The 54385-nt window shown below is 67.9% G+C and carries 59 protein-coding genes (2 of these 59 only partly in view); 22 read left to right on the top strand and 37 right to left on the bottom strand.

Going from position 1 to position 54385, the window contains the following annotated elements:
- On the top strand, positions 1-524 hold the 3' portion of the coding sequence (locus tag MFF22_RS12125; RefSeq protein WP_238249222.1) for a tetratricopeptide repeat protein. Its footprint begins 493 nt before the window's first position; the window shows 524 of its 1017 coding nt (coding positions 494-1017); the start codon falls outside the window, past its left edge; the stop codon is at positions 522-524.
- A gap of 159 nt (positions 525-683) precedes the next feature.
- Here the strand turns inward: MFF22_RS12125 and MFF22_RS12130 are convergent, their stop codons facing one another.
- Positions 684-1106 carry a cupin domain-containing protein gene (locus tag MFF22_RS12130; protein WP_238249223.1) on the bottom strand — a complete coding sequence of 141 codons (423 nt, stop codon included), beginning with the start codon at positions 1104-1106 and terminating at the stop codon, positions 684-686.
- A 72-nt stretch (positions 1107-1178) separates the two neighbouring features.
- Positions 1179-1604: a DUF779 domain-containing protein gene (locus MFF22_RS12135; RefSeq protein WP_238249224.1), complete on the bottom strand. Its 426-nt coding sequence runs from the start codon at positions 1602-1604 to the stop codon at positions 1179-1181.
- 153 nt (positions 1605-1757) lie between these two features.
- Here MFF22_RS12135 and MFF22_RS12140 point away from each other — a divergent pair, with 153 nt between their 5' ends.
- Positions 1758-2048: a hypothetical protein gene (locus tag MFF22_RS12140; protein ID WP_238249225.1), complete on the top strand. Its 291-nt coding sequence runs from the start codon at positions 1758-1760 to the stop codon at positions 2046-2048.
- A 26-nt stretch (positions 2049-2074) separates the two neighbouring features.
- Positions 2075-2389: a hypothetical protein gene (locus MFF22_RS12145; protein WP_238249226.1), complete on the top strand. Its 315-nt coding sequence runs from the start codon at positions 2075-2077 to the stop codon at positions 2387-2389.
- Positions 2390-2464: 75 nt separating this feature from the next.
- Here the strand turns inward: MFF22_RS12145 and adh are convergent, their stop codons facing one another.
- From adh to MFF22_RS24685, 6 genes are all read right to left on the bottom strand, one after another.
- A complete protein-coding gene (gene adh, locus MFF22_RS12150; RefSeq protein WP_238249227.1) occupies positions 2465-3988 on the bottom strand; it encodes an aldehyde dehydrogenase in 1524 nt (507 codons plus the stop codon).
- A 214-nt stretch (positions 3989-4202) separates the two neighbouring features.
- Positions 4203-4550 (bottom strand): DUF3325 domain-containing protein, encoded by a 348-nt coding sequence (locus MFF22_RS12155; RefSeq protein ID WP_238249228.1) that lies wholly within the window; start codon positions 4548-4550, stop codon positions 4203-4205.
- A complete protein-coding gene (locus MFF22_RS12160) occupies positions 4547-6061 on the bottom strand; it encodes a PepSY-associated TM helix domain-containing protein (protein WP_238249229.1) in 1515 nt (504 codons plus the stop codon). Before MFF22_RS12160 ends, MFF22_RS12155 begins: the two co-directional genes overlap by 4 nt.
- Positions 6058-6411 carry an iron transporter gene (locus tag MFF22_RS24770; protein WP_306424675.1) on the bottom strand — a complete coding sequence of 118 codons (354 nt, stop codon included), beginning with the start codon at positions 6409-6411 and terminating at the stop codon, positions 6058-6060. Before MFF22_RS24770 ends, MFF22_RS12160 begins: the two co-directional genes overlap by 4 nt.
- Positions 6412-6580: 169 nt before the next feature.
- The gene (locus MFF22_RS12170; protein WP_238249230.1) at positions 6581-6832 is read right to left on the bottom strand and encodes a hypothetical protein; all 252 of its coding nucleotides are present in this window, start codon (positions 6830-6832) and stop codon (positions 6581-6583) included.
- Positions 6833-6933: 101 nt separating this feature from the next.
- Positions 6934-7701, bottom strand: a complete 768-nt coding sequence (locus tag MFF22_RS24685; RefSeq protein ID WP_283206172.1) for a cold-shock protein — start codon at positions 7699-7701, stop codon at positions 6934-6936.
- Positions 7702-7973: 272 nt separating this feature from the next.
- On the opposite strand from MFF22_RS24685, the gene MFF22_RS12185 reads away from it, so the two are divergent.
- From MFF22_RS12185 to MFF22_RS12205, 5 genes are all read left to right on the top strand, one after another.
- Entirely contained in the window at positions 7974-8447 is a 474-nt protein-coding gene (locus tag MFF22_RS12185; protein WP_238249231.1) for a response regulator, read from the top strand.
- Between the two features lie 119 nt (positions 8448-8566).
- Positions 8567-9646: a Ppx/GppA phosphatase family protein gene (locus tag MFF22_RS12190; RefSeq protein WP_238249232.1), complete on the top strand. Its 1080-nt coding sequence runs from the start codon at positions 8567-8569 to the stop codon at positions 9644-9646.
- A gap of 21 nt (positions 9647-9667) precedes the next feature.
- Positions 9668-10390, top strand: coding sequence for an RlmE family RNA methyltransferase (locus MFF22_RS12195; protein ID WP_238249233.1), 723 nt, complete (start codon positions 9668-9670; stop codon positions 10388-10390).
- A gap of 8 nt (positions 10391-10398) precedes the next feature.
- A complete protein-coding gene (locus MFF22_RS12200) occupies positions 10399-11154 on the top strand; it encodes a hypothetical protein (protein WP_238249234.1) in 756 nt (251 codons plus the stop codon).
- Positions 11155-11415: 261 nt separating this feature from the next.
- Entirely contained in the window at positions 11416-11967 is a 552-nt protein-coding gene (locus MFF22_RS12205) for a helix-hairpin-helix domain-containing protein (protein ID WP_238249235.1), read from the top strand.
- Between the two features lie 201 nt (positions 11968-12168).
- On the opposite strand, the gene trpB is transcribed toward MFF22_RS12205, so the two are convergent.
- From trpB to MFF22_RS12240, 7 genes are all read right to left on the bottom strand, one after another.
- Positions 12169-13410, bottom strand: coding sequence for a tryptophan synthase subunit beta (gene trpB, locus MFF22_RS12210; protein WP_238249236.1), 1242 nt, complete (start codon positions 13408-13410; stop codon positions 12169-12171).
- Between the two features lie 46 nt (positions 13411-13456).
- Positions 13457-14140 carry a phosphoribosylanthranilate isomerase gene (locus MFF22_RS12215; protein WP_238249237.1) on the bottom strand — a complete coding sequence of 228 codons (684 nt, stop codon included), beginning with the start codon at positions 14138-14140 and terminating at the stop codon, positions 13457-13459.
- A 37-nt stretch (positions 14141-14177) separates the two neighbouring features.
- Positions 14178-14546, bottom strand: coding sequence for a lipopolysaccharide assembly protein LapA domain-containing protein (locus MFF22_RS12220; RefSeq protein WP_238249238.1), 369 nt, complete (start codon positions 14544-14546; stop codon positions 14178-14180).
- 13 nt (positions 14547-14559) lie between these two features.
- Positions 14560-14868 (bottom strand): integration host factor subunit beta, encoded by a 309-nt coding sequence (locus tag MFF22_RS12225; RefSeq protein WP_238249239.1) that lies wholly within the window; start codon positions 14866-14868, stop codon positions 14560-14562.
- Positions 14869-14925: 57 nt separating this feature from the next.
- Positions 14926-15894, bottom strand: coding sequence for a signal peptide peptidase SppA (gene sppA / locus MFF22_RS12230; protein WP_238249240.1), 969 nt, complete (start codon positions 15892-15894; stop codon positions 14926-14928).
- A 441-nt stretch (positions 15895-16335) separates the two neighbouring features.
- On the bottom strand, positions 16336-18051 hold the full coding sequence (gene rpsA / locus MFF22_RS12235) for a 30S ribosomal protein S1 (protein WP_238249241.1): 1716 nt from the start codon (positions 18049-18051) through the stop codon (positions 16336-16338).
- 269 nt (positions 18052-18320) lie between these two features.
- Entirely contained in the window at positions 18321-19169 is an 849-nt protein-coding gene (locus tag MFF22_RS12240; RefSeq protein WP_238249242.1) for a transglutaminase-like domain-containing protein, read from the bottom strand.
- Positions 19170-19455: 286 nt separating this feature from the next.
- Here MFF22_RS12240 and serA point away from each other — a divergent pair, with 286 nt between their 5' ends.
- Complete coding sequence (gene serA / locus MFF22_RS12245; RefSeq protein ID WP_238249243.1) at positions 19456-20706, top strand: phosphoglycerate dehydrogenase; 1251 nt, start codon at positions 19456-19458, stop codon at positions 20704-20706.
- A 71-nt stretch (positions 20707-20777) separates the two neighbouring features.
- Entirely contained in the window at positions 20778-21263 is a 486-nt protein-coding gene (locus tag MFF22_RS12250; RefSeq protein WP_238249244.1) for a hypothetical protein, read from the top strand.
- A 213-nt stretch (positions 21264-21476) separates the two neighbouring features.
- On the opposite strand, the gene MFF22_RS12255 is transcribed toward MFF22_RS12250, so the two are convergent.
- Positions 21477-21635, bottom strand: coding sequence for a hypothetical protein (locus MFF22_RS12255; protein WP_238249245.1), 159 nt, complete (start codon positions 21633-21635; stop codon positions 21477-21479).
- Between the two features lie 271 nt (positions 21636-21906).
- Here MFF22_RS12255 and MFF22_RS12260 point away from each other — a divergent pair, with 271 nt between their 5' ends.
- The gene (locus MFF22_RS12260) at positions 21907-22122 is read left to right on the top strand and encodes a hypothetical protein (protein WP_238249246.1); all 216 of its coding nucleotides are present in this window, start codon (positions 21907-21909) and stop codon (positions 22120-22122) included.
- A gap of 19 nt (positions 22123-22141) precedes the next feature.
- On the opposite strand, the gene MFF22_RS12265 is transcribed toward MFF22_RS12260, so the two are convergent.
- The 4 genes from MFF22_RS12265 to MFF22_RS12280 form a co-directional block, all read right to left on the bottom strand.
- Entirely contained in the window at positions 22142-22462 is a 321-nt protein-coding gene (locus tag MFF22_RS12265; protein ID WP_238249247.1) for a hypothetical protein, read from the bottom strand.
- A gap of 117 nt (positions 22463-22579) precedes the next feature.
- The gene (gene coaA / locus MFF22_RS12270; protein WP_238249248.1) at positions 22580-23551 is read right to left on the bottom strand and encodes a type I pantothenate kinase; all 972 of its coding nucleotides are present in this window, start codon (positions 23549-23551) and stop codon (positions 22580-22582) included.
- Positions 23548-23871, bottom strand: coding sequence for a phosphoribosyl-ATP diphosphatase (locus MFF22_RS12275; RefSeq protein WP_238249249.1), 324 nt, complete (start codon positions 23869-23871; stop codon positions 23548-23550). Before MFF22_RS12275 ends, coaA begins: the two co-directional genes overlap by 4 nt.
- Before the next feature lie 131 nt (positions 23872-24002).
- Positions 24003-24956, bottom strand: coding sequence for an aspartate carbamoyltransferase catalytic subunit (locus tag MFF22_RS12280; protein WP_238249250.1), 954 nt, complete (start codon positions 24954-24956; stop codon positions 24003-24005).
- A gap of 161 nt (positions 24957-25117) precedes the next feature.
- On the opposite strand from MFF22_RS12280, the gene MFF22_RS12285 reads away from it, so the two are divergent.
- The 3 genes from MFF22_RS12285 to topA all read left to right on the top strand — a co-directional run bounded on the left by MFF22_RS12285 (position 25118) and on the right by topA (position 29884).
- The gene (locus MFF22_RS12285) at positions 25118-25999 is read left to right on the top strand and encodes a cytochrome b/b6 domain-containing protein (protein ID WP_370877589.1); all 882 of its coding nucleotides are present in this window, start codon (positions 25118-25120) and stop codon (positions 25997-25999) included.
- Positions 25996-26922, top strand: coding sequence for a molybdopterin-dependent oxidoreductase (locus MFF22_RS12290; protein WP_238249251.1), 927 nt, complete (start codon positions 25996-25998; stop codon positions 26920-26922). The genes MFF22_RS12285 and MFF22_RS12290 overlap by 4 nt, the downstream gene beginning before the upstream one ends.
- A gap of 292 nt (positions 26923-27214) precedes the next feature.
- Positions 27215-29884, top strand: a complete 2670-nt coding sequence (gene topA / locus MFF22_RS12295) for a type I DNA topoisomerase (protein WP_238249252.1) — start codon at positions 27215-27217, stop codon at positions 29882-29884.
- 85 nt (positions 29885-29969) lie between these two features.
- Here the strand turns inward: topA and MFF22_RS12300 are convergent, their stop codons facing one another.
- A complete protein-coding gene (locus MFF22_RS12300; RefSeq protein ID WP_238249253.1) occupies positions 29970-30155 on the bottom strand; it encodes a hypothetical protein in 186 nt (61 codons plus the stop codon).
- 298 nt (positions 30156-30453) lie between these two features.
- Here MFF22_RS12300 and parE point away from each other — a divergent pair, with 298 nt between their 5' ends.
- Positions 30454-32526: a DNA topoisomerase IV subunit B gene (gene parE / locus MFF22_RS12305; protein ID WP_238249254.1), complete on the top strand. Its 2073-nt coding sequence runs from the start codon at positions 30454-30456 to the stop codon at positions 32524-32526.
- 51 nt (positions 32527-32577) lie between these two features.
- Here parE and MFF22_RS12310 read toward each other — a convergent pair whose 3' ends face one another.
- On the bottom strand, positions 32578-32916 hold the full coding sequence (locus tag MFF22_RS12310) for a PRC-barrel domain-containing protein (RefSeq protein ID WP_238249255.1): 339 nt from the start codon (positions 32914-32916) through the stop codon (positions 32578-32580).
- A gap of 333 nt (positions 32917-33249) precedes the next feature.
- The gene (locus MFF22_RS12315; protein ID WP_238249256.1) at positions 33250-34143 is read right to left on the bottom strand and encodes an outer membrane protein; all 894 of its coding nucleotides are present in this window, start codon (positions 34141-34143) and stop codon (positions 33250-33252) included.
- Positions 34144-34749: 606 nt separating this feature from the next.
- Here MFF22_RS12315 and MFF22_RS12320 point away from each other — a divergent pair.
- Together MFF22_RS12320 and MFF22_RS12325 are read left to right on the top strand one after the other, a co-directional pair.
- Positions 34750-36237 carry a DEAD/DEAH box helicase gene (locus MFF22_RS12320; protein ID WP_238249257.1) on the top strand — a complete coding sequence of 496 codons (1488 nt, stop codon included), beginning with the start codon at positions 34750-34752 and terminating at the stop codon, positions 36235-36237.
- A 202-nt stretch (positions 36238-36439) separates the two neighbouring features.
- A complete protein-coding gene (locus MFF22_RS12325) occupies positions 36440-37495 on the top strand; it encodes a GGDEF domain-containing protein (protein ID WP_238249258.1) in 1056 nt (351 codons plus the stop codon).
- A gap of 53 nt (positions 37496-37548) precedes the next feature.
- Here MFF22_RS12325 and MFF22_RS12330 read toward each other — a convergent pair whose 3' ends face one another.
- Together MFF22_RS12330 and MFF22_RS12335 are read right to left on the bottom strand one after the other, a co-directional pair.
- Positions 37549-37920 (bottom strand): HesB/IscA family protein, encoded by a 372-nt coding sequence (locus tag MFF22_RS12330; RefSeq protein ID WP_238249259.1) that lies wholly within the window; start codon positions 37918-37920, stop codon positions 37549-37551.
- A 100-nt stretch (positions 37921-38020) separates the two neighbouring features.
- A complete protein-coding gene (locus tag MFF22_RS12335) occupies positions 38021-39031 on the bottom strand; it encodes a threo-3-hydroxy-L-aspartate ammonia-lyase (protein ID WP_238249260.1) in 1011 nt (336 codons plus the stop codon).
- 446 nt (positions 39032-39477) lie between these two features.
- Between MFF22_RS12335 and MFF22_RS12345 the strand changes: the two genes are divergently transcribed.
- On the top strand, positions 39478-39774 hold the full coding sequence (locus tag MFF22_RS12345) for a hypothetical protein (protein WP_238249262.1): 297 nt from the start codon (positions 39478-39480) through the stop codon (positions 39772-39774).
- 147 nt (positions 39775-39921) lie between these two features.
- On the opposite strand, the gene lpdA is transcribed toward MFF22_RS12345, so the two are convergent.
- The 8 genes from lpdA to eno form a co-directional block, all read right to left on the bottom strand.
- On the bottom strand, positions 39922-41361 hold the full coding sequence (gene lpdA / locus MFF22_RS12350) for a dihydrolipoyl dehydrogenase (protein ID WP_238249263.1): 1440 nt from the start codon (positions 41359-41361) through the stop codon (positions 39922-39924).
- Between the two features lie 108 nt (positions 41362-41469).
- Positions 41470-42903: a pyruvate dehydrogenase complex dihydrolipoamide acetyltransferase gene (locus MFF22_RS12355; RefSeq protein WP_238249264.1), complete on the bottom strand. Its 1434-nt coding sequence runs from the start codon at positions 42901-42903 to the stop codon at positions 41470-41472.
- A 5-nt stretch (positions 42904-42908) separates the two neighbouring features.
- Positions 42909-43091, bottom strand: coding sequence for a hypothetical protein (locus MFF22_RS12360; protein ID WP_238249265.1), 183 nt, complete (start codon positions 43089-43091; stop codon positions 42909-42911).
- Between the two features lie 11 nt (positions 43092-43102).
- On the bottom strand, positions 43103-43378 hold the full coding sequence (locus tag MFF22_RS12365; RefSeq protein ID WP_238249266.1) for a DUF5076 domain-containing protein: 276 nt from the start codon (positions 43376-43378) through the stop codon (positions 43103-43105).
- Positions 43379-43588: 210 nt separating this feature from the next.
- Complete coding sequence (locus MFF22_RS12370; protein ID WP_238249267.1) at positions 43589-45046, bottom strand: pyruvate dehydrogenase complex E1 component subunit beta; 1458 nt, start codon at positions 45044-45046, stop codon at positions 43589-43591.
- 59 nt (positions 45047-45105) lie between these two features.
- Positions 45106-46167 (bottom strand): pyruvate dehydrogenase (acetyl-transferring) E1 component subunit alpha, encoded by a 1062-nt coding sequence (pdhA, locus tag MFF22_RS12375; RefSeq protein WP_370877588.1) that lies wholly within the window; start codon positions 46165-46167, stop codon positions 45106-45108.
- 166 nt (positions 46168-46333) lie between these two features.
- Complete coding sequence (locus MFF22_RS12380; protein ID WP_238249268.1) at positions 46334-46645, bottom strand: FtsB family cell division protein; 312 nt, start codon at positions 46643-46645, stop codon at positions 46334-46336.
- A gap of 228 nt (positions 46646-46873) precedes the next feature.
- Positions 46874-48163 carry a phosphopyruvate hydratase gene (gene eno / locus MFF22_RS12385; protein ID WP_238249269.1) on the bottom strand — a complete coding sequence of 430 codons (1290 nt, stop codon included), beginning with the start codon at positions 48161-48163 and terminating at the stop codon, positions 46874-46876.
- 201 nt (positions 48164-48364) lie between these two features.
- On the opposite strand from eno, the gene queF reads away from it, so the two are divergent.
- Positions 48365-48817: a preQ(1) synthase gene (gene queF / locus MFF22_RS12390; protein WP_238249270.1), complete on the top strand. Its 453-nt coding sequence runs from the start codon at positions 48365-48367 to the stop codon at positions 48815-48817.
- A 62-nt stretch (positions 48818-48879) separates the two neighbouring features.
- Here queF and MFF22_RS12395 read toward each other — a convergent pair whose 3' ends face one another.
- Positions 48880-49197 (bottom strand): hypothetical protein, encoded by a 318-nt coding sequence (locus MFF22_RS12395; RefSeq protein WP_238249271.1) that lies wholly within the window; start codon positions 49195-49197, stop codon positions 48880-48882.
- 303 nt (positions 49198-49500) lie between these two features.
- Between MFF22_RS12395 and MFF22_RS12400 the strand changes: the two genes are divergently transcribed.
- Together MFF22_RS12400 and MFF22_RS12405 are read left to right on the top strand one after the other, a co-directional pair.
- A complete protein-coding gene (locus MFF22_RS12400) occupies positions 49501-49758 on the top strand; it encodes a hypothetical protein (protein WP_238249272.1) in 258 nt (85 codons plus the stop codon).
- A gap of 76 nt (positions 49759-49834) precedes the next feature.
- Positions 49835-50506 (top strand): class I SAM-dependent methyltransferase, encoded by a 672-nt coding sequence (locus MFF22_RS12405; RefSeq protein WP_238249273.1) that lies wholly within the window; start codon positions 49835-49837, stop codon positions 50504-50506.
- A 190-nt stretch (positions 50507-50696) separates the two neighbouring features.
- On the opposite strand, the gene kdsA is transcribed toward MFF22_RS12405, so the two are convergent.
- Both kdsA and MFF22_RS12415 read right to left on the bottom strand, forming a co-directional pair.
- Positions 50697-51542: a 3-deoxy-8-phosphooctulonate synthase gene (kdsA, locus tag MFF22_RS12410; protein WP_238249274.1), complete on the bottom strand. Its 846-nt coding sequence runs from the start codon at positions 51540-51542 to the stop codon at positions 50697-50699.
- 238 nt (positions 51543-51780) lie between these two features.
- Positions 51781-52254, bottom strand: coding sequence for a hypothetical protein (locus MFF22_RS12415; protein ID WP_238249275.1), 474 nt, complete (start codon positions 52252-52254; stop codon positions 51781-51783).
- 85 nt (positions 52255-52339) lie between these two features.
- On the opposite strand from MFF22_RS12415, the gene MFF22_RS12420 reads away from it, so the two are divergent.
- The gene (locus tag MFF22_RS12420) at positions 52340-53368 is read left to right on the top strand and encodes an alpha/beta fold hydrolase (RefSeq protein WP_238249276.1); all 1029 of its coding nucleotides are present in this window, start codon (positions 52340-52342) and stop codon (positions 53366-53368) included.
- A gap of 322 nt (positions 53369-53690) precedes the next feature.
- Here the strand turns inward: MFF22_RS12420 and MFF22_RS12425 are convergent, their stop codons facing one another.
- Positions 53691-54385, bottom strand: partial view of an amidinotransferase gene (locus MFF22_RS12425; RefSeq protein WP_238249277.1) — the 3' portion only. 481 nt of this gene lie beyond the right edge of the window; only the last 695 of its 1176 coding nucleotides appear in the window; its start codon lies off the right edge, out of view — the gene reads right to left on this strand; the stop codon is at positions 53691-53693.

Raw genomic sequence — 54385 nt, forward strand, 5'->3', positions numbered from 1 at the left:
CGACGGCTGCATATAACCTAGGGTTGATCCTGATCGGAACCGGCACCAGCGCCGACGAGACGGAGGCTGCCAAGCAGTTCCGCAAGGCGGCGGATGCGGAGGTCGGGCCGGCGCAGCACGATCTCGGCGTGCTCTACCTGCAAGGCCGGGGCGTCCCGAAGGACCCCGCCCAGGCGGCTTCGTGGTTTCGCCGGGCGGCCGATAACGGCGACCTTGCCGGGGAGGTCGAATTCGCCATCCTGCTTTTCAACGGCACGGGCGTGTCCAAGGATGAGCATGCCGCAGCCCGCTACTTCCTGCACGCCGCCAAGCGCGGCAACGCCATCGCCCAGAACCGGATCGCCCGGCTCTACGCGTCCGGCCGCGGGATCCAGAAGAACCTCGTCGAGGCCGCTGCTTGGAATCTTGCCGCGGCGGGGCAGGGCCTGTCCGATGCGTGGCTCGATCAAGCGGTCGCCGGGCTCTCCACCGACGAAAAGGTCCGCGCCGAGCGCCTCGGCAACGAGCGGGCGGAGGCGCAGTAGGGCGCGGCTTACTTCGCCGCCCCGTCCGCCAACCCCGTTATTTCGAGCGTAGCGAAGCAAACCAGGGATGCGCTTCGTTCTGAGGCGTCCCACTGCCCTGGGTTACTTCGCTGCGATTGCAATGACGTTGAGGGTGTCGGGGGGCTGCCCCCCGCAGCTCTACTCAGCCTTCGACCAGTCGACCCCTGCTTCCAGCTCGGGCAGGAGCACCACGCTTTCCTGCTCGTTCGGATCGGTCCGGGCGATCACCGCCACCACCGGCTCCGTCTGGCTGCGGTTGTAGGGCAGGTGCGGCACGCCGGCGGCGATGAAGACGAACTCCCCTGCCCCGGCGACGGCGTGATGCTCCAGCCGCTCGCCCCAGAAGCAGCCGGATATCCCCTTCAGCACGTGGATCGCCGTCTCATGGGCCTCGTGTTTGTGGGCATGGGCTCGCTCGCCGGGGGCGATCTCGAGGAGCTGCATGTGCAGGGCCTTCGCCCCCACGGCCTCCGCCGAGATGGCCGGGCGGTACAGATGGCCCTGTTTGCCGCGGAAGGGCGCACTCTCGCGCACCACCATCAGGCCGGCTCTTCCCGTCATCCCACCCCCCTCCGTCGCGACCCGCCATGGATCGCGTCGCTGCGCTCGCGATGACGGCGGGGCGTCAGGACATCACAACCGACACGCGCCGCCAAGGGCTTGGTTCTCGGCCTCGGTAAAGAGGCGTGAGCGGATGTGGAAGCGTTTCTCCCGGCCGTTCTCCAAAGAGAACATGCCCCCCCGACCCGGCACCACGTCGAGCATGATGTGGGTGTGCTTCCAGACCTCGAACTGTGAGCGGGAAATGAAGAAATCCGCCCCGCCGACTTGGCCGAGATGCACGTCGCCGTCGCCGACGATGAAGTCGCCGACGGGGTAGCACATGGGCGAGGACCCGTCGCAGCACCCGCCGGACTGGTGGAACATCACCGGGCCGTACTCGGCCTTAAGCTCCTCCACCAGGGCGAGGGCCGCAGGCGTCGCCGTCACGCGCAGGGGTGTGCCATCCGCACCCGCCTGCTCCGCGGTGGTGGCTTCGACCATATCCGTAGCGCTCATGCGTTCCTCCCGCAGCTTATAGGTCGATATGCGTGCCCCGGACGGAATTTCTACGGGGCGGGTAGCGATGCCGGCTCTGTGACTGCGGCCAAGCTGGCGCAATTCCGGGCACATCCGCGTTGGCAGGGCAATCCCCCTCACCGGAACGAGCCCATGAGACGCCCGATCATCTTTTCCCTGGCCACCCTTTTCGGCGTCACGGCCGTCATCGGCACGGCACAGGCCGAACCGCTCGCCCTTCGCGTCGCGCCGCATGGGCAGCCGCTCTTCATGCAGCATGCCTGGCAAGTGCAGGGAAATTCGAACGTGACGCCCTCCAATCCCATGGGTGTCGTGGGGTGGGACGGTCCTCCCGACGATGTGCCGAGTGTGATTGGTGACGCCGGCCCGATGCCTCCCGGTTCGATCGCCAATGTGCCTTACGAAGGGTACGGTTACTTTTGACCGCCCTGCGCTTGACTGGGTCTGCGATGTGCCTCGTCGTCCTGTTCGCAGCGGCGACGCCGGCCATCGCCCGCTTGTCGCCCAATGCGCCGGCCCATGAAACGGAACTCGGCCTTTGTCGGGCGCACGCGGCGGAGCTTGCGCCGCCCGGTACGCAGATCCCCGATCGCGGGACGTTCTGTGCCTGCTACGCGGACGGGGCGGTCGAGGCTCGCCTGTGGGAGCTCGAGAACGCGGAGGCCAATGTGGGCCAGGACGTCCAGAAGCCGGTGGCCGAACGGACGATCTCGCTTCGCGACGCCAAGGCGGCGAAGGTCGTATCGGATTGCCTGAAACACTGACCTGCCGAGAAATCAAAGAGGCCCCGGCCGGGTGGCCGGGGCCCAAGGTAGTCTCGGGGGGAGACTCGGCTGAACTCAGAAGAATCCGAGCTTCTTGGCCGAGTAGCTAACCAGCATGTTCTTCGTCTGCTGGTAATGGTCGAGCATCATCTTGTGGGTCTCACGGCCGATGCCGGACTGCTTGTAGCCGCCGAAGGCCGCATGGGCCGGGTAGGCATGGTAGCAGTTCGTCCAGACACGGCCCGCCTGGATCGCCCGGCCGAAGCGGTAGGCGCGGGTCCCGTCGCGGGTCCAGACGCCGGCGCCGAGGCCGTAGAGGGTGTCGTTGGCGATCGAGAGGGCGTCGGCGTCGTCCTTGAAGGTCGTCACCGACAGGACCGGGCCGAAGATCTCCTCCTGGAAGATGCGCATCTTGTTGTGACCGCGGAACACCGTCGGCTTCATGTAGAAGCCCTCGGCGAACTCACCGTCCTTCATGTTGCGCTCACCGCCGGTGAGGCATTCGGCGCCCTCTTGCTTGCCGATATCGACATAGCTGAGGATCTTTTCCAACTGCTCGCTGGAGGCCTGGGCGCCGATCATCGTGGACGGGTCGAGGGGCGAACCCTGGGTGATCGCCTCGACGCGCTTGATCGCCCGCTCCATGAACCGGTCGTAGATCGACTCGTGCACCAACGCCCGGCTCGGGCAGGTGCAGACCTCGCCCTGGTTGAGGGCGAACATCGTGAAGCCTTCGAGGGCCTTGTCGAAGAAGTCGTCGTCCTCGTTCGCCACGTCGGCGAAGAAGATGTTCGGCGACTTGCCGCCCAGCTCCAGCGTCACCGGGATCAGGTTCTGCGAGGCGTACTGCATGATGAGGCGGCCGGTGGTCGTCTCACCGGTGAAGGCGATCTTGGCGATCCGCGGCGAGGAGGCGAGGGGCTTGCCGGCCTCCAGGCCGAAGCCGTTGACCACGTTCAGCACGCCCGGCGGCAGCAGGTCGCCGATGATCTCCATGAGCACCAGCACGGAGGCCGGGGTCTGCTCGGCGGGCTTCAGCACTACGCAGTTGCCGGCAGCAAGCGCCGGGGCGAGCTTCCACACCGCCATGAGGATGGGGAAGTTCCACGGGATGATCTGGCCGACGACGCCGAGCGGCTCGTGGAAGTGGTAGGCGACGGTGTCGTGGTCGATCTCGGAGATCGAACCTTCCTGCGCCCGCACGCAGCCGGCGAAGTAGCGGAAATGGTCGATGGCCAGCGGGATGTCCGCGTGGGTCGTCTCGCGAATCGGCTTGCCGTTGTCCCAGGTCTCGGCAAGGGCGATCAGATCGAGGTTCTCCTCCATCCGGTCGGCCATCTTGTTGAGGATGCGGGCACGCTCGGCTGGCGCGGTGCGGCCCCAGGCCTCCTTGGCGGCATGGGCGGCGTCGAGGGCCTTGTCGACGTCCGTCGCGTCGGAGCGGGGCACCTCGCAGACCACCTTGCCGGTGATCGGCGACGTGTTCTCGAAGTAGCGTCCGGCGCTCGGGGCGACCCACTGGCCGCCGATGAAGTTCTCGTACCGGGACGAGAACGGCGACTTGGTCCGGCTGTCGCCGAAGAATTCGGGCTTGTTCATGGGCTTTCTCCCTGGAAATGGCCCGGCCTCGCGGACCACGGCTCGTTTTACGGGGATCCCAGACGCTGGAATCCCTTCGCCGCATTCGCTCGGCTCCGGGCGCAGCCAATGTCAGATGGCCTGTCGACGCAAGGTGGACTTTTGGCCGATGCACCCAGGTTGCAGCCTACGCCTGCTTCGCGCGCTTGGCGATCCCGCTTTCGCGGAGCCAGGATCAGGCGGCTAGGGCGAAGGGCAGGAGGGCCGCCGCCAGGGGCAGGGCCGCGAGGGCGGCGGGCCGGAGCCAGCCGGGCCGGTAGGTGAGGCAGGCGGAGACCGCCAGGGCGGCTGCCGTGACGGCGCCGGTCGCCTGGACGGGCCCGAAATTCCATCCCGCCGAGGCCACGGCGGCGGCGAAAGACAGGGCGAGCCCGGCCCACCCCGCGATTCGTAGGGGCCGGGCGCGACCCCGCGGCAGGGGGCCGCGCAGGGCGGCCCGGTGGTGCCGGTCCAGACTAAGCGCCAAGGCTGCGAGTCCGGCGAAGGCCAGGGCGAGGCAGACTCCGAGACCAGCGAGGCTCATGCCCCGAGCGCCCCCGCCGGCGCATGCCGCGCCAGGGCCGCAGGGGGACGGGACGCGGCCCTGGCGGCGACGATCAGGAGCGTCGCCACCGCCAGCATCGCCCCGTCGAAGGCTACGAAGCGAGCCTGCCCCACGAGGGCAAGGTCCGCCGGAACGAGGGCGAGGAAGAGTGCCCCCGCGAGGCCAAGGGTCGCCGGCCATGCGTGCCGCCGCGGCGCCAGGGCGCCGATGGCGGCCACGAGGAGCCAGCTGCCGAAGAAGAACCCGATCTCCCAGGAGGCACGCCCCGCGAGAACGACGGGCAGCAGGCGATTCGCCAGGAAGAAGGCCCCGATTCCCGCGGGTAGCCCCGCGATGGTGCCGATATTCAGGATCCGGACGAAGCTCAGGCCCACTCCGTCCAGGGCAGCGCCCTTCGGCGCCCGCGCCACGGTCCAGAGCACAAGGCCCGAGGCGACCGCTGCCGCTCCCAAGGCGCCGCAGAGGAAGAACAGCACGCGCAAGACGGGGGTCGCGAAATGCGCCTCGTGGAGGCCATACAGCACCGTCGCGGTGCGGGTCGCCGCCCCAGGCGTCCCGTTGCGGCCGATCTCGGCCCCCGTCACCCCGTCATAGGCAATCTGGGGATGCAGGTGGGCGAGGCCGTGCGGCTCCTCGAATACTGCCCCGACCGTCGCCGCGGCATCCCCCGGCGAGGCGACCATCAGGGCCTCGGGCACCTCGCCCCCCGTTCCCTCGGCGGTCCGGACGATGTCACCCAGGGGCAGTCCAGCGGCGGGCCGTCCGGCAGGCAGGCGGCCGGCCGGCATCAGCCCCGCCTCCACGACGTAATCCGGCGCCTTGTCCCGATAAGCGGCCTCGATGCCCCAGGGCATCAGCATCGGGCCGAGGGTCACGAGTCCCGTATAGGTGATCATCAGGTGGAACGGCAGCGCGAGCACGCCGAACAGGTTGTGTGCGTCGAGCCATGCCCGCTGTCGCGACCGACCGGGGCGGAAGGTGAAGAAGTCCGCAAAGAAACGCCGATGCGTGACGATCCCCGAGATCAGGGCGATCAGCAGCACCATCGCGCAGGCGCCGACGATCCACCGGCCCCAGAGGCTGGGCAGGGCCAGCTCGAAATGAAATCTGTAGAGGAAGTCGCCACCCCTCGTATCCCGTGCCTCCGTCGGCTGGCCGGTGGCGGGATCGAGGAGCGCGTGGTGGAACGGCCCCGCGAGGCTCTTCCACCAGTATACCTCGGTCACTGGCTCATCGAATTTCGGCAACTGGACATACCAGCCCGCCGCATCGGGCATCTGCCGAAGCAGGAATTCCCCCGCGAGGGTCGCCGCCGCCGCCGAATCGACGGCCCGCTCGGTGAGTTCGGGGCGCATCCAGCGGGTGATTTCGCCCTTGTAGTAGCTCGCGGTGCCGGTCACGAAGATCGCGAACAGCACCCAGCCGACGACGAGGCCCGCCCAGGTGTGCAGCCATGCCATGGCCGGGCGGAAACGCTTGGGTCCGCTCATGCTGGCGCCATGGGCGAGAAGCCACCGGCGAGCCACAGCCCCGCCGCCAGGAGGATCGCGACCCCGCCGAGGCCCACCGCCGCCCGGCCGAGGCTCGAGGCGGCGAAGACGAACACCACCGCCCCGGCCATCACGGCGAAGCTCGCCTGGGTGGCGGCCGACACGGCCTCCGCCCGCGGCAGAGGTAGGGCGAGGGCCGCCAGGGCCGTGGCGAGGGCGGCCATCCCGTAGCCGCCGACCGCCGCCAGGGCGACGCGACCTGCCACGACGAGACGCCCGCGCCCTCCCCGCGCAACCGGCCGGGGTGACGGAACGGGTGGGTCGTCGTCGATGTGCGGATCGCTGGCCATGGCGTCGGGTAGCAGCGGTCGCCGGGCATCGGCAATCGCTATCTTTCGGAACGATTCCAACAAGCCATCAGGGACTTGGCGCCATTCGCGACGGAACGGACTCTCCCCGCTTTTGCGAATGGGGGCGCCGTAATGCGTTCCAAGGCGGCGGCCCGTCGCCGGCTCCGCGTCAGCGGGTCGCCGTGCCCCGGTCCTGGCGGCGAAGGGTGGCGGCTGCGGCCGTGGCACTCGGCGGAAGGCCGGGAGGGGAGGAGGCCGTCGCAGGGGCGCCCGGAGGGACGGCGGGGGCGATGCCGTTGTCCCGTTCGTGGCTCCAACCGTAGCCGGCATTCACCCCAGCATAGGCGCCGGTGAAGTCGCCCGCCCGGGCAGGAGCGGTCGAGACAGCACACAGAAGGAGCAGCAGCAGGGGGCGGAGCATGCAAAACCCAGCGCAGACATGCGAACGGCGGCCCCGGGTGGGGCCGCCGATCTGAACCTGTCGGGGTATCGCGGCGACAGGAAGGCGCCGCGATACCTGTTTCAGCCGTCGACGCTGATGGACTGGGCCTCGCGGCCCTTCATGCCTTCGACGACACCGAGGGTGACCTGCTGGCCTTCGGCCAAGGAGTCGAGGCCCGCGCGGGCGAGCGCCGAACGGTGGACGAACACGTCCTTGCCGCCGTCATTCACCGAAACGAAGCCGAACCCCTTGGCGGGATCGTACCACTTCACGGTCCCGACCATCTCGGTCGAGGGGCCGGACGGGGGACGCCCGCCGCCACCACCACCGCCGCCACCGAATCGGTCGCCACCGCCGAATCGGTCGCCGCCGCCGCCGCCGAAGCCGCCGGTGCGCGGCCGGAACTCGCGGCGGGGAGCCGGAGCTTCGGCCGTCGAGGTGTCGACACTCGTCACGCTCGTGACCTGCGGACCCTTCTGGCCCTGCGCGGTCGTGACCATCAGCTTGGTGCCGGGCATGAGGTCGTCATGGCCGGCCGCCTCGACGGCCCGGATGTGGAGGAAGGCATCGCCCGAACCGTCGCCGAGTTCGACGAAACCGAAGCCCTTCTCCTTGTTGAACCACTTTACCGTGGCGTCGCGCTCCGGGCCCGACGCCACCGGCGCCGCGCCGCGGGCCGGGCCGCGATCGAAGCCGCCCCCGCCATATCCGCCGCCGCCGCCGTATCCGCCGCCGCTGCCGTAGCCCCCGCCAAAGCCGCCCGAGGGAGCCTGATCAGGCCATCTCGGCTCACCGCTCTCGTCGAAGCCGCGCTTCTGCGGCCCCCTGAAATCACGACCACGTCCCATTAGAAGCTCGCCAAAACCGTCCGCCGCCCGTATTCGTAATACACGCCGACCATTGCGGAGGATCGGCGGCTCGCACTGCGCATTACCCTAGGTCACGGTAACCAAGAATAATGCCCCAGTCCTGACGCAATCGGGCCTTGACCGCAAGGTCCTTTTAGGCCGAAACGCCGCAGTCCAATCACTTTCCCGCCGACCGCATCGTGCGAATGGAGAGTGGCGTTAGCGAAATGCAAAGTGGGGTCGGGTAAGGTCGCGACTGGACGACGCACCCAATGATCGCCACACCCACATTCCCCGACCTCTCCGCCCTCGTCGTCGACGAGAGCCTCTACATCCGGCGTATCGTCCGGGACATGCTGATGCGCGTGGGCATCAAGCGCGTCCTCGAGGCGCCCGACGGCGCGGAGGCGCTCGGCGTGATGGCCGAGAGCAAGCCGGACATCGCCATCATCGACTGGGACCTGTCGATCCTCTCGGGCGAGGAGTTCATCCGGCTCGCGCGCACCCCGACCACCTCCCCCTGCCCCACCCTGCCGATCATCCTCATGCTCGCCCAGCCCCGCCGCAACGTGGTGGACCGGGCGGTGGGCCTCGGGGTCAACGAGATCATCGCCAAGCCCTTTTCGCCCAAGACCCTGTGGTCGCGTCTCGACGAGATCATCAACCGGCCCCGCCCGTACTCGCAGGTGAAGAGCCTGCTGCGGCCGATTCCCCGCACCGCCGGCCTCGCCAAGGTCTTCGCCTGAGGCGGGCATCCCCGGCTCGGCGGCGTTCGGCCGTTGCAGTTCCCGTCCGAGGCTGTAGGCTCGCGGGCAAGTGAGGCCCGGCTGTCAGCCCGGCCGATGAGGATTCGACGGCCGCGCCGATGAGGGACGAGACCGCCGCGGCCGCGCCGGCCCGGCCTGCTACAGGCATCGCGCCGAGCCAGACGCCGACCCTGTATGCGGGCCGAGAGCGCCGGCAGACCTATGCCGCCCTCGATCTCGGCACCAACAATTGCCGGCTCCTGATCGCCGAGCCGACCTATAGCGGCTTCCGGGTGATCGACGCCTTCTCCCGGATCGTGCGCCTGGGAGAGGGCCTCGGCAATTCAGACCGGCTGAGCGAGGCGGCGATCGAGCGCACGGTGGAGGCCCTGCGGATCTGCCGCGCCAAGATGCAGGCCCGGCGGGTCCGCCGGGCCAAGATCATCGCCACGGAAGCGTGCCGCCTCGCCGTCAACGGCGCGGAATTCGTGGAGCGGGTGCGCCAGAACGTTGGCCTCGATCTGGAGATCGTCGACCGTCAGACGGAGGCCTACCTCGCGGTCACCGGCTGCGCCGCCCTGGCGGATCCCCGGTCTGAGTCGGTCGTCATCTTCGACATCGGCGGCGGCTCCACGGAGGTGGCGTGGCTCGACGGGGCAGCCACCAACCCTTCGACGGACCCGACCCTGCGCATCCGCGCCTGGGACAGCCTCCCGGTGGGCGTGGTCACCCTGGCCGAGCGCCACGGGGGCGCCGAGGTCACAAGGCGCATGTTCGAAGGCATGGTCGAGGAGGTCGCCGAGAAGCTGTCCGCCTTCGCCCTCCGGGCTGCCCCGGCCGCCACGGCGCAGCACTTCCACCTCCTCGGCACATCCGGGACCGTGACGACCATCGCGGCCATGCACCTGCGCCTCGCCCGCTACGAGCGCCGCCGGGTCGACGGGTTGTGGATGCGCGATGACGAGGTCTCGGCCGCCATCGACGATCTGCTCGATACGCGGCTGGAGCAGCGGGTGGACAACCCCTGCATCGGCCGGGACAGGGCCGACCTCGTCCTCGCCGGCTGCGCGATCCTGGAAGCCCTGCGCCGGGCCTTTCCCTCGGAGCGCCTGCGGATCGCCGACCGCGGCCTGCGGGAGGGCCTTCTGGTGAACATGATGCGCGAAGATGGGGTATGGTCGCGCAAGCCCGTGCGGTAACGGGCGACGGACACCGGGACCATGACTGACAGGCGCGGCGGCGCGGGCTCCACGGGGGGCGTGCGCGGGGATCTCAAGCAGCGGGTGAAGACCGCGCGCAAGCGCACCGTCTCCCAGACCCGCTGGCTCGAACGGCAACTGAACGACCCCTATGTCGCCCGGGCAAAGCGGGAGGGCTACCGCTCCCGCGCCGCCTTCAAGCTCATCGAGATCGACGAGCGCTTCAAGCTCCTGAAGCCGGGCCAGCGCGTCGTGGATCTCGGCGCCGCCCCCGGCGGCTGGTCGCAGGTGGCCGCCCGGGTCGTCGGGCCCTCCGGCAAGATCGTCGGCATCGACCTCCTGCCCATCGAGCCGATGGCCAATGTGGAGTTCATCACCCTCGACTTCCTGGATGACGACGCCCCCAGGCAGCTCACGGACCTGCTCGGCGGCCGCGCGGACCTCGTCCTGTCCGACATGGCCGCCAACGCCACCGGCCACAAGAAGACCGACCACCTCCGCATCGTCGGACTCGCGGAGACGGCGGCCGAGTTCGCCCGGGAAATCCTCGCCCCCGGCGGAGCCTACCTCGCCAAGGTTCTGCAGGGCGGCACTGAAGGCGGCCTGCTGACGGACCTGAAGCGGGATTTCACCCTGGTCCGGCATGTGAAGCCGGCGGCCAGCCGGGCCGATTCGAGCGAGCTCTACGTGCTGGCCACGGGCTTCCGCGGGTCGCCGGGACGGGGAGCGGCGCCGGAGGAGTAGGCGGCGCGATGCTGCTGGCTTTCGTTCTGTCGCTGATCAACCCGGCGCCCCTGCACCTGCGCCGCCTCGGCTACGTCCGCGAGAGCGGGCTGCTTCATGCCCGGTCCCGCCGCTGCCGCCGGGCCTGGGCCCCTCACCTCGCTCAAGCGAAGGAGGTGGTGGCGCAGGCTGCTGCCGGATGCGCCGACCGTCGCCTCGCCGTCGTCCTCGGTTCGGGGCTCCTCGACGACGTCCCCCTCGATATCCTGGCGAAGGGGTTCGGGGCGGTCCGGCTGGTCGATGCGGTGCATCCCTGGCCGACGCGGGTCGCCGTCCGGCACTATCCCAACGTCGCACTCGTCACGGCGGAAATCAGCGGCGGCCTATCCGACCCGGCCGTGGGTCAGGCCCTCCAGGGGGCCGGGTTCGTGGTCTCGGCCAACCTCCTGTCGCAGCTCCCGATTTTGCCCATCGAAGCCTACGAGAGGCGCGGCCGGGAAGCCCCCGCCCTGCTCGGCACCAGCATTGTGGAGGCGCATCTCGCCATCCTCACGGCCAGCGCCCGGGCGGGCGCGACGGTCTGCCTGATCACCGACACTCTCCAGCGGGAGGAGGATCGGCATGGGCATGAGGTGGCGACCCTCGACCTCATGTACGGGGTCCGCCTTCCCGAACCGAGCCTCGCCTGGGACTGGGAACTAGCTCCGTTTGGAGAGGTGGCGGGGAGCCGGCGCTTTGTCCACCGGGTGCACGCCTACCCTGACTGGGGTGCTTCCACGTGGTAGGTCAAGCTGAAGCTGTGACAGCGTTGTCTGTGATCCTTGGATCGCCGACGACCTTCTAGCTCATTGTTTTAGCCGCATTTTCCATAGCCGAACCGGCATCGAATTTAGCGGAATTGCTCTAAAGCGGCGGCGTTCTGTCTGGGGACAGCGACCTGCAGCGCGGTTGCCCAGTATGCCGGCATCTGAAATGACTTAGAGCCTGGAAAGAGTAACAAAGTCAGTCGTAGCGTGCTCAGCGGATCAGCAATCATTCGGATCTCGGTGTTGCTGCTCCTCGCCGGTGCCCTCGCCGCGGTGGTGCAGTATCTGATGCCTGCATCCCCGCAGGGACCGTCAAAGGTGCCCCCGAGCGTGCCTGCCCGGACGGCCGAGGCCGCCCCGCCCCAGCCAACGATCCGCAAGATCCTTCCGCCGCCGCAGTCTCAGGGCGGCGCGGCGCCCGTTGTCGTTCCGGCTCCCACGCCGGCTCCGCAGGTGAAGCCGGCCCCGACAATCGCGGCCCCGGCTGAACCGGCGCCGCCAGTCTTGGGCCAGGACGATACCACGTCGTTCCCAACACCCCCGCCCTCCGCGGCGCCTCAGGGTGAAGCGGAGGTCGCCAGGGCCGAGACCACGGAAGGACCGCCGGCGCTGGCCATCCTCGATCTCAACACGGCGTCCGTGGCCGAGCTGAACCATCTGAGGGGCGGCGGCAATATCGGGCGGGCCATCGTCGCCAAGCGTCCCTACGGACAGGTGGGAGACCTGCTGACGAAGCGCGTCCTGAGCCGGTCGGTCTACGATCGCATCAAGGAACAGGTGACGGTGCGCTGAGCTGGCTCCAGCCTGTTCTCGATCGCGTCCTCACCCCGTCATTGCGAGCGCAGCGAAGCAATCCAGGGATCCGCAACATCCTGAGAGGTTCCGCTGCCCCGGATTGCTCCACTACGCTCGCAATGACGTGAGACGCGGCCTGATCCGCACCCGTCCCGAAGGGTGGTGCTGCCAGCACCGCCATCGCAGAGGCCCATGGCCTCAGAGCTTGGTCCCGAAGATCTCCGCGATCTGGGGAATGTCCTTGTCGCCCCGACCCGACATGTTGAGTACCATCAGGTGATCGGCGGGGCGCTCGGGCGCCAGTTCGAACACCTTCGAGAGCGCATGGGCCGGCTCGAGGGCCGGGATGATCCCCTCCAGCATCGAGCAGAGCTTGAACGCCTCCAGCGTCTCGGTATCCGTCGCCGACAGATACTTGACCCGGCCCATCTCGTGCAGCCACGCATGCTCCGGCCCGATGCCCGGATAGTCGAGACCGGCGGAGATCGAGTGGGCGTCGCTGATCTGCCCATCTTCGTTCATGAGCAGGTAGGTGCGGTTGCCGTGCAGCACCCCCGGGCGACCGCCCGTGAGCGAGGCAGCATGGAGCCCGCTCTGGACCCCGTGACCGGCGGCCTCGACCCCGAAGATCTCGACCTCGCGGTCGTCGAGGAACGGGTGGAACAGGCCCATGGCGTTCGAGCCGCCGCCGATGCACGCGATGAGCGAATCGGGCAGGCGACCTTCCTGGGCGATCATCTGCTCGCGGGTTTCGCGGCCGATCACCGATTGGAAATCGCGGACCATTGCCGGATAGGGGTGCGGGCCGGCGACGGTGCCGATGCAATAGAACGTGTCGGCGACGTTGGTGACCCAGTCGCGGAGGGCCTCGTTCATCGCATCCTTGAGGGTCTTCGTGCCGGATTCCACCGGGATGACCTCGGCGCCGAGCATCTTCATGCGGAAGACGTTCGGCGCCTGCCGGGCGACATCGACCGCGCCCATGTAGACCACGCACTTGAGGCCGAAGCGGGCGCAGAGGGTTGCGGTGGCCACCCCGTGCTGGCCGGCGCCGGTCTCGGCAATGATCCGGGGCTTGCCCATCCGCCGCGCGAGCAGGATCTGGCCCAGCACGTTGTTCACCTTGTGCGAGCCGGTGTGGTTCAATTCCTCGCGCTTGAAATAGATCTTGGCGCCCTTGCCGGCGGGAGCCTTGACGCGGAGGTGCTCGGTGAGACGCTCGGCATAGTAGAGGGGGCTCGGGCGGCCGATATAGTGCGTGCCGTAGCTCTCCATGTCCGCCTTGAAGGCAGGATCGCTCTTGGCCTCCTCGTAGGCGGCCTCGAGCTCGAGGATCAGCGGCATCAGGGTTTCGGCCACGAAGCGGCCGCCGAAGATGCCAAAGCGTCCGCGTTCGTCGGGCCCAGTGCGGAAGGAGTTCGGGGCGGGGGCGATGGTCACGGATCGGTCCTTCGCGGCATCAAAAGAGTTTTGCCGGTTGCTAGACCTATGCGCGCGTCACCGCAATGCCGGTATCACCCGGCGCATCGGCGCAGGGGTTACGGCGCACCGCCGCGACGAAGGCGGCGATCCGGGCGGGATCCTTGACGCCCGGCGCGCTCTCGACGCCGGAGGAGACATCGACCGCGCCCAAACCCGTCCGCGACAGGGCCTCCGCCACGGTTCCGGCATCGAGCCCGCCGGAAAGCATCGTGCCGGCGGGCAAATCCGCCCCGGCCAGCAGATCCCAATCGAAGCGGATGCCGTTGCCCCCCGGCAAGGCTGCGCCGGGCGGCGCCTTGGCGTCGAGGAGCAGCCGGTCGGTTACGGCATAGAAGGCAAGGGCCGCGAGGTCCTCGCTGCCGGCAATACCGAGGGCCTTCATCACCGGGAGCCCCGTCGCCGCCCGGATGGCGGCCACCCGCTCCGGGCTCTCCCGCCCGTGGAGCTGGATCAGGTCCGGCGTCATCGCCTCGACGGCTGCGGCGACGGCCGCGTCATCGGGATCGACCAGAAGCACGACCCGGCCCGCCCGTCCCTTCGCCCGTTGCGACAGGAGACGCGCGGTGTCCAGTTCGACATGGCGCGGGCTGCGGGGAAAGCGGACAAATCCCACCCAGTCCACCCCCGCCGCCAAGGCGGCGTCGAGGGTTTCAAAGGTGCTGAGGCCGCAGATCTTGATCTCGGTCATCGGAGCTGGCCGGCGTCAAACGCCGCGTGAAGGGGGCTCAGCGCGGTGCGGGCAGCGCCGTCTGGACGGGGACGGTCGTGCCTGGATAGGTCGGGGTCGCGGCCTCCGGCGAGTAGGGGCGGAGGCGGTTCACCTCGCGCTCGTAGCGGGAGGCCTCCCGGCGGTGATGCCGGGCGCTCGCCCGCGTCCGGCCCTGCCCCAGCCACGTGAAGATGCCACCGACGACGATGCCGAGGGCCACTGCCCCGAATAGGATCGCGTAGAGCGGCAGGCTCACGCTGAAGGCGGGCGCATCGACGTTCACGGGATCGAACGAGAGCTGAACCGGCGCCCGGTTGGCGACCGCGAGGAGGATCACCACCGCCGCGACCGGCAGGAGAAGGAGGCTTTTCAGGAAACGGATCATCGTATGCTCCCGCCTATTCCGCCGCGACACCTTCGCCGATCTTGGCCGCGTTGAGACGCTGGCGCATCTCCTTGCCGGTCTTGAACACGGGGATGGCCTTTTCGGACACGGCAACGGCCGCCCCCGTGCGCGGGTTGCGTCCCTTCCGCGCTTCCCGACGCTTCACCGAGAAGGCCCCGAAGCCGCGCAGCTCGACCCGGTCGCCCCGCGCCAGGGCATCGGCGATCGTGTCGAGGATGGCGTTGACCAGGATCTCCACGTCCCGCTGATAGAGATGCGGATTCTGCTCGGCGATCTTGAGGACGAGCTCCGACTTGATCATGGCGTTGTGTCTTCCCGATTGTTCGGCCGGTTCCAGGTGTCGCTGAAGCCGCGGCGATCAGGGTTCCGGCCGCCACAGGACGAGCAACCCGCCCTGTGCCCCGGCCTGCGCCTCCGTGCCGAGGGCGTGGATCCGGCCGGCGATTCCTTCGAGGCCGAGGAGGCTGGCGCCGACCCCCGCCGCGGACCAGAGGGAGAAGTCGCTGTCCGAGCGGGGCTTCCAATCGGTCACCGGCAGGTCCTTCGGCACGCCGCGGGCACTCTCCAGCCACGCCACTGCCTGCCGCTCGCTGCCGAGCTCGTCCACGAGCTTCAGCGGCACGCTCTGGCGCCCGCTGAACACCCGCCCGTCCGACACGGCAGAGAGCTGCTGCGCATCCATGCCCCGGCGGTCGGCCACCAGCTGCTTGAACCATGCGTAAGTGTCGCCCACCACGGCGGCGAGCGCCGCCCGCGCCTCGGGTGAGGTCGGCGTGAAGCCCGACGGCTCGGCCTTCAACGGCGAGGACTTCACCGATTCGACCTTCACCCCGATCTTATCGAGGAGGCCGGAGACGTCCGGATACTGGAACAGCACACCGATCGATCCGACGAGGCTGGTTTCGCGGGCGACGATGTGGTCCGCGGCGATGGCGGTGATGTAGGCGCCAGAGGCCGCCGTGCCGTCGACGAAGGCGACGATGGGCTTCTTGGCGGCGAGCGCCCGCAGGTTACGGAAGATCTCCTCGGACCCCGTCGTGGTGCCGCCGGGGGAGTTGATCGAGACGACGACGCCCTTCACCGCCTCCGAATCGCCCACCCGCTTCATGAGCTTCGCCGTCGCCTCGCTGCCGGCAATGAAGCCAGAGACCGAGATGCGTGCGATCTGCGGACGGAGCGCGAAGCCCCCGCCCGTCGCGCCGGCCCGCACGCGGTAGCCGAGCGCGGCCACGGCCACGATCAGGGCGCCGATGCCGAGCACCCGCCAGAGCCCGAGCCTCCGGCGCAGGCGCCGTCTGTCGATCAGCAGTTCGGCGTCGGCGGCCATGCGATCCGTTTCCCTGCATCTCCGGCCGAGCGGCGTGTTCGGCCTCCTCGCCAAGCAGGCGCCCTGTCGGCATCTCCCCGCCCCCGTCGGGGCGCTGCCGCATGGCGCAAGTCCTTGGCGTCCTTCGCTTCCCGCCGGGCTAGGCCCTGCGGGAGGGCGTGTTCTAGAGCATTTTTCGGCAACGTGGATACGGGGCGCGACGAAGATTTTGCGAGTCGGGCAATTCTCGTCACGACAGTCTCGGATGGATGATGCGCCCCCGTCCGTTCGCACCGGCCCGGCACTCGGCACGACCTCGCGGCGTCCGAAGCGTGGATCACACCGCGGTCGCGTCCCCGTCCGCGATCACGGATCGCCCAAAAGAAAAGCCGCGCGGAAGCGATCCCGCGCGGCTCCATCCGTCTCAAGCCGCCCGGCGGACCGGGCGGCCTTCGATGACGACTACTCCTCGTCCTCGGGCTTGGCCTTCTTGAAGGCCGCGCCGAGGATATCGCCGAGGGAGGCACCCGAATCGGCGGAGCCGAACTGGGCCATCGCCTCCTTCTCCTCGGCCACTTCCAGGGCCTTGATCGAGACCTGCACGCGGCGGGCCTTCCGGTCGAACTGCACCACGCGGGCATCGACCTTTTCGCCGGCGGCGAACCGCTCGGGGCGCTGATCGCCACGGTCGCGGGCGAGCTCGGCCCGGCGGATGAAGGTCTGCATGTCGGTGTCGGCGATGCGCACCTCCAGGCCCGAGTCCTTCACCTCGACGATTTCGCAGGTCACGATCTGACCCTTCTTGACCTCGCCGGCCTCGGAGAAGGGGTCACCCGCCAGCTGCTTGATGCCGAGCGAGATGCGCTCCTTCTCGACGTCCACGTCGAGAACCTGGGCGCGGACCATGTCGCCCTTCTTGAACTCGTCGATGACCTGCTCGCCGGGACGGTTCCAGTCGAGATCCGATAGGTGGACCATGCCGTCGACATCGCCCTCGAGGCCGATGAACAGGCCGAACTCGGTCTTGTTCTTGACCTCGCCCTCGACCTCGGAGCCCACCGGATGCTTCTCGGCGAAGCCCTCCCACGGGTTCTGCAGGGTCTGCTTGAGACCCAGCGAGATGCGGCGCTTGACCTGATCGACTTCCAGGATCTGCACCTCGACCTCCTGGGAGGTGGAGACGATCTTGCCCGGATGGACGTTCTTCTTGGTCCAGCTCATCTCGGAGACGTGGATCAGGCCCTCGATCCCCGGCTCCAGCTCTACGAAGGCGCCGTAATCGGTGATGTTGGTCACGCGGCCCTTGAGCTTGGCGCCCTCCGGGTAACGGGCGGCGATGCCCTCCCACGGATCGGCGAGCAGCTGCTTGATGCCGAGCGAGATGCGGTGCGTCTCGTGGTTGATCTTGATGATCTTGACCTTCACCGTCTGGCCGATGGTCACGACCTCGGACGGGTGGTTCACGCGGCGCCACGCCATGTCGGTGACGTGCAGCAGGCCGTCGATGCCGCCGAGGTCCACGAACGCACCGTACTCGGTGATGTTCTTGACCACGCCGTCGATGACCTGACCTTCCTCAAGGTTGGCCACCAGCTCGGAGCGCTGCTCGGCGCGGCTCTCTTCGAGCACGGTCCGGCGCGAGACGACGATGTTACCCCGGCGACGGTCCATCTTGAGGATCTGGAACGGCTGCGGCGTACCCAGGAGCGGGGTGACGTCGCGGACCGGGCGGATATCCACCTGCGAGCGCGGCAGGAACGCCACGGCGCCGTCGAGGTCGACGGTGTACCCGCCCTTGACCTGGTTGAAGATCGTGCCGGTGACACGCTCGTTGGCCTCGAAGGCCTTCTCGAGCTTGACCCAGCTCTCCTCGCGGCGGGCCTTGTCGCGGGAGATGACGGCCTCGCCCAGCGCGTTCTCGATCCGGTCGACATAGACCTCGACCTCGTCGCCGACGTTCAGCTCACCTTCGCGGCCGGGGCCGGCGAATTCCTTGAGTGCGACACGGCCTTCCGTCTTGGCGCCGATGTCAATGACGGCCACGTCCTTCTCGATCGCGACGACGCGACCCTTGACGACGGAACCTTCGGTAATCTCATGCTGGAGGAAGCTCTCCTCCAGAAGCGCGGCGAAATCATCGCGGTACTGATCCCGCGCCACGGCTGTCCCTGCGGTCATTCTCTCTCCTGGGCGGTCACGTCCTGGGACGGACCGGGTGCGTCGGCGGCATGCGTTGCAAACGCCCCCAGCCGCCGCAGCTTCCCTATGGAGAAGCGACCGTCCCCAGGTGGAGACCGGTTTGCCGACGCGTCGATACGGATGACGAGGGCGGCCCGGCCGACTCATCCGCGCAGGCCGCCGCTTCGGCGAGCATCGCGACGGACGGCGAGGCGCCTGTCACATACTGCATTACCCCTCTCTGTTCAACTGAGGGGACACGGCCCCGGTCAGGCGGCCTGGGCGAAGGCCCCGGATCCTTCCGCCACTTCGTCCGTGTGCACGTCGAATCGCAGCAGGAACGCCGTGCCGAAGCTCGTCGTGAGGGCGCAATCGGTGGCATCCCGTCCCCGGGCCATCACGATGCGGCCGATCCGCGGGCGGTTGTGACGGGCGTCGAACGTGTACCAGCGCGGGCCGTCGGGACCGTCGAGGAAGACCTCGAACCACGCCGAGAAATCCATGGGCGCCGGATCCTTCGGCACGCCGATGTCGCCCAGATACCCGGTGGCGTAGCGGGCCGGGATGTTCATGCACCGGCACAGGGTGATGGCGAGGTGGGCGAAGTCCCGGCAGACACCGACCTGTTGGCCGTGCCCGTCATGGGCGGTGCGGGTGGCGTCGGCCTGCTGATAATCGAAGCGCAACCGGTTGTGGGCGTAGTCCACGATGGCCTGTACGCGATTCCAGCCCGGCGCCACGCCCCCGAACAGGCCCCAGGCCGTCTGTGAGAGCTTGTCGGTGTCGCAGTAGCGGGAGCCGAGAAGGTAGACGAGCACATCGTCCGGCAGGTCCTGCACCGGGATCTCCCGGGCGTCGGGGGCCTGTTCGTCCGGCAGGCCGTCATCGGCCACGATGAAGTCCGCTGACATGGTGATCCGTCCGCCCGGGGCGACGATCCGGGTGCAGAGATTGCCGAAGGCATCGATGTGCTCGGAGGCCGGCACCGGAGGATCGAAGGTGATCACCTCCGGGGTGACCAGATCGGGCCGGCGCTCGGGCCTGACGTGGAGCAGCAGGTTCATCGGCGTGACGCCGGGCGTGTCGAAGGCGATGGTGAAGCCGGTGCGGATATGCATGTCGGTGGCCGTATCGATAAGCAGACCCGCAATGGTCCCGGGTCTGAAGACTAGTTATGGGCTCCACAACCGAGCGCGAAAGTTCTGGTTCCGCCGTAGCGAGCGCCGAATAGGGCAGGATATGCACAAATGACGTGCACTATCGGTATCGGGTCGGCTAGCCGACGCGTCCGGGCCGGCGGGGCCGCGATGAAGACATGCAGGGCTGGGCTGTTTCGGCCGAGGTTGCGTCGCGGGGAGGCGCTGCCTATCGCTGCGCCAGATTTTTCCCTTCCGACCTGATCCCATGACCGCCGAGAAGCTCTCGCTCCCCAAGGACAAGATCCGCGTTCTCCTCCTCGAGGGGATCAACGATAGCGCCGTCGCCCTCATGCAGGCGGCCGGCTACACCAACCTCACCCGTGTGCCGAAGGCCCTGGACAAGGAGGCGCTGCACGACGCGCTCCAGGGGGTCCACATGCTCGGCATCCGCTCGCGGACGCAGTTGGATGCGGCGGCCTTCGAGGCGGCCGACCGGCTGCTGGCGGTGGGCTGTTTCTCCGTCGGCACCAACCAAGTCGATCTCGAGGCCGCCCGGCACCGGGGAATCCCGGTCTTCAACGCGCCCTTCTCCAACACCCGCTCCGTGGCCGAACTGACGATCGGGGAGATCGTGATGCTCCTGCGCCGGATCGTGCCCCGCTCCGTGGGGGCCCATGCCGGCCAGTGGGACAAGTCGGCGGTGGGGTCCATGGAGGTGCGCGGCAAGACGCTGGGCATCGTCGGCTACGGCAACATCGGCACGCAGCTCTCGACGCTCGCCGAAGCCATGGGCATGCGGGTGCTGTTCTACGACCACACCGACAAGCTGCGCCACGGCAATACCGAGTCGACGGACACGCTCACTGCCCTCCTCGGCCAGTGCGATGTGGTCTCCCTGCACGTGCCCGAGACCGAGTCCACCGCCAACATGATCGGCGAGGCCGAGATCCGGGCTATGAAGCCCGGCAGCTTCCTCATCAACAACGCCCGCGGCACGGTCGTGGACCTCGACGCCCTTGCCTCCGCCGTCCGGGACGGGCACCTGCGCGGCGCGGCGGTAGACGTGTTCCCGAAGGAGCCCGGCTCGAATGCCGAGCCCTTCGTGAGCCCCCTCCAGGGCCTCGACAACGTGATCCTGACCCCGCACATCGGCGGTTCGACCGAAGAGGCCCAGGAGCGCATCGGCGCCGAAGTGGCCAAGAAGCTCGTCGATTACTCGGATATCGGCTCGACGGTCGGGGCCGTGAACTTCCCGCAGGTGCAGCTTCCCACCCGGGCGACGGGGACGCGGTTCATCCACGTCCAGCGCAACCTGCCCGGCATGCTCGGGCGCCTCAACGAGGTCTTCGCCCGCAGCCACGTCAACATCGCCGCCCAGTTCTACCAGACCGACGGGGAGGTCGGTTACGTGGTCCTTGAGACAGACGCGACCGATGCCGATGCCGACTCGCTACTGGGCGAGATCCGCGAGATCCCCGGCACGATCCGCGCGCGGCTTCTCTACGAGCGTCGCTGAACGAAAATTCCTTGCGCGCAAGGCGCCGGCACTGTTCAAGTCGCCCGACGATGCGGAAATGGGAGCGTGCGGTGGCCAAGCGTGATGGGACGGCGAGACGATCGCGTGGGGCCGCGGCCCTGGCCCTTGCCGTGCTGGGGACTGCCTGCACGATCTCCGCGGCCTCGGCCGAGTGCCTCCGGCAGATCATCAACCGGTCGCCCTTCGTGCTGACGGCCCGCCGGGACGGCGGTCCTCCGGTGACGATCCTGCCCGGCCATGCGGTGCAGGTGCGCCTGTCACATCCGGGCCAGCTCGATTTCGCCGCCTATTGCAGCGTCCCCGGGCCGAACGGCGCGCGGTCGCCGATCACCCAGGCGAGCTTCTCGTACGAGGCGGTGATCGACCGGTGCTACATTGAGCTCGGCGGGCAGATCTTCGTGCCGCAGCTCGGTCGGGGCTTCATCGGCCTGCAGGGTACGGCGCCGTTCACCGTCAACAACCCACGGCAGGGGGACGTGGTCCTCGGACCCTTCGCGACGGACGCCTGCCCTGCCGTCCTCAGCCGCGGCGGTTAGCAAAAAGTCCCGCCAGGGAGCATTTGCTCGGGGTGCCGGGCGAGCAGGCCTCCGCCGCCGTCATTGCGAGCGCAGCGAGGCAATTTAGGGAAGCGGGCCGTCGATCACCGTGGCGCTCGTCCTGGAATCCTTCGCGTCTTTCGCAAAGTTGGTGAAGGTGCGGTCCGGGATGGAGAAACCTCATCTCCTCCGACGCACTTTTACGGCAGCCTGCTAGAGGTAGTGGCGGAACACGACCGGGCTACCGGCGGGGCGGCCCGCGGATGCGGCCGGAATGCTGCGGAGAACGAGCTTCCCGACGACCTTGGACAGGCCGGTCCAAGTGCTTCCGGCCCAAGTACTGCCGAGGATCGTGGTCTGGCGCTTGTTCATGGACGCCTCCGTCGCGGCGTGGGCGATGCTCCTCGCCCCGTGATGCAACCCTGGCATGAGTTTACGGCCAAGGCTGTGCCGGAGCGCACATGAACCTGCGTCACCACGGGGGCGTCGGAAGCACCACCTCCACGCGCATCGGACACGAGAGTTTGTTTCTGACGGAAAGGGGCCGGAACCGACTTCGGTCTGGCGTGCAGCTTGGCCCGCTTCTATGGTGATTCCGCCGAACCGGGGTCAGGGCAGACCCGGCGTGACCGAGGACGCGCGTATGCTTTCACATACCGGCAGCACGATCCTGCGCAATGAGCTTGGGGTCGAAGAGACGATCGAGTCCGACAACATCGTTCGCTGGGACGGGGACCGGCTCTACGTCGAGCAGGATGTCTATCACAACGGCCAGCTCGTCCACCGCAAGTACCGCAGGACGGTGACGGAGCCCGTCGCCCGGGCCCTCTGGGAAATCATCAACCGCGCCAAGCAATAGGCCGGTTCGACGGGCGGGCTCAGGCGGCGATCGCCGTGGCCGCCGACTCTGCTGCCCGTGCCACATCGATCTGGGCCCGGGCCCCATCGAAGGCGGCTTTCAGGGTTGCCGAGACATCCTCCACCGCGACGAGGACCGCGAGCTTCTGAGCCACAGCCTTGTCGGCGAGGGTGCGGGCGGCGGTTAGAATGGTCTCCTCGAAGGCCGAGAGATCCGACCTTGCGTCCCGTCCGGCCGCCCGGTCGGCGTCCGCGAGTCGCGCCAGCGCCATGTGCAGGGCCTGACCCAGGACGAGGTTCTTCACCCGTTCCTGCAGGAGGGCTCTCTCTTCGAGCTTCATCGCGGGCAGACCACCGATTCGCGTTGCCCGGACACTGTGTCACCGTGGCGCAGCGAGCGCAGCGGTTCTTATGCAACAGGTCGTATCTCTGCCGCCTCTGCAACCAGAGCGGCGCTATCACAAACGCCTGAGGTCGACCCCCTCGATCCGGTGGCTCGCGCCCTTGGTGAGGATGAGGCTGGCCCGCTGCCGGGTCGGCAGGATGTTCTCGCGAAGGTTGGGGAGGTTGATCGTCGTCCAGAGGCGGTCGGCGATGTCCAACGCCTCGGCCTCTGGGATCTCGGCGTATTTGCGGAAGTAGGATCGGGGGTCGCGGAAGGCGGTCTGGCGCAGGCGCATGAACCTCGTGACGTACCAGCGGTGCAAGTCGTCCTCATGCCCGTCGAGGTAGATCGAGAAGTCGAAGAAGTCGGACACGAAGGGAACGGCCGTGCCGTCCCGGGGCAGGCGGGCGGGCTGCAGGACATTCAGCCCTTCGACGATGAGGATGTCCGGGCTTTCGACCACCCTCTCCTCCCCCGGGACCCGATCGTAGACGAGGTGCGAGTAGAGCGGCGCCGTCACCCGCTTCTGGCCGGACTTCACCTCGTGGAGAAAGCGCAGCAGCGCGGCGGTGTCGTAGCTCTCGGGAAAACCCTTGCGCTCCATGAGGCCGTGGGCGGCGAGTTCGGCGTTCGGCAGCAGGAACCCATCGGTGGTGACGAGATCGACCTTGGGCGTGTTCGGCCAGCGGGCGAGGAGGGCGGCGAGGATGCGCGCGGTGGTGGATTTGCCCACCGCCACCGATCCGGCCAGCCCGATGATGTAGGGGAGCTTCGTCTCGCGCTCGGCGATGAGGAAGCGTTGGGTCGCCTTGAACAGACCCTGCGTCGCTGCAACGTAGAAGGAGAGCAACCGGGACAAGGGAAGGTAGATCTCCACGACCTCTTCGATGGAGATCGGGTCGTTCAGGGATTTCAACCGTTCGAGATCGTCGGCGTTGAGGGTGAGGGGAGCGTCGGCGCGCAGATGCGCCCACTCCTCTCGGCTGAAGTGACGGTAGGGCGAGAGGCTGATCTTGCCGTCCGTAATCGCGGCCGGCGGGTTCACGCGTGGCGCCTCGATGCCTTCTCGGCGAGGCCGCTCTGGGCGGTGCGGCGCTCCAACTCGTCCATCACCGCGTCGAGCTCGACGTTGCCGGCCTTGAGCAGCACCATCAGGTGATAGAGGACGTCGGCCGCCTCGTTCTTCAGCCCCTCGCGGTCGCCCTGGACCGCCGCGATGGCAGCCTCCACGGCTTCCTCACCGAGCTTTTTGGCCGCCTTGGCAGGACCGCCGGCTAGGAGCTTGGCGGTGTAGGACGCGTCAGGGTCGGTACCGGCGCGGCTGGCCACGAGGCTTGCGAGGTCGGCGAGGGTGTAGCGGCTCATGAAATGTTCTGCACTGTCGTTCGCGCTATAGGCGAAATCCCGGCAGGAAACTGCGCCAGGGCGAGCCGGCGGGCAAGCGCCTCGCGTGAGAGGAGAGGCGCTTTGTCCCGGAAGGGTTTATCCGGACGCCTTCAACCGTTCGGCAGATGGCGGGCCAGGGCGTCGAGGACGGCCATGCGCACGGCGACGCCCATCTCCACCTGCTCGCGGATCAGTGACTGGGCACCGTCCGCTATTTCCGAGGAGATCTCGACGCCGCGGTTCATCGGGCCGGGATGCATCACCAGGGCGTCCGGCTTGGCAAATCCGAGCTTCTCGGCGTCGAGGCCGTAATAGCGGAAGTACTCCTTCACCGAGGGGACGAAGGAGCCGTTCATGCGTTCGCGCTGGAGGCGCAGCATCATGACGATATCGCAGCCGTCGAGCCCCTTTCGCATATCGGTGAAGGTCTCGACCCCGAACCGCTCGATCCCCGCCGGCAGAAGGGTCGAGGGGGCGACGAGGCGCACCTGCGCGCCCATCGCCTGGAGCAGGATGAGGTTCGACCGGGCCACCCGGGAATGAAGGACATCCCCGCAAATCGCCACCCGGAGGCCCTCGATCCGGCCCTTGTTGCGCCGGATCGTCAGCGCGTCGAGAAGCGCCTGGGTCGGATGCTCGTGGGCACCGTCCCCGGCATTGACTACGGCGCAATCGACCTTGCGCGCCAGCAGGTGGACCGCTCCGGCCGATTGATGGCGCACGACGATGATGTCGGGACGCATGGCGTTCAGCGTCGCGGCCGTGTCGATCAGCGTCTCGCCCTTTTTCACCGACGAGGAGGCGACGGACATGTTCATCACGTCGGCGCCGAGGCGCTTGCCGGCCAGCTCGAAGGAGGATTGCGTCCGCGTCGATGGCTCGAAGAACAGGTTGATTTGGGTCCGGCCCCGGAGGGTCGTGCGCTTCTTCTCGACCTGCCGGGAAACGTCCACGGCCGCGTCGGCGGCATCGAGGAGGGTCTCGATGTCGGGCCGGGTCAACCCCTCGATGCCGAGGAGGTGCCGGTGCGGGAACGGCGCGGGGATGGGGATCGGGGCGGTCATGGCAGGGGCTGGGTGTAGGTGCCGCCAGCGAGTCCCGCAAGCGGGGCGGCGTGCCGGCGCTTGCCCCTCCCCTCTGCGGAGTTTTCGTCGCGGCTGGTAACTTTCCGGGACAGTTCCACGTATTGCGCAAAACCGAACGGTGTTTCCCGGAGACAGGACGCGTGACCGCCTCCCCCGCCATCGACGCCCCGGACAAGGCCGCGCCCGAGCGCATCGGCCGGAACGGACGGCGTCTGATCTACCGCCATCCGCTGTTGATCAGGCTCACGCACTGGATCAACGCCGCGGTGCTGCTCGTGCTGCTGATGAGCGGCCTGCAGATCTTCAACGCGCACCCGGCCCTGTATTGGGGTGCGACCTCCACCTTCGACACTCCGGCGCTGGCGATCACCAGCGAGGATACGAGCGGCACCAATCGCGGTGTCGTCTATGTCGGTCAGCACAAGTTCGACACGACCGGCGTGCTCGGCCTGTCGAACGTCGGCGGCGTCGAAGCGGACCGGGCCTTCCCGTCCTGGGCCACGTTGCCCTCGAACCAGGATCTCGCCACCGGGCGCCGCTGGCATTTCCTGTTCGCGTGGCTGCTGGTCATCAACGGGACGATCTACCTGCTCTACGGCCTAATCTCCGGCCAGCTCCGCCGCCGGTTGATCCCCGAGGGTGATCAGATCCGCGATTTCGGCGGCTCGGTGAAAGAGCACCTCCTCCTGCGCTTCCCCGAGGGCGAAGAGGCCAAGCGCTACAACGTCATCCAGAAGCTCACCTATCTCGGCGTCGTGCTGATCCTGCTGCCGGCGATGGTGCTCGCGGGTCTCGCCATGTCGCCCGGCGTCGATGCCGCGTGGCCGTGGCTCACGGAGCTCTTCGGCGGCCGTCAGTCGGCCCGCAGCGTCCATTTCATCGCGGCGGGGCTCATCGTGCTGTTCGTGGTCGTCCACGTGGTGCTCGTGCTGGTCTCGGGCGTCGTCAACAACCTGCGCGGGATGACCACCGGCTGGTTCAGCATCGGCCGGGTGCGCCCCGCCGGGGAGGATGTGCGATGATCCTGCACCGCCGACGCCTGCTCACCGCCACCGCCGGCCTCGCCGGCACCGCCCTGCTGGGCGGCTGCGACCGGTTCGCCGGAACCGATGCTGGCCGCCACACCCTTCGGGTCGGGGAGGATGCCAACCTCTACGTCCAGCGTCTGCTGATGTCGCCCCAGACGCTGGCGCGGGAATTCCCCGAATCGATGATCTCGCCGTGGTTCAAGCCGAACGGCTCGATCGACCCGCCCGACACAGCCTACAAGGCGCTCGCCGCGAAGAACTTCTCCGACTTCAAGCTGAAGGTCGATGGCTTGGTCGATACGCCGCTCTCCCTGAGCCTCGCGGACCTGCGCGCCCTGCCCTCCCGCACCCAGATCACTCGCCACGATTGCGTTGAGGGCTGGAGCTGCATCGGCAAATGGTCCGGTGTGCCCCTGGGCGAGGTGCTGAAGAAGGCCGGGCTGAAGCCGCAGGCGCGCTATGCCGTCCTACACTGCGCCGACACCTTGGAGTATGCCAGCGCCGACGGCGCATGGCTGAAGCCAAAGGATCCGAGCGCGGTGCGCGAGGCGCATGCCGCCTATGTCCAACTCGCGGCGGCGGGCGACTGGGGCGGCTCGCCCACGGGCGTCCAGAACGGTGATTCCAATGGCGATGCAGATGACGGGTCGGATGGCCGCAGGCCGATCCGCTACTACGAGACCATCGATCTGTTCGATGCCTTCAACCCCCAGACGATCCTCGCCTACGACCTGAACGGCAAGGCCCTGCCGGTGTCGAACGGAGCGCCGCTGCGCCTGCGGGTGGAGCGCCAGCTCGGCTACAAGAACGCCAAATACGTGATGCGGGTGGAGATGGTGTCCTCCCTGGCCGGACTCGGTGACGGCAAGGGCGGCTACTGGGAGGACCGCGGCTACGAGTGGTACGCGGGGATCTGATTCCGTTCGATCGCTTCGGTCACTCCGCCCCACTGCCGTTGTTGCGAGCGCAGCGAAGCAATCCAGTTGGCATCGCCTCATCCGGACAAGGCGCGCTCTGGATTCCTTCGACTTCGCCTCGCAATGACGGCGGGCGAAGCGGCGGGCGGCAGAGTGCGCAGGTGCCGCCATTTGACAACCCGCCGCCGCTCACCCACTTCTCCGCCCCGCGAGACCCCGGCCGGCGGCGGGCTCGATCGCGCTCCGAACAATCCGTCGCGCCGCGCTCCCCCGAGGGAGCAGAGGGTTCTGGATGAAAGTCGTCGTCGTCGAGTCGCCGGCCAAGGCCAAGACGATCAACAAGTACCTGGGTCGCGACTATGAGGTGATCGCCTCCTTCGGCCATATCCGCGACCTTCCGGCCAAGGACGGGTCGGTGGATCCCGAGCAGGACTTCCACATGGTGTGGGAGCTCGAGGATCGCGGTTCGAAGCGGGTCAGCGAGATCGCAAAGGCGGTCAAGGGCGCCGAGAAACTGATCCTCGCGACCGACCCGGACCGTGAGGGTGAGGCGATCTCCTGGCACGTCCTCGAAGCGCTGACGGCGCGCAAGGCCCTGAAGGGCATTCCCGTGGAGCGGGTGACCTTCAACGCCATCACCAAGTCCTCCGTCGAGCAGGCGATGCGCAAGCCGCGCCAGATCGACCAGGCGCTGGTGGATGCCTACCTCGCCCGCCGGGCGCTGGACTATCTCGTCGGCTTCAAGCTCTCGCCGGTCCTCTGGCGCAAGCTCCCCGGTGCCCGGTCGGCGGGCCGGGTGCAATCGGTCGCCCTTCGCCTCGTGGTCGAGCGCGAAATGGAGATCGAGGCGTTCAAGCCCCGGGAATACTGGTCGATCATCGCCACACTGGCCACGAAGGACGGGGCGACCTTCGAGGCCCGTCTCGTCGGGGCGGACGGCAAGCGCATCCAGCGCCTCGACGTCGGCAACGCGGAGGAGGCGGCGGCTTTCAAGCGCGACCTGGAAGCGGCGAGCTTCGTGGTGGCGAGCGTGGAGGCCAAGCCGGCCAAGCGCCATCCCCAGCCGCCCTTCACAACCTCCACGCTGCAGCAGGAGGCGTCCCGCAAGCTCGGGATGGCCCCGGCCCAGACCATGCGCGTCGCCCAGCGGCTCTACGAAGGCGTCGATGTCGGCGGTGAGACGGTGGGCATCATCACCTATATGCGGACCGACGGCGTCGACATGGCGCCTGAGGCCATCGCCGATGCCCGCCGGGTGATCGGCCGCGAATTCGGGGATCGGTACGTTCCAGGCGCCCCGCGCAAGTACAGCGTGAAGGCCAAGAACGCCCAGGAGGCGCACGAGGCCGTGCGCCCCACCGACATGGGCCGCCGGCCGAAGGACGTGGCCCGCCACCTCGAACCCGAGCAGGCCAAGCTCTACGAATTGATCTGGACGCGTACCATGGCGAGCCAGATGGAATCGGCTGAGCTGGAGCGCACCACCGTCGACGTCCACGCCACCGCGGGCGGACGACGGATCGAGCTTCGTGCCACCGGGCAGGTGGTGAAGTTCGACGGCTTCCTCGCCCTCTATCAGGAAGGCAAGGACGACGAGGAGGACGAAGAGAGCCGCCGTCTGCCGAAGATGGACGCGGGCGATCCCCTCCGCCGGGAGAAGATCGCCTCCACCCAGCATTTCACCGAGCCGCCGCCGCGTTATTCCGAGGCGAGCCTCGTGAAGCGGATGGAGGAACTGGGCATCGGCCGGCCCTCGACCTACGCTGCGGTGCTGCAGACCCTGCGGGATCGCGAATACGTCCGGATCGAGAAGAAGCGGTTGCAGCCGGAGGATAAGGGGCGCCTCGTCACGGGCTTCCTTGAAAGCTTCTTCCGCCGCTACGTGGAATACGATTTCACCGCCGACCTCGAGGAGCAGCTCGATCGGGTCTCCAATGCGGAGATCGATTGGCGGACCGTACTGCGGGATTTCTGGCGGGACTTCTCGGCCGCCATCGGCGAGACCAAGGAACTGCGGGTCGCCGAGGTGCTGGAAGCCCTCAACGGCCTGCTGGGCCCGCACATCTTCCCCGACCGCGGCGAGGGCAAGGACCCGAGGGGGTGCCCGAATTGCGGTGAGGGGCAACTGTCCCTCAAGCTCGGTAAGTTCGGCGCCTTCATCGGGTGCTCGAACTATCCCGAATGCACCTATACGCGGCAATTGTCGGCGACGGGCGTCAACGGCGAGGGCGACGGCTCGTCCCTCGACGGCGGTCAGCCGGGTGTCAGGGTACTCGGCAACGACCCCGCCACGGGTCTGCCGGTGACCGTACGCGACGGGCGGTTCGGCCCCTTCATCCAATTGGGCGAAGCCAGCCCCGAGAAGGGCGCGGAGAAGCCCAAGCGCTCCTCCCTGCCCAAAGGGTTGTCACCGTCGGACGTGGACCTCGACAAGGCGCTGGCGCTGCTCTCCCTGCCCCGGGAGATCGCCCGGCACCCGGAAACCGGCGAGCCGATCCTGGCCGGGATCGGGCGCTTCGGACCCTACGTCCAGCACGGGCGGACCTATGCCAATCTCGGCCGTGATGACGACGTGCTGGAGATCGGCGGGAACCGGGCGATCGACCTGATCGTGGCCAAGGAACAGGGGGGCGGACGGGGCCGTCCGGCAGGCGATCCGGGCCGTTCCCTCGGCAAGGATGCGGAGAGTGGCCGCGACGTGGTGGTCAAGGCGGGTCGCTACGGCCCCTATGTCACAGACGGCGACGTCAACGCGACCCTGCCGAAAAGTGCAAGCGCCGAGAGCCTGACGCTGGACGACGCGTTGAAGCTGATCGCGGCCAAGCGCGAGGCCGGCGGCGGCAAGAAGGCGCCTGCCCGGAAGAAGGCGCCGACGCGCAAGGCCGATGGCGACAAGGCGAAGGCGCCCGCCAAGAAAACTGCGGCCAAGAAGGCGGCACCGAAGAAGAAGGCGACGGGCTGACGCCGCGCCGGCGTACCCGACCTCAGCCCGGGGGCATCGGCACCTCGCTCCCTGGACCCAGCGATGGGCCTGGGGGAAGGGAAGCTCAGATGAGGTAGGTGACCGTCGCGGCGACGGCGGTCGCCAGGGTGGCGACGGCGAAGGCCGCGGGTGCCATAACGAAGCGGGCCGGGGTCCTCTCTTCCTCGGCTTCGCAGGCGAGCGCCAGTCCGGCGGCCCGCTCGAAGCGGATGAGGGCCTCGTGGCGGGTGTCGCACACGTCGTGGTTCATGTCCCACACCCCTTCCAATGGTCAAGGTTGCTGTAATCTAACGGCTTTCGGATGAATTGGTTCCCGGCTTCCAGGCCGGTGCGGGAAACGTTAACCACTGCCCCCGCACCCTGCATCGCATCGTCTGTCCGGGCAGCCCTCGCCTGTCGCGGCGCAGCATGCCAGTGTGCCGCGCTGCGGCCCGAGTCCGGGCTTTGATGTTTCCTATTTGTTCCGCTATGCTGGCGAGATGAAGGCGCATGCTCCCAGACGCAAAGCTTCCTCCGTTCCGACCGTCCCAGCCCGTGGGAGCGGTCGCGTGAGCGATCCGGCCCGCGATCTGTTTGGCGGTGCGGCCAAGGCCGTCGCCGTGCCGGAGGCTGCACCCGTGCCGGGGACCCGGCGGCGCCTGACCGAGGCGGCCTCGCCGGTCTCGCTGGCGGCGGCCTCGCCGGAGGCTGGCTACACCGCCTCCGACATTGAGGTGCTCGAGGGTCTGGAGCCCGTCCGGCGGCGTCCGGGCATGTATATCGGCGGTACCGACGAACGCGCCCTGCACCACCTCTTCGCCGAGGTGATCGACAACTCGATGGACGAGGCCGTCGCCGGCCATGCGAGCTTCATCGAGGTGGAGCTCGAAGAAGGGGGCGCCCTGGTCGTGACCGACAACGGCCGCGGCATTCCGGTGGACCCGCACCCGAAATTCCCGGGCAAGTCCGCCTTGGAAGTCATCATGACCACCCTGCACGCGGGCGGCAAATTCGACTCGAAGGTCTACGAGACCTCCGGCGGTCTCCACGGCGTCGGCATCTCGGTGGTCAACGCCCTGTCGGACGTGCTGGAGGTGGAGGTTGCCCGCAACCAGACCCTGTATCGGCAATGCTTCTCCCGCGGCCACGCCCAGGGCGCCCTGGAGATCGTCGGGCGTGTGCAGAACCGGCGGGGCACGCGGGTCCGCTTCCACCCCGACGCGCAGATCTTCGGATCGCTGAAGTTCGACCCCCGCCGCCTGTTCAAGATGGCGCGGTCGAAGGCGTACCTCTTCGGCGGGGTCGAGATCCGCTGGCGCTGCGCCCCCGCACTTCTGGAGGGTCTGGACGATGTGCCGGCCGAGGCGGTGCACCGCTTCCCCGGCGGCCTGTCGGACTACCTCGCCCGGGACATCGACGGGAAGGAGCTCGTGATCGATGCCGTCTTCTCCGGCAAGGTGACGAAGCCGGGTTCGCATGGCTCCCTGGAATGGGCCGTCGCGTGGACGGTGGCCGATGACGGCGTCTCCCATTCCTACTGCAACACCATCCCTACCCCGGAGGGCGGAACCCACGAGGCGGGCTTGCGAGTCGCCCTGCTCCGGGGGCTGCGGGAACATGCCGAGCGGGTCAATCAGGCCAAGCGGATGACCGCCGTCACGACCGACGACGTCATGGCGACCTGCGCCTCCATGCTCTCCGTCTTCATCCGCGAGCCGGAGTTCCAGGGCCAGACCAAGGACAAGCTCGCCACCGTGGAAGCTCAGCGCATCGTCGAGACGGCGGTGCGGGACGCGTTCGACCATTGGCTCGCCGGCTCCCCGGCCCAGGCCAACAAACTCCTGGACTGGGTGATCGACCGGGCGGAAGAGCGCCTGCGACGGCGACAGGAGAAGGAGGTCGCCCGCAAGAGCGCCACCCGGAAACTGCGCCTGCCCGGCAAGCTCGCGGATTGTTCCGCCGCCGGAACCGCAGGCTCGGAGATCTTCATCGTCGAGGGTGACTCCGCCGGCGGCTCGGCCAAGCAGGCCCGGGACCGGACGACCCAGGCGATCCTGCCCCTCCGGGGAAAGATCCTGAACGTCGCCTCTGCGAGCCGCGACAAACTCGGCGCCAACCAACTCATCGGCGACCTGACCCTTGCGCTCGGGTGCGGCACGGGAGCGAACTTCCGCGAGGCGGACCTTCGCTACGACAAGGTGATCATCATGACGGACGCCGACGTGGACGGCGCCCACATCGCGTCGTTACTGATCACCTTCTTCTATCGCCAGATGCCGAAGCTGATTGACAAGGGGCATCTCTACCTTGCGATCCCGCCCCTCTACCGGATCCAGCAGGGCTCGAGGATCGCTTACGCCAGGGACGATGCCGACCGAGAGCGGATCGTGAAGACCGTGTTCAAGGGGGGCAAGGTCGAGATCGGGCGCTTCAAGGGCCTGGGTGAGATGATGCCCGCCCAGTTGAAGGAAACCACCATGGACCCGAAGAAGCGCACGCTCCTCCGGGTCGCCGTCCTCGACGAGGCCAGGGAATCGACCGGCGACACGGTCGAGCGCCTGATGGGCAACAAGCCCGAGGCGCGGTTCACTTTCATCAGCGAGCGCGCCGCCTTCGCCGAGGGCGCCAACCTCGACATCTGACGAACTAGTGGCCCCCGGGAGGCGAATGATCTCCCCGGGGCGCTCCCCGGACTATTGCGCCGGAATGGCCTTGGCCGGGTCGAAGGCCTGCGCGGCCGAGATGGTGTCCTTGCCCATCTCCAGGATCGCCGAGAAGCGATCCCCCCCGGGCCGCAGGACCACGGCATTTGGCTCGACGGCGATGCGCTTGCTGCCGATGCCGAGGAACCCGCCAACATCGATCACGACGGCCTTGAGCGTGCCGCCATCGGTGACGAGCAGGTCATCGATCTTGCCGACGCTGTCACCGGCCGTGTTGCGGACTTCGACGCCAATCATCTTCGAGGCGAGGAAAGTGGCGGGCTTCAGGCCCTGACGCTTAGCGGCATCCTGAGCGCTCGCCGCCTGCATGAGACCGCCCCCGCCCGTGCCCCCCGTCGTCGATCCCGGACCCGTGCCGGGGAGGATCGTGTCCTTCCCGATGACGGTGGCGTCCTGGGCATGAGCTGGCACCGCCGCAAGACAGCAGAGCAACGGCAGCAGAGTAGGGAAGCGTGAGCGCGGCGACATGGGTCGATCTTCCGTCCGTGCGCCCGTTCGGTTACGGGCGCTGGTCAATCGGCCCATCCGGCGGTGGGTTCCACGACGTCACGTCGCACGGGTTTCGAAACGCGAAAAGCCCGGCCGTGGGGCCGGGCTTTCCGTAGAGAGGGTGCCGCGGCGTGAGCCGCGGCGATGTCCGGCTTAGTACGAGCCGAACTTGTAGTTCACGCCGGCGCGGACGACGGCGAACTCGGTCGAGGCGCGGGTGTTGGCCGGGCCGGAGACCAGGACCACGCCCGGGGAGGTGGTGGCGTAGGTCACGCCGCCAGCGTTGGTGGCGAAGGAGCCAGCCGAGTTGCGGCTGCGGTCGAGGTTCACGTACAGGCCTTCGACCTTCAGCGTGACGGCCGAGGAGCGGAAGAAGTTCAGGAACGAGTCGGTCGGGAGAGCGTACTCAACGCCACCGCCGACGGCGTAGCCGGTCTGGAAGTCGTTCGAGGACACGCCGGTGCCGAACTGACGGCCGCCGCCCGAGCCGTAGGCGAAGCCGCCGGTGCCGTAGACGAGGGTGCGGTCGAAGGCGTAGCCGAGGCGGCCGCGCACGGTGCCGAAGTAGTCGAGGCCCGACAGGCCGTTCGGGTTGTAGACGAGGGTGCCGGGGACGATCGCCGAGCCGGCCGGGGCGGCGGCCGAGAAGCGGTTCCGCTGGGCGCCGAAGTCGGCGTACTGGGCGTCAGCTTCGATACCGACGACCACGCCCGAACCCGGGGTGAACTGGTAGTTGTAGCCGATCTGACCGCCGCCAACGAAGCCTTCGTTGTTGTTGCGGTTGGAGAAGGCGAGAACGCCGGTGGTGGGCGTGTTGCCGGCGGCGAAGATGCCGGTGGCGGGGGAGACGCCGACGACGGTCGGGGCGCGGCTGGAAGAGGCATCGAAGCCGTAGCCGGCGTTGAAACCGGCGTAGAAGCCCGTCCAGGTGAAGACCGGCACCGGCGTGAACACCGGCGGCGGCGCAGCGCGGCGCGGAAGGTCGGCGGCCGAGGCGGCCACGGTCATGCCGGCGAGAACGGTCGATGCGAGGAGAAGCTTATTCATCGGGTTACCAGATCCTGGGGTTGGCTTAGGCCAGCGGCCTTCTAGGCGCTTGCGGCGAACGGGTCTGTCGCTTTCCTGCAACAAGCTCAGTGAGATTAGCCAGACCCCGTCAACGAAAGATGAAGGTTATGCAGGCGTAACGGCCCGTGCGGACCGATGTGCTCTATCGCACATGGGTTGCGCTAGCAGTGAAGCGCGCTGTACTCACGCCTAGGCCCCGTCGTGATTTGGGCGAAACCGGGGCACCTACTGGCGAACATTTGCTGGGTGACCGCAGGGGCCCTGCATCACAGACGTTTTATTTTAGGACGGCGCGACGTGTCGCGGCGTGGCGGCACTCACGGTCGCTTAACCGTGAGCGCAAACATTTCGGACCCGGGTCCGGCCCATGGACTCAGCCCCATCGCGCGGACTGAAAAAGCCAGCAGTGACGGCCGTCATCCCGGGCTTCCGCCGCCAGCGAGATTGACAAGTCGCCGCAAGGCTCTAGGTGAAACGACAATCGCCCGGCGGTCGCGGTTGCATCCGCAGGGCCGCTCTTTCCCGGATCGTTGCCGCGACGATGTCCTTCGCGCCGGCCGGGTGCGTGAATGTTGCCGATACGAAATGTCGTTCTCCGATCTCGGACTGAGTGAGAAAGTCCTCCAGGCCGTCACAACGGCCGGGTACACCGAGCCGACGCCGATCCAGGCGCAGGCCATCCCGCATGTGCTCGCGCGGCGGGACGTCCTGGGCATCGCCCAAACCGGTACGGGCAAGACGGCGGCCTTCACCTTGCCGATGCTCACCCTCCTCGAGACCGGGCGCGCCCGCGCCCGGATGCCGCGGACGCTTATCCTCGAGCCCACCCGCGAGCTCGCCGCCCAGGTGGAAGAGAGTTTCGAGCGCTACGGCACGAACCACAAGCTGAACGTGGCGCTGATCATCGGCGGCGTCTCCTTCGCCGACCAGGATGCGAAGCTGACCCGCGGCACGGATGTGCTGATCGCGACGCCCGGTCGCCTCCTCGACCATTTCGAGCGCGGCAAGCTCCTGCTGACCGGTGTCGAACTCCTCGTCATCGATGAGGCGGACCGCATGCTCGACATGGGATTCATTCCCGACATCGAGCGGATCGTGAAGATGGTGCCGTTTACGCGGCAGACCCTGTTCTTCTCCGCGACCATGCCGCCGGAGATCGAGCGGCTGGCGGACATGTTCCTCCATACCCCCCAGCGGATCGAGGTCGCCCGGCCATCCTCAGCGGCGACGACCATCACCCAGCGCCTCGTCGCGACCCCGGGCGAGGACCACGCCAAGCGCGACCGCCTGCGGCGTCTCATCCGCGCTGAGGAGTCGCTGACCAACGGAATCATCTTCTGCAACCGGAAGCGTGATGTCGCGACCCTGCAGAAGTCCCTCGTCAGCCACGGCTTCGATGCGGTCGCCCTCCATGGCGACATGGACCAGAGGGCGCGCATGGCCGCCCTCGACGGCTTCCGCAACGGCGAGACATCGCTGCTCGTGGCGAGCGACGTCGCCGCCCGCGGCCTCGACATTCCCGCGGTGAGCCACGTCTTCAACTTCGATATCCCGCGCCACCCGGAGGATTACGTCCACCGGATCGGTCGGACGGGCCGTGCCGGGCGTTCCGGCGCCGCCTTCACCCTCATCACCCCGGACGACGAACGGTCCCTCGGGGCCATCGAGACTCTGATCGGCCAGCCCATTCCGTGGCTCGACGGCGATCTGTCATCCCTTCCCGCCTCCGACGCCGAGCCGCGCAGCCGGCATCGGGGACGTGCCGGCGATGGCCGTCGCAAGGCAAGCGACCGGGGCGGAAAAGAAGGCCGCGAGCGTTCGGAGGGCCGGGAGCGCTCCGAAGGTCGTGAGCGTTCGGAAGGTCGTGAGCGTTCGGAAAGCCGGCACCGGTCGGCCCCCCGCTCCGCAGCGCCGGCCGCCCCCAAGCCGGAGCAGTCCCGGCGCGACGAAGCCCCCCGCCGGTCGACCCAGCGTCCTGAACGGGACGAGGCCGATCACGATACGCCCGTGGGCCTCGGCTCCCATGTGCCGGCGTTTCTTCTGCGTGCGCCAACCGTGAAGCGCGAACGCTGATCGGGCTGATGAGAGCGCTCGGTCGGACTGGACTGCTAAAATCTGAGGCGATTTAGGCCTCCAGACCAGCGAGTCCTGCAAAACGGACCAAAACGGAGGGCTCAAACCGCCCGCTTTTAACTGTGCGTGTACACACTGTTGCTACAACTCACAGTCAGCAGCTTTGCCCGTTGGGAACGGCTTGCCCCGAAGCGGGATGAGGATGGCCCAGGACGCTTTCCCCGATCGTGATCGTACCTTCGCTCTGGCGAAGCGGACGAACGAGCTCATGCGAGATTACGGACCCTCGGCGACGCCGCGGGCCTACGCGGTCTGGTATGCCTACGTGTCGGCGGAGGTGCCGCTCCTCAACGACGCCGTCAAACGATTGACCGCCGAAAAAGGACAGCTGAACGAGTTCGATATCGATCAGCTGTACGAGAGCTACCTCGACAGTAACCGGCATGCCGCCGATGCAGGCATCGTCAGCGAAACGGTGCTGGCGGAGCTGGCCCAAGTCAGTGAAATCCTCGATCTGTCCCTTGGCTCGACGCAGCAATACGGGGAGTCGCTCTCGAGCTTGTCGCATGACCTCGCCCAGGCCCAGCTCAGCCGCGTGCGCCTGGCTGAGATGGTCGCCTCCCTGGCGGCGGCGACGCGGAAGGTCGTGGCAGACAACCGGACCCTGGAGGCCCGCATCCGCGAAAGCCGGAGCGAGGTCGAACTGCTGCGGGAGAAGCTCGAGGCGACCCGGACGGAGAGCCTCACGGATCCGTTGAGCGGCCTATCGAACCGCAAGCATTTCGAGGAAATGATGCGGACCGCCGTCATGGAGGTCAGCAGAGGCGGCACCCTCAGCGTCGTCGTGGTCGATATCGATTACTTCAAGCGGTTCAACGACCAGTACGGCCACCTCACCGGCGATCAGGTACTGAGGCTCGTGGCCGTCGTGATGCGCGAGAGCGTCCAGCCGAATGCCCGCCTCGCCCGCTTCGGCGGCGAGGAGTTCGGGATCATCCTGCCCGGCGCGAACCGCCTCGACGCCATCCAGATCGCGGAAACGATCAGGGTAAACATGATCGGCCGGGAGCTGGTGAAGCGGTCGAGCGGCGAGTCGCTCGGCAAGGTCACCGTATCCCTCGGCGTCGCTGAGCACCGGTCGGGCGATACGCCCGCCTCGCTCCTCGAGAGGGCGGATCTGTGCATGTTCGCGGCCAAGCGCGCCGGGCGCAACCGTGTCATGGACGACGCGTCGATCCTGCCGTCCCAGGCCGCCTGAGCGGCGGCCTCCCGGTCCTGTCCGAGCTCCCTCACCTGGACAGATGAGGCCCTTCAGGCGGTGACGCGATCCGGCGAGACGGGGGTGATGGCCACCGACTCGCCGCAGCCACAGGCGGAAGTCTGGTTCGGGTTGTTGAACACGAACTGGGAGGCGAGCTTGGTGGTGGTGAAGTCCATCTCGGTGCCCAGCAGGAACAACACAGCCTTCGGGTCGATGAAGACCTGAACGCCGCGGTCTTCGACCACGTCCTCGCCGGGCTGGCGCGCTTCGGCATATTCCATCGTGTAGGTCAGGCCGGCGCAGCCGCCGTTCCTGACGCCGACGCGCAGGCCGGCCACGGGCTTGTCCGCCTGCGCCATGATCGCCTTGATCCGCTCGGCGGCGCGATCGGTCAGCGAAAGAACCTTGAAACTGGATGGCATCGTCGCTCTCCGGCCCGGACGGGGTAAAGGCCCGCGGGACGTGGGGTGGGTCTTGTCAAGATAAGCATCCCCGGCCCGCGGGTCCACGGGTCCGGTTGGCTCATGCGGCCGGTGCGGCCAGCCGGGCAAAGGTTCCGATATCGACGTTGCCGCCGCTGATGACGATGCCGACACGTTTGCCCCTCACATCGAGGCGCCCGTGCAGGACGGCGGCGGCGGCGAGGCAGCCCGTGGGCTCGACGACGAGCTTCATCCGTGCCGCGAAGAAGCGCATCGTGTCCACCAGTTCGGCATCGGACACGGTGACGATGTCGGTGACTTTCTCCCGGATGATCGGGAAGGTGAGGCGACCGAGATAGGTGGTTTGTGCACCGTCCGCGATGGTGCGCGGCACGGGAATGGTCACGATCCGCCCTTCGTGGAACGAGCGACGCCCGTCGTCGCCCGCTTCGGGCTCGACGCCATAGACCGCGATCCCGGGCGAGAGTTCCGCGGCGGCGAGGGCGCAGCCCGCCAGTTGCCCTCCGCCGCCGAGGCAGGCGACGAGCATGTCGAGGGGCCCGGTCTCCGCGATCAGCTCCATGGCCAAAGTGCCCTGCCCGGCGATGACCTCCCGGTGGTCGTAGGGCGGGATGAGGGTGAGCCCCCGCGCCTGCGCGATCTCCCGGCCGAGGGCTTCCCTGTCCTGGGTGTAGCGGTCGTAGCTCACGACCTCCGCGCCATAGCCGCGGGTGGCTTCGACCTTCACCGCGGGCGCATCCTCCGGCATGACGATGACCGCAGGCACATCGAGGAGGCGGCTCGCCAGGGCGATCGCCTGGGCGTGGTTGCCGGATGAGAAGGCGATGACCCCCCGCCGCCGGATCTCTTCGGGCAGGGCGCTGATGGCGTTGTAGGCGCCCCGGAACTTGAAGGCGCCGCCCCGCTGCAGGTTTTCCGCCTTGAAGAACAGGCTGGCGCCAGTCATGGCGTCCGCCGTGCGGGACGTCAGGACGGGGGTCCGGTGAGCCGCGCCCTCGATACGGCGGGCGGCGGCGGCCACATCCGCGAAGCCCGGCAGGGCGGCGTCGTCCATGGCCGGATCCGGCATCGCATCTCTCGCTTCAGTCATCCACCGCATCCGAGTCATTCAACGCCGGCAAAGCGGAGCCATTGGGAGTGCCGTGGATTACCCTGCATAAGGGGGAGCGGACAATGACACAGGATCATCGGTCGGTCGCAGTGTGGCGGGCGCACGCATGATGCGGGACGAAGGTGCCGCATCGGAGACGACCATCACCTTCCGCGGACGCGGGCTCGGGTTGCGCCGGGGAGCTCGGATCGTCGTCCTCGTTTGCCCCCTCTGTTCGCAACGCAATGGCTCTCGCGGGGCCGAACGCGGCGTCTGCGAATGGTGCGCCTACGTCCCCTCCCCGAAGGATGCCGAACTGGTGGTCGCTGCCTGAGGCGTCGTTCAGCGAGACCCCGCACACCGATGAATGAACAGGCCGATGGCGGCGCGCGTTAGCCTGATATGACCCTTCCCGTCGAGGGAAGGGAACAATGAAGGAGACGACCATGAGGAAATCCGCCCTCTTTGCCGCCGCTGGCCTGATGGCCTTCGGGACGGCGGCCCTGGCAGCCGAAAGCGGCCCGAGCACCCAGAGCACAACCGGAAACGCTGTGGGCCGGATGCAGGGTTCGCCCAACGCGGCCGGCTTCGGCAAGGCCGACTCGACCGGCAGTACCGGCTCCGGCGCGTCGAGCACCGCCCCGGGTCAGGAGATGCAGAAGGATGGCCGGATGCACGGCTCGCCGAACGCCTCAGGCTTTAAGGGTGGCGAAGGCTCGACCTCCGGCAGCGGCAGCCGCTGACACGCCTTTAAAAAAAGAGCTGCGTCCGCTTCCGGACGCAGCTCCTGTTCCGGATCAAGTCCGGCCTTTCGTGAAGACGTCCACTTGTCCCGGCTTCCGAGAGGCCCCCACGACGGAGCGGAGGTCGATCCTGCCGAGGCTGGCCCCTCAGGTGTGGATGACCTTGCCGTAGGCATCGAGCACGCTCTCGTGCATCATTTCGCTGAGCGTCGGGTGCGGGAACACCGTGTGTATCAGCTCTTCCTCGGTGCTCTCGAGGTTCATCGCGACGACATAGCCCTGGATCAGCTCCGTCACCTCGGCGCCGACCATGTGAGCGCCGAGCAGCTGGCCGGTCTTGGCGTCGAAGACCGCCTTGATCATCCCGTCCGGCTCGCCGAGCGCGATGGCCTTGCCGTTGCCTGCAAAGGGGAAGCGCCCAACCTTCACGGCGAAGCCCTGCTCCTTGGCCTTGGCCTCGGTGAGCCCGACGCTGGCGATCTGCGGTTGGCAATAGGTGCAACCGGGGATCTTGCCCTTGTCCATCGGGTGGGTGTGCAGGCCCTTGATGGTCTCGATGCAGATGACGCCTTCATGCTCGGCCTTGTGGGCGAGCATGGGCGGCCCCGCGACATCGCCGATGGCGTAGAGGCCCGGCACGTTGGTCCGGCCGAGTCCGTCGGTGACGACGCAGCCCCGGTCGGTCTTCACCCCGAGCTTTTCGAGGCCGAGATTCTCGATGTTGCCGAGAACGCCCACCGCCGAGATCAGCTTCTCAGCGGTGATCTGCTGCGTCTTGCCGTCCCCGCCCTCGATAGTGGCAGTGATCGAGTCGGCCCCCTTCTCGACCTTCGTCACCTTGGCGCCGGTGAGGATCTTGATGCCCTGTTTCTCGAAGCGCTTGCGCGCCATGGCGGCGATCTCGGCATCCTCCACCGGCAGGATCTGCGGCAGCACCTCAACCACCGTCACCTCGGCGCCCATCGTCCGGTAGAACGAGGCGAACTCGATGCCGATGGCGCCCGAGCCCATCACCAGCAGGCTCTTGGGCATCGTCTCGGGGACCATGGCCTCGTAATAGGTCCAAATCTGCTTCTTGTCGGGCTCGATGCCGGGAAGCGCCCGGGGCCGGGCGCCCGTCGCCACGATGATATGCTTGGCCTGGTAGGTCCCCGCGCCCTTGGCGCCCTTGGGCGGCTCGGCCCGCTTGCTCTCCTTCACGGTGACCTGGCCGGGCTGGTTGCCCTTGGCGACGGAGTCCACCGACGCCTCGCCCCAAATCACATCGACCTTGTTCTTCTTGAGCAGCATCCCGACGCCGCCGTTCAGTCGGGCCGAGACGCCGCGCGAGCGCTTGACGATGGCGGCGGTGTCGAACCCGACCTTCTCCGCCGTGAGGCCGTACTCGCCCGGGTGCTGGAAGTAGTGGAAGATCTCGGCCGAGCGCAGCAGCGCCTTGGTGGGGATGCAGCCCCAGTTCAGGCAGATGCCGCCGAGGTGCTCCCGGTCGACCACGGCGGTCTTGAAGCCGAGCTGCGCCGAGCGGATCGCCGTGACGTAGCCGCCGGGCCCGGCGCCGATGATGAGGACGTCATAGGTGTCGGCCATGGGTGCCTCCTGCTCCCCTTCGCCTTCCGGGAAGGGGCCGGGGTGAGTCGTGCGGATGGGTCGCCGGGTTGGCGTTTCCCCCTCCCCGCGGGGGGAGGGAGACGCGCCTCACACCAGCATGCCCATCGGGTTCTCGATCAGCCCCTTGAAGGCCGAGATCAGTTCCGCGCCAAGCGCCCCATCGAGGACCCGATGGTCGCAGGACAGGGTGCAGGTCATCACCTGGACCACCGCAGGCGCCCCGTCCTTCACGACGACGCGCTTCTCGCCCGCGCCCACCGCCAGGATGCTCGATTGCGGCGGGTTGATCACGGCGGTGAAGTGCTTGATGCCGAACATGCCGAGGTTCGACACCGAGGTGACGCCGCCCTGGTATTCCTCCGGCTTCAGCTTCTTTGCCCGCGCCCGGGTGGCGAAGTCCTTCATCTCGTTGGAGATGGTGGACAGCGTCTTCTCGTCGGCCCGGCGGATCACCGGGGTGAACAGCCCGCCGTCGATCGCCACGGCGACCCCCACCTCCGCATGCTTGAAACGCAGCACCCGGTCCTCGGCCCAGACCGCGTTGGCGGCCGGAACACGGGTGAGCGCCAAGCCCATCGCCTTGATGACGAAGTCGTTCACCGAAAGCTTGAACGCGGGCTTCCCTTCCTTGTCCTTGGATGCGGAGCCGTTGAGGGTCTCGCGCAGCTTCATCAGCGCGTCGAGCTCGCAATCCACCGTCAGGTAGAAGTGCGGCGCCACCTGCATCGCCTCGGTGAGGCGCTTCGCGATGGTCTTGCGCATGCCGTCGAGGGGCACTTCCTCGTAGGCATCCTTGGCGAAGAAGCCGCGAACCTGATCGAGGGAGAGGCCGGCCGGTGCGCCGCCCGCGGGGGGGCCCTTCGGGGCCGGGGCGGCCGCCTTCGGTGCGTCGGCGGCGGGTTTGCCCGCCCCGGCGGCGGGTTTGGTGACACCGGACGCCTTGGCCTCCTGCACGTCGCGGGCGATCACCCGGCCGTGGGGGCCGGAGCCCTGGATGGCGCCGATGTCGATGCCCTCCATCTTCGCAAGACGGCGGGCCAGCGGAGACGAGAACACCCGGCCCTCGCCGCCCCCCGAGGCCGGCGGCGGAGCGGGCTGCCCGGCCGCCGGGTTGACCGCCTTGGCCGCGTCGGGTGCCTCGTTGGAGCGGGCGTAGGACATCTGCGCGTCGCCGGACGTCGTCACCGCGTCCGCCTTCGGCGCGTCGGCCGGGGTTGCCTTCTGAGCCTCCGCCTTGCCGCCGTTCCCAGCCGGCGCCTGGATGCTACCCGGATCCTCGCCCTCGCCCGCGATGAGGGCGATCAGATCGTTCACCGGCACGTCGGCGGTGCCCTCGGGTACGACGATCTTGGCAAGGACGCCCTCATCGACGGCCTCGACCTCCATGGTCGCCTTGTCGGTCTCGATCTCGGCCAGCACATCGCCGGACTTGATCGGATCGCCTTCCTTCTTGAGCCACTTGGCGAGGTTGCCCTTCTCCATCGTCGGGGACAGGGCGGGCATCAGGACGTTGATCGGCATGGTCTTCAGGTCTCGGGCGGGGCCGGGGCGGCGAAGGTGAGAAGATCGTCGAAGGGGAAGGCCAGGGCACGCCCCGGCCGGGGGCATCGCAACGCCTTCCGCCAGCCGCCCACGGCGCGCGTTGCGGGATACGCTGGCTGCGTTCCGCGGTCGGCGCAGGGGGCGGGGAGCGGCGCTGCCAGGGCCATCGGCGACCGCGTCAGTTGAAGTCGCCCGGAGCGAGGCATTCCGCCTCGATCGCGGCGCGAATTCGGTCGAAGGCCTCTTCCTCCGACATGTCGGTATCGACGGCGTAGGCGCGGGCGGCCTGCCGGGCGAGGTCCACGAGAAGCCGGCCCCAGGTCGCCGGATCGTCGAAGGAGCGACGCAGGGCGACGCTCACCGCGCCGTCCACCACCGCCGCGCGCAGCACCTCGACCCCGCCCTGTTCGAGGGCGTCGGGCGGGACGGCGAGTTCGGCGAAATCCTGACTCATGGCGCGTGGCCCGTGTGCTTGCCGCCTGGGGCGAGGGGGTGGTGGCGTGTCGTCATGGCGGCCCGCAGTCCCGTTGCCGGTTCCCCTTCCCCCCGACCTTGCCGCGGGACGGCACCGGATGCTGCGATGTCACGCTGCCCTGGATCGCTTCGCTCCGCTCGCAATGACGGGTGGAGGGGATCGACCGGACGGAGCCGCCCGGTCGCGGGGTCACTTGTAGCAGACGGCCTTGGCCGCCTCGACGACCTCGGCCACGTTCGGCAAAGCGAGCTTCTCGAGGTTGGCGGCGTAGGGCATCGGCACGTCCTTACCGGTCACCCGCAGCACCGGGGCGTCGAGGTAATCGAAGGCATCGACCATCAGCCGGGCCGAGATCTCGGCGCCGACGCCCGATTGCGGGAAGCCTTCCTCGATGGTCACGCAGCGGCCGGTCTTTTTCACCGATTCCAGCACCGTCTCGGTGTCCATCGGGCGGATCGTGCGAAGGTCGATCACCTCGGCCTCAATGCCCTGCTCGGCCAGCACCTGAGCCGCCTTGAGGGCGTAGGTCATTCCGATGGCGAAGGAGACGAGGGTCACGTCCTTGCCCTCCCGGTGAATTCGGGCCTTGCCGATGGGCAGCACGAAGTCGTCGAGCTTGGGCACCGGGAACGACTGTCCATAGAGGATCTCGTTCTCGAGGAAGATGATCGGGTTCGGGTCCCGGATCGCCGCCTTGAGCAGGCCCTTGGCATCGCTCGCCGTGTAGGGCGCGATCACCTTGAGTCCCGGCACGTTCGAGTACCACGCCGCGTAGTCGTGGCTGTGCTGGGCGGCGACGCGGGCCGCCGCGCCGTTGGGCCCGCGGAACACGATGGGACAGCCGAGCTGGCCACCCGACATGTAGAGGGTCTTGGCCGCCGAATTGATGATCTGGTCGATCGCCTGCATGGCGAAGTTGAAGGTCATGAACTCGACGATCGGTTTCAGGCCGGCGAGCGCCGCGCCGACGCCAATGCCGGCGAAGCCGTGCTCGGTGATCGGGGTGTCGACCACCCGCTTGGCGCCGAATTCCTGCAGCAGCCCCTGGGTCACCTTGTAAGCGCCCTGGTACTCGGCGACTTCCTCGCCCATCACGAAGACGTCGCCGTCCCGGCGCATCTCCTCGGCCATGGCGTCGCGAAGGGCCTCGCGGACCGTCATCGTCACCATGGGGGTGTCAGCGGGGAACTCCGCCATCACCGGCTCCTTCGCCTTGTTCGTGATCGTCGCCGGGGCGGCCGGGGCGACGGGAGCGTCGTCGCTGGTCTTGGACGTCGCCGCGGGCTTGTCCGTCAGGCCCTCGGCCTGGGCGGTGGGGGTGGGGGCCTGCTGGCCGCCGGCATCGTGTCCGTTCGCCTTCGGGCCGCCCTTGCCACCGGAGGCGGCGGCCTTCTCGACGTCCTCGCCCTCCTCAGCGATGATCGCGATGGGGGTGTTGACGGCGACGCCCTCGGTTCCCTCGTCGATCAGGATCTTGGCGAGGACGCCCTCATCGACCGCCTCGACCTCCATGGTCGCCTTGTCGGTCTCGATCTCGGCCAGCACGTCGCCGGACTTGATCGGGTCGCCGACCTTCTTGAGCCATTTCGCGAGCTTACCCTCCTCCATGGTCGGAGACAGGGCGGGCATGAGGATATCGGTCGCCATGATGAGTTCTTCGCGTCGCTCTCGTGCGGGGGCGGCCTAAGGGGTTCAGGCTCGGGCGGTCAGGCCTTCGCCTCGAGCAGGATGTCGGTCCACAGCTCGGAGGGATCGGGCTCGGGATCGTCCGTGGCGAATTCCGCGGCGGCGTTCACCGTTTCGCGCACCTTGGCATCGGTGGACTTGATGTCGGACTCCGGCACGCCGTGCAGTTCGAGAAGGCGCTTGCGGACCATCTCGATCGGGTCGTGCTCGTCCCGCATCTTCGAGACCTCGTCCTTCGTCCGGTACTTGGCCGGATCGGACATGGAGTGGCCGCGGTAGCGGTAGGTCTGCATCTCGAGGATGAAGGGGCCCTTGCCGGAGCGGGCATGCTCGATCGCCCGGCCGGCCGCCTCGCGCACCGTGCGGACATCCATGCCGTCCACCGATTCGCCGGGGATGCCGAAGGAGAGGCCGCGTTTGGAGAAGTCGGTCTGCGCCGAAGCCCGGGCCACCGAGGTGCCCATGGCGTAGCGGTTGTTCTCGATGACGTAGACCACCGGCAGCTTCCAGAGGGCCGCCATATTGAAGCTCTCGTAGACCTGACCCTGGTTGGCGGCGCCGTCGCCCATATAGGTGAGGCTCACCTTGCCGTTGCCGCGGTAATGGTCCGCGAAGCCGAGCCCGGTGCCCAGCGAGACCTGTGCGCCGACGATCCCGTGGCCGCCGAAGAACTGCTTCTCCCGGCTGAACATGTGCATCGAGCCGCCCTTGCCGCGGCTGTAGCCGCCCCGGCGGCCTGTCAGCTCGGCCATGACGCCCTTCGGATCCATGCCCGTGGCGAGCATGTGGCCGTGGTCTCGGTAGCCGGTGATGACCTGGTCGCCGTCCACGGCCGCCATCTGCATGCCGACCACCACGGCCTCCTGGCCGATATAGAGGTGGCAGAAGCCGCCGATGAGGCCCATCCCGTAGAGCTGGCCCGCCTTCTCCTCGAAGCGGCGGATCAGCAGCATCTCATGGTAGGCGTGGAGGTCTTCCTCGCGGGTGAACTGGGGCATGTTCGGGGCCGGCTTGTGGGCCTCGGTCGCCGCCGACGACGGGCCGGCAGCGGGCTCGCTCTCAGCCGTCTTGCCAGCTTCCATGTCGTGTCTCCCGCACTCGCGCTGTCTTCTGGCGGGTGTAGGCTAGGCGCTGACCGAAAGCGAGGGCCGCCCCTCTGACAGGGAGGCGCCGATGTCAGATCGCCCCACAGGGAATCGTCGCGCCGCGGGGATGAGGCCACGTGTGACGGCCGTGGCCCGATCGATCTCAGGGATCGATGATGACGACGTCGTTGGCGTGGACGCGCCCGAGCACGATCCGGGCCCGCTCCTCGAGAAGGTCGCGGTCGATCTGGTCGCTCTTGAGCAGGCCGACGCGGTGCTCCCACACGGCGCGGTCCGCCTTCACGGCGGCCAGTTCCTGATTGAGAGCGTAGGCTTTGATCTTGAGCGCCCGCTTGGCTTCGAGGCCGCGGTTTCCGCTCTCCGCCTGCACGATGAAGTACCCGCAGACGAGGGCCGACAGGGTCCAGAGACCCAGCGGCAGGACAACCATTCTGACGCGGCGACGGACGACCATGACTGAACCCTGCCGCGGGAAGGTTAACGGGGGGTTGCGGGATTGCGCCGTAAACGCCGTCCGCCACCCTCGTCATTGCGAGCGCAGCGAAGCAATCCAGGGACGCGCCACGTCCTGAGACGGCCCGCTGCCCTGGATTGCTTCGCGTCGCTCGCAAAGACGGCGAGGGTTTCAGGGATCGCTTGCTTGTCGCCACGATCCCCGAAAAGGAAAATGAAGTGTCGAAGGTTACGCCCGGGCGATCTGCTTGATCGCAGACTGGCCGGCATAGAGGGCCTGCGGGCCGAGGCCCTCCTCGATGCGGATGAGCTGGTTGTACTTCGCCAGCCGGTCCGACCGGGCGAGGGAGCCGGTCTTGATCTGCCCGCAATTAGTCGCGACCGCGAGGTCGGCGATGGTTGAATCCTCGGTCTCGCCCGAGCGGTGGGACATCACCGCCGTGTAGCCGGCGCGCTGGGCCATATCGACGGCAGCCAGGGTCTCGGTGAGCGAGCCGATCTGGTTGACCTTGATGAGGATGGAGTTGCCCGTGCCGTTGGCGATGCCCCGCGAGAGGCGCTCCACGTTGGTCACGAACAAGTCGTCGCCCACCAGCTGGCAGCGGCTGCCGACCTTGTCGGTCAGGAGCTTCCAGCCCTCCCAGTCGTCCTCGGACATGCCGTCCTCGATGGAGACGATCGGGTACTTGCCGACGAGTTCGGCGAGGTAGTCCACCTGGGCGGCGATGTCCCGGGTCTTGCCTTCGCCCTCGTACTGGTAGGCGCCGCCCTTAAAGAACTCGGTGGCGGCGCAATCGAGGGCGAGCGCGATCTCGGCGCCGGGCTTGAAGCCGGCCGACTGGATCGCCTGCATCACGAAGTCCAGGGCGGCCTCGGCCGACGGCAGGTTCGGGGCGAAGCCGCCCTCATCGCCGACGTTAGTGTTGTGGCCGGCCTTCTTGAGGGCGCCCTTGAGGGTGTGGAACACCTCGGAGCCCATCCGCACCGCCTCGGCAATCGAGTCGGCGCCGACCGGCATGATCATGAATTCCTGGAAATCGATCGGGTTGTCCGCATGGGCGCCGCCGTTGATGATGTTCATCATCGGCACCGGCAGCACCCGGCCCTGGACGCCGCCGACATAGCGGTAGAGCGGGAGGCCCGAAGCCTCGGCCGCGGCCTTCGCGACGGCGAGGGAGACGCCGAGGATCGCGTTGGCGCCGAGACGGGCCTTGTTCGGGGTGCCGTCGAGCTCGATCATCGCCTCATCGACGGCGACCTGATCCTCCGCATCCATGCCGCCGATGGCATCGAGGATCTCGGTTTGCGCGGCCTCGACGGCCTTCAGCACACCCTTGCGGAGGAAGCGAGACTTGTCGCCGTCGCGCAGTTCGACCGCCTCGTGCGCCCCTGTCGAGGCACCGGACGGCACCGCTGCGCGGCCGAAGGAGCCATCCTCCAGCAGCACATCGACCTCGACGGTCGGGTTGCCGCGGCTGTCGAGGATCTCGCGGGCGCTGATATTGGTAATCGCGGTCATGACTGTCTCCCCAGGGCCGCGGGCCGTTCGTCGCGCCGGCCGCACGGCCATGCGTCGCGCGGCGGCTTATCCGCCATGATCCGGCCCCCGGCAACCCGCAGGCGCCTCGCGACCCGGCGAAATCTTTGTGGCTGGGGGAGAAGGATTTCAGATGACGCTCGCGCGGGTGCGGCTGCGCCGGGCTCGCGCTATAGAAGCGCGATGACCAGCTCATCCGATCTCCTCCTGGGGCAGGCGACCCCTCTCCCCTCCTCCCCCGAGGAGGCCCGCCTCGACCGGGTTCCCAATCCCCATGCCGACACGGATTACGTCGCCCGCTTCACGGCGCCGGAATTCACGTCGATCTGCCCGGTGACGGGGCAGCCCGACTTCGCCATCTTGGTGATCGACTACGTGCCGAACCAGTGGCTCGTCGAATCGAAGTCGCTAAAGCTGTATCTCGGCTCGTTCCGCAATCACGGGGCTTTCCATGAGGACTGCACCGTCGCCATCGGCAAGCGGCTCGCGGGGCTTCTGGAGCCCCGCTACCTGCGGATCGGCGGATATTGGTATCCGCGCGGCGGCATCCCGATCGATGTGTTCTGGCAGACGGGCACGCCGCCGACGACCGTCTGGCTGCCCGACACCGGCGTGGCGCCCTATCGCGGTCGATGAGCAACCGGCACAAGAAAGGGCGGCCGGCTTGCGCCGACCGCCCTCAATGGAATGACTAGACCTTAGTAGCCGTAGCCGTAGTAGCCCGGGGCGCCGTAGCCGTAGGCCGGGGCAGCGTAGCCATAGCCGTAGGCCGGGGCGCCATAACCATAGGCGTCACGGGCAGCGCCGGCAGCGATCGCGCCAGCGGCGAGGCCAGCGATGCCAAGGCCGACAGCGGCACCCGTGCCGATCCCGCGACGGCCACCGTAGTAGCCGTGATGGCCATAGCCACCGTATCCACCGTGGAAGCCGTAGGGACGAGCCTCAGCGCCGGTCGTGGCGGCGATGCTGCCAACGGCCATCGTGGCGGCGGCGGCAATGATAGCGAACTTGCGCATGGTATCCTTTCTCAATCTCAGATCGATCATGGACCTATAACGTGGGCTCGCCCTGACGGTTCCAAAGGATTCACATCGCGTCATTTGCCTTTCCAGGCTGATGAACGCGCGTTCATCACAATGGCCATTCACCAATCCAGCGTGCGCATTCGCACACGCGAGCTGCGTACTCGGTGGAACCCCGTCGTTGCCAGTAGGAACTTGCGGGCACATGCACGCCGAGGGGCGATACTGAAACGCAATTTAATCGACGGTTCCAAGTAAACGGCCATTTGATGGGGTCAACGCCTCGCGATCCCGGCCATGCGGTCCGCATCTCTCTTCCTCGTCCTCACCCTCGCGGCCATTCCAGCCGCAGCCCAGCCTCTCCGCGCATCCCCCACCGTGCCCCAGACGGTGACGGATGCCGTCTACGTTCGACCCCTCTATGGCGGCCCCTACCGCCACTGCGGCGGCGAGTGCCTCAAGAGTGGCAGCCTGTCGTGGTTCTGCTCCGAGCGGCAGCAATGCGTCCTCAATTGTGCCGTCGCGCCGCCCACGCGGAAATGCGCGTCTCCGTGAAGCGGGATGCGCTCCGGCGCGAACGCGGGCATAGGAGAACCGGCGCCGGGATCGGACGCCGCCGGAGCCCCATTCGATGGACGCCCTCTCCCTGATCCGCGACACCTTCGCGCCCCTCACCAGGAAGGCGCTGATCGATATCGGATGCGGATCTGGAGGGCTCACGAAAAGCCTGACCGAAGCCGGGGCCTCGGTGACCGGCATCGATCCCGGAGAGGATGCCCTCGCCCGGGCCCGCAGCCTCGCGCCCTCCGCGAGGTTCGAAGCTGCCTCGGCCGAAGCGCTGCCCTTTCCCGATCACAGTGTCGATGGGGCGGTGATGCTGAACTCACTCCATCACGTTCCCGACCCTCGCCAGGCCCTGGCTGAGGCGGCGCGGGTGCTCCGGACCGGCTGCCGTCTCGTGGTGGTCGAGCCGCTGGCCTCGGGCACGTTCTTCGATGCCCTGCGGCCCATCGAGGACGAGACGACGATCCGTGCCGCGGCGCAGGATGCCATCGCCGCTGCCCTCGCGGAGAAGCGCTTCGCCTGCGAGCGGGACCTGATCCTCGACCGGCGCGAGAGCTTTTCCGACAGGGAAGCGTTCTTCGCCCGCGTCACCGCCGTCGATCCCGCCCGGGCCGATGCGATCCGGGACCGCCGGGATATCGTGGAGGCCGCCTTCGCCCAGGCCGCCGAGCGGGGGGAGGACGGGCGGTTCGCCCTCGTCCAGCCCCTGCGGATCCATGTGTTGATCCCGACGGGCTGAGGCCGTCACACGCCCTTAGTGCATTTTCCGGTACACTTGGATCACATCATCTCCACGGTCATTGCGAGCGGAGCGAAGCAACCCAAGGATCCGCTTAGGTCTGAGTTGTCCCGCTGCACCGGATTGCTTCGCTCCGCTCGCAATGACGGAAAGCACGCGATCCAATGACTTCCGAATCCGCTCTAGCGTGCTAGCGCGCCTTCGCGAGACGGTCGAAGGCGATCAGTTCCTCGAGGAGGGCAGGCATGTCCTTCAGTGCGACCATGTTCGGCCCGTCCGAAGGCGCGCGGTCCGGGTCGGGATGAGTCTCGATGAACACACCCGCCACGCCCACAGCCACCGCCGCGCGGGCGAGGACCGCCACGTATTCGCGTTGGCCTCCGGAGCTGGCGCCCTGGCCACCGGGCTGCTGCACGGAATGCGTCGCGTCGAAGACCACGGGGGCGCCCCCCGTCACCTCGGCCATGATCGGCAGGCTGCGCATGTCCGAGACGAGGGTGTTGTAGCCGAACGATGCACCGCGTTCGGTGACGATCACGTTGGGGTTTCCGGCACCCGTGATCTTGGCGGCGACGTGCTTCATGTCCCAGGGAGCGAGGAACTGTCCCTTCTTCACGTTGATGACACGGCCCGTCGCCGCGGCGGCGAGGAGCAGGTCGGTCTGCCGACAGAGGAAGGCGGGGATCTGGAGAATATCCACCGCCTCGGCGACCGGCGCGCATTGCGCCCCGTCGTGGACGTCGGTCAGCACAGGCAGGCCCAGGGTCTCGCGGATCTCGGCGAAGACCGGCAGGGCGCCAGCCATACCCATGCCCCTAGCCGCGCCGCCCGACGTGCGGTTGGCCTTGTCGTAGGAAGCCTTGAAGACGAGCCCGATCCCGAGCCGGGCCGTTAGCTCCTTGAGGGCGGCCGCGATCTCGAGGCCATGCTGCCGCCCTTCGAGCTGGCAGGGCCCCGCGATCAGCGCCAGGGGGAGATGGTTGGCGAAGGCGGCGTCGCGGGCGCGCACGACGGTGCCGGAAGAGGCGTTCGACATGGGCCGGGTCTAGCCCGCGTCGGGCGAAATAGGAATATGGGATGGGACCGGCGCGGGCGGACGCGCCACGCCACGCCACACTCCCATCGCCCGCACCCACCGTCATTGCGAGCGCAGTGAAGCAATCCAGGGGTGCGCCACCTTCTGAGACGGCCCGCTGTCCCGGGTTGCTTCGCTGTGCTCGCTAAGACGGCGAGGGTGCGATGGCGGGGCGTGTGAGGACGGTGCGCGATGCCCGTCAGCCCTTGCGCCCACTGGCCGACGCGATCCGGCAGACGGTGAGGTCCCCCGCCAGGGCGTCCGACCGTGGGCCGGTCTCGCAGAGCATCAACGTCCGGCCGGTGCCGCCCCGGCGGGGTGCGTCGGCGAGGAGGCTGTCCTGATGGAGGTTCAGGGCCAGGACCGTGGCCTGCTCCGCGTCGGTGCCGGTCAGCGCCCGGGCCGCGAGTCCGACGAGGTCGAAGTAGGCCCGGCCCGGTTCCCGGTCGAGGGAGGCAAGGGTGATCCGGGCGGGCGCCCGGCAATCGAGGCTCATCCGTTCGGCATCCTGCGCCCGGAAGACCGCGTAGGCCCCCGTCCGCCCCGCGAGGGAGGCGCCGGTCATGCGGATGACCTTCGCGGTGAGGGCATCGCAGGAATCGGCGGCCTGCGCCGGTCCCGCGAGCATCAGCCCCCCCGCGAGACAGCCGGCGGCGACGGAAAAATGTGGCATCGAGGGCATCCGGTCCTGTTCACACCCTACAATAGGGCGGTCGCACCTGGCGCAGGAAGCCTCCCCCTTCTCCCCACGGGACCCCATGCATCGTTTCGCCCTCGCCCCGGCCTTCCTCTCCGTCGCCCTCGGTGCGACGTCGCCCGGCCGGGCCGATCCCCTCCCCGCCTACGGACCCGAACTCGAAGGCTTCGCCTATCCGTTCCCGGTGGAGCGCTTCACCTTCACCTCCCAGCGTCAGCCGTTGCAGATGGCCTATCTCGACGTGAAGCCGGAGCAACCCAATGGGCGCACCGTGGTGCTGCTCCATGGCAAGAATTTCTGCGCGGCCACCTGGGACAGCCAGATCCGGGCCCTCACCGGTGCGGGCTACCGGGTCGTCGCGCCGGACCAGATCGGCTTCTGCAAGTCGAGCAAGCCCTCCGCGTACCAGTTCACCTTCCGGCAATTGGCCGAAAACACCCATGCCCTCCTCGGCAAGCTCGGCATCGAGCGGCCGGTCATCGTGGGTCATTCGACCGGCGGCATGCTCGCGGCCCATTACGCCCTGCTCTACCCGAAAGAGGTCGCGCAGCTCGTGATGGTCAACCCCGTCGGGCTGGAGGACTGGAGCGCCAAGGGCCTCCCGCCCATCTCCATCGACCGCTGGTACGAGCGGGAGCTGAAGACCACCGCCGAGTCGATCCGCACCTACGAGACGGCGACCTACTACGCGGGCCGATGGGAGCCGCGCTACGAACCGTGGGTCGGGATGCTGGCGGGCCTCAATTCTGGGCCGGGCAAGGAGGCGGTCGCCTGGGACTCGGCCCTGCTCTACGACATGATCGTCACCGAGCCGGTGGTCTACCGCTTCCCGCAGATCGCGGTGCCGACGCTTCTCTTCATCGGCCAGAAGGACAACACCGCCATCGGCAAGGACCTCGCGCCGCCGGAGGTGCGGGCAACGCTCGGCCACTATCCCGAACTCGGTAAGGCGGCGGCGAAGGCGATCCCCGGCGCGAAGCTCATCGAGTTCCCCGACTCGGGTCACGCACCGCAGATGTCGGAGCCGGAGGCATTCAACAAAGCGCTGATCGAGGGCTTGGAGACCCCGCCGTCATCGCGAACGAAGTGAAGTGACCCACGGCAGCGGCATCGTCGAAGGCATCCCGCTGCCCTGGATTGCTTCGCTCCACTTACTGTGACGGGATTGGCGCGGCGCCCTCCCCCCGCAGTGGGGGGGAGAGCGGTCGCTAGAACGCAGGTCGAACAGGTCGAGGGGCCCACACCCTCCACCTCATCCTGAGGTACCCGCCTCCGGCGGGCCTCGAAGGAGCCCTCCAGGGATCGCGCGGCTGGCTGGAGCCGTCCTTCGAGGCCGTCGCAGCGCGGCGGCACCTCAGGATGAGGGGACAATTTGGAGGACGGTGGCTGCCCCGACTCGTTCGAGGGTGGACCTAGAAGTACGACTGCAGTGTCCCGCGGCGGCGCACATCCAGCGTGGCGCAATGGAACGACCCGCCGAACGGGCCATAGCTCAGGAACGGCGCTGGGATCGGGTCGAAGCCCCAGTCCTTGAGCGCCTTGATGAGTGTCGGCTGGCTCTGATCGACGACGATTTTCTTCTCGGTGATCGCCAGAACGTTGATGGAGGTCCAGGGCGAGCACATCGAGATCTTGCTCATGAAACCCTCCACCGGGTCGGGGCGCGGGGCGATGAGCACGTCCCACTTCTTGAGCACGGCGGGGAGCTTCTCGACGTCCACGTAGTCCGGATTCACCAGCACCTTGCCCGGCGCGAGCGGCATGAACGACGAGTCGATGTGCATGGGCTGCGGGCAGCGGCTCTCGATCTCGTGGATGCGGAAGCCGGGGCCGAGATGGCGGCGCAGCCACTCGATACCCATCAGGTTCGTGACGTTCGAGCGGGTGACGAAGATGTCCCGGCCACAGCGCACGAAGTCGGCCGCATCGAAGACCGGCTCGAACTCGTTGACCGTAAATTGCATCGGCTCGCCGGCCTTCAGGTTCGGCACCCGGTAATCGTAATTGTAGAGATCGTCGGTCAGTTGCGGACGCGGGGCCGAGGTCCAGCGGGCGCCATTGCGGAAATAGTCCTTAAACAGCGAACGATAGGCGTCACCCTCAAAGT

The sequence above is a fragment of the Methylobacterium persicinum genome, from assembly GCF_022179525.1.
Taxonomy (GTDB): Bacteria; Pseudomonadota; Alphaproteobacteria; order Rhizobiales; family Beijerinckiaceae; genus Methylobacterium; species Methylobacterium persicinum.

Excerpts from the sequence above, each read along its gene's own strand:
- MFF22_RS12130 (WP_238249223.1), bottom strand. The coding sequence starts at position 1,106 with ATGACGGGAAGAGCCGGCCTGATGGTGGTGCGCGAGAGTGCGCCCTTC.
- MFF22_RS12135 (WP_238249224.1), bottom strand. The coding sequence starts at position 1,604 with ATGAGCGCTACGGATATGGTCGAAGCCACCACCGCGGAGCAGGCGGGT.
- MFF22_RS12140 (WP_238249225.1), top strand. The coding sequence starts at position 1,758 with ATGAGACGCCCGATCATCTTTTCCCTGGCCACCCTTTTCGGCGTCACG.
- MFF22_RS12145 (WP_238249226.1), top strand. The coding sequence starts at position 2,075 with ATGTGCCTCGTCGTCCTGTTCGCAGCGGCGACGCCGGCCATCGCCCGC.
- adh (WP_238249227.1), bottom strand. The coding sequence starts at position 3,988 with ATGAACAAGCCCGAATTCTTCGGCGACAGCCGGACCAAGTCGCCGTTC.
- MFF22_RS12155 (WP_238249228.1), bottom strand. The coding sequence starts at position 4,550 with ATGAGCCTCGCTGGTCTCGGAGTCTGCCTCGCCCTGGCCTTCGCCGGA.
- MFF22_RS12160 (WP_238249229.1), bottom strand. The coding sequence starts at position 6,061 with ATGAGCGGACCCAAGCGTTTCCGCCCGGCCATGGCATGGCTGCACACC.
- MFF22_RS24770 (WP_306424675.1), bottom strand. The coding sequence starts at position 6,411 with ATGGCCAGCGATCCGCACATCGACGACGACCCACCCGTTCCGTCACCC.
- MFF22_RS12170 (WP_238249230.1), bottom strand. The coding sequence starts at position 6,832 with ATGCTCCGCCCCCTGCTGCTGCTCCTTCTGTGTGCTGTCTCGACCGCT.
- MFF22_RS24685 (WP_283206172.1), bottom strand. The coding sequence starts at position 7,701 with ATGGGACGTGGTCGTGATTTCAGGGGGCCGCAGAAGCGCGGCTTCGAC.
- MFF22_RS12185 (WP_238249231.1), top strand. The coding sequence starts at position 7,974 with ATGATCGCCACACCCACATTCCCCGACCTCTCCGCCCTCGTCGTCGAC.
- MFF22_RS12190 (WP_238249232.1), top strand. The coding sequence starts at position 8,567 with ATGAGGGACGAGACCGCCGCGGCCGCGCCGGCCCGGCCTGCTACAGGC.
- MFF22_RS12195 (WP_238249233.1), top strand. The coding sequence starts at position 9,668 with ATGACTGACAGGCGCGGCGGCGCGGGCTCCACGGGGGGCGTGCGCGGG.
- MFF22_RS12200 (WP_238249234.1), top strand. The coding sequence starts at position 10,399 with ATGCTGCTGGCTTTCGTTCTGTCGCTGATCAACCCGGCGCCCCTGCAC.
- MFF22_RS12215 (WP_238249237.1), bottom strand. The coding sequence starts at position 14,140 with ATGACCGAGATCAAGATCTGCGGCCTCAGCACCTTTGAAACCCTCGAC.
- MFF22_RS12220 (WP_238249238.1), bottom strand. The coding sequence starts at position 14,546 with ATGATCCGTTTCCTGAAAAGCCTCCTTCTCCTGCCGGTCGCGGCGGTG.
- MFF22_RS12225 (WP_238249239.1), bottom strand. The coding sequence starts at position 14,868 with ATGATCAAGTCGGAGCTCGTCCTCAAGATCGCCGAGCAGAATCCGCAT.
- sppA (WP_238249240.1), bottom strand. The coding sequence starts at position 15,894 with ATGGCCGCCGACGCCGAACTGCTGATCGACAGACGGCGCCTGCGCCGG.
- rpsA (WP_238249241.1), bottom strand. The coding sequence starts at position 18,051 with ATGACCGCAGGGACAGCCGTGGCGCGGGATCAGTACCGCGATGATTTC.
- MFF22_RS12240 (WP_238249242.1), bottom strand. The coding sequence starts at position 19,169 with ATGCATATCCGCACCGGCTTCACCATCGCCTTCGACACGCCCGGCGTC.
- serA (WP_238249243.1), top strand. The coding sequence starts at position 19,456 with ATGACCGCCGAGAAGCTCTCGCTCCCCAAGGACAAGATCCGCGTTCTC.
- MFF22_RS12255 (WP_238249245.1), bottom strand. The coding sequence starts at position 21,635 with ATGAACAAGCGCCAGACCACGATCCTCGGCAGTACTTGGGCCGGAAGC.
- MFF22_RS12260 (WP_238249246.1), top strand. The coding sequence starts at position 21,907 with ATGCTTTCACATACCGGCAGCACGATCCTGCGCAATGAGCTTGGGGTC.
- MFF22_RS12265 (WP_238249247.1), bottom strand. The coding sequence starts at position 22,462 with ATGAAGCTCGAAGAGAGAGCCCTCCTGCAGGAACGGGTGAAGAACCTC.
- MFF22_RS12275 (WP_238249249.1), bottom strand. The coding sequence starts at position 23,871 with ATGAGCCGCTACACCCTCGCCGACCTCGCAAGCCTCGTGGCCAGCCGC.
- MFF22_RS12280 (WP_238249250.1), bottom strand. The coding sequence starts at position 24,956 with ATGACCGCCCCGATCCCCATCCCCGCGCCGTTCCCGCACCGGCACCTC.
- MFF22_RS12290 (WP_238249251.1), top strand. The coding sequence starts at position 25,996 with ATGATCCTGCACCGCCGACGCCTGCTCACCGCCACCGCCGGCCTCGCC.
- topA (WP_238249252.1), top strand. The coding sequence starts at position 27,215 with ATGAAAGTCGTCGTCGTCGAGTCGCCGGCCAAGGCCAAGACGATCAAC.
- MFF22_RS12300 (WP_238249253.1), bottom strand. The coding sequence starts at position 30,155 with ATGAACCACGACGTGTGCGACACCCGCCACGAGGCCCTCATCCGCTTC.
- MFF22_RS12310 (WP_238249255.1), bottom strand. The coding sequence starts at position 32,916 with ATGCAGGCGGCGAGCGCTCAGGATGCCGCTAAGCGTCAGGGCCTGAAG.
- MFF22_RS12315 (WP_238249256.1), bottom strand. The coding sequence starts at position 34,143 with ATGAATAAGCTTCTCCTCGCATCGACCGTTCTCGCCGGCATGACCGTG.
- MFF22_RS12320 (WP_238249257.1), top strand. The coding sequence starts at position 34,750 with ATGTCGTTCTCCGATCTCGGACTGAGTGAGAAAGTCCTCCAGGCCGTC.
- MFF22_RS12325 (WP_238249258.1), top strand. The coding sequence starts at position 36,440 with ATGGCCCAGGACGCTTTCCCCGATCGTGATCGTACCTTCGCTCTGGCG.
- MFF22_RS12330 (WP_238249259.1), bottom strand. The coding sequence starts at position 37,920 with ATGCCATCCAGTTTCAAGGTTCTTTCGCTGACCGATCGCGCCGCCGAG.
- MFF22_RS12335 (WP_238249260.1), bottom strand. The coding sequence starts at position 39,031 with ATGACTGAAGCGAGAGATGCGATGCCGGATCCGGCCATGGACGACGCC.
- MFF22_RS12345 (WP_238249262.1), top strand. The coding sequence starts at position 39,478 with ATGAGGAAATCCGCCCTCTTTGCCGCCGCTGGCCTGATGGCCTTCGGG.
- lpdA (WP_238249263.1), bottom strand. The coding sequence starts at position 41,361 with ATGGCCGACACCTATGACGTCCTCATCATCGGCGCCGGGCCCGGCGGC.
- MFF22_RS12355 (WP_238249264.1), bottom strand. The coding sequence starts at position 42,903 with ATGCCGATCAACGTCCTGATGCCCGCCCTGTCCCCGACGATGGAGAAG.
- MFF22_RS12360 (WP_238249265.1), bottom strand. The coding sequence starts at position 43,091 with ATGGCCCTGGCAGCGCCGCTCCCCGCCCCCTGCGCCGACCGCGGAACG.
- MFF22_RS12365 (WP_238249266.1), bottom strand. The coding sequence starts at position 43,378 with ATGAGTCAGGATTTCGCCGAACTCGCCGTCCCGCCCGACGCCCTCGAA.
- MFF22_RS12370 (WP_238249267.1), bottom strand. The coding sequence starts at position 45,046 with ATGGCGACCGATATCCTCATGCCCGCCCTGTCTCCGACCATGGAGGAG.
- pdhA (WP_370877588.1), bottom strand. The coding sequence starts at position 46,167 with ATGGAAGCTGGCAAGACGGCTGAGAGCGAGCCCGCTGCCGGCCCGTCG.
- MFF22_RS12380 (WP_238249268.1), bottom strand. The coding sequence starts at position 46,645 with ATGGTCGTCCGTCGCCGCGTCAGAATGGTTGTCCTGCCGCTGGGTCTC.
- eno (WP_238249269.1), bottom strand. The coding sequence starts at position 48,163 with ATGACCGCGATTACCAATATCAGCGCCCGCGAGATCCTCGACAGCCGC.
- queF (WP_238249270.1), top strand. The coding sequence starts at position 48,365 with ATGACCAGCTCATCCGATCTCCTCCTGGGGCAGGCGACCCCTCTCCCC.
- MFF22_RS12395 (WP_238249271.1), bottom strand. The coding sequence starts at position 49,197 with ATGCGCAAGTTCGCTATCATTGCCGCCGCCGCCACGATGGCCGTTGGC.
- MFF22_RS12400 (WP_238249272.1), top strand. The coding sequence starts at position 49,501 with ATGCGGTCCGCATCTCTCTTCCTCGTCCTCACCCTCGCGGCCATTCCA.
- MFF22_RS12405 (WP_238249273.1), top strand. The coding sequence starts at position 49,835 with ATGGACGCCCTCTCCCTGATCCGCGACACCTTCGCGCCCCTCACCAGG.
- kdsA (WP_238249274.1), bottom strand. The coding sequence starts at position 51,542 with ATGTCGAACGCCTCTTCCGGCACCGTCGTGCGCGCCCGCGACGCCGCC.
- MFF22_RS12415 (WP_238249275.1), bottom strand. The coding sequence starts at position 52,254 with ATGCCACATTTTTCCGTCGCCGCCGGCTGTCTCGCGGGGGGGCTGATG.
- MFF22_RS12420 (WP_238249276.1), top strand. The coding sequence starts at position 52,340 with ATGCATCGTTTCGCCCTCGCCCCGGCCTTCCTCTCCGTCGCCCTCGGT.